Consider the following 57,671-nt stretch of genomic DNA (forward strand, 5'->3'; position numbering starts at 1 on the left):
CAATTCATACATTACTGTATGTACATATTACTATGAACACTCAATCATGCTTCCCATTAAGGAGAATGACTTGAAAACATTGATTTAAATTTTTGACTGCCAACCCGAAGGCTAAGCAGCTTCGATTAACTCAACACCTGTGAGTGTCCACACAGATTTCTTGTTTTATCTTGTTAAAGAGCAACTCAACCTCATAAGAGAAGGTGAGTACCACACTGAGCGTCGAACGTTTCCAGTTGGCTAGGGCTGCGCATTCTACGCATTTCCCGTTTCGCGTCAAGGAGTTTTTACAAACTTTCTCAACACTCATCAATCAGTAAACTCATCAATGAACTGTCACACCAGGCTGCTTAACGCTGTCTGCCGTGTCAGTGGATGCGCATTATAGGCAGTGAAACTTTTTGTGCAAGGGCTTTTTTAACAATCTGCGCCAAGCGAATAAATAACCACCAAACTGCAGAAATATACTGCAATACTGAGCAATATCGCTGTTTGGGTTGATAAGTTTGGCAGAAGGAATAGCCTATTGCTGGAGTTTTAATAGATTGAATGGGCATAAACAGAAGTTGATAGCTATTTTTCGTAATATCTATCAGCAAACCTCTAAAAGCGTTATGCCCAGTGTGATGTCTTACTCTTGTTTGCACCTAGCTAATGATAAGCACTGATCAAAAGCACGAGCCCTAAGATTTATGCTCTTCTTGTTTCTCTTTTTCGATACTTGTAGCGCTTTGTGTTTGTGCTGCAGCTTGGGTTGAGTGATTGATCTCGACATTCGTCACCGTATCATCACCGACAATATGCGCGACTTTGAGTTTCCTTACCGTTCTGATAGTAATGATCGGGCCTGAAATCGCATATAAGTAGAAGCCGACACATAAGATCAATGCAGGTTGAACTGACACCACCACAAATACACCGACGACCAGTAAGATCACGATAAAGTTAACCTTGCCACGCCAGTCAATTTCTTTAAAAGAGTGATAGCGAAAATTACTGACCATCAATAAACCAGTTGCCGCAGTCACAAGGGCTGCAATCCAACTGATATTTTTTCCATCGAGACTGTATTGATTACCAAGCCAAATGCTGCCAGCAATAACAGCTGCAGCGGCCGGACTAGCGAGACCTTGAAAATAACGCTTATCGGCAACGCCAACTTGCGTATTAAATCGAGCGAGCCTGAGTGCCGCACCTGCACAATAAATAAATGCCGCCAACCAACCAATTTTACCTAAGTCGGCTAATGCCCAATTGTAGGCGAGTAGTGCTGGCGCCATTCCGAAGGACACCATATCCGCCATACTGTCGTATTCGGCACCAAAATCACTTTGGGTATTAGTCAGTCTTGCCACTCGACCATCGAGACCATCACAGATCATGGCTATAAAAATGGCTATTGCAGCAGCTTCAAAGTTAGCATTCATGGAAGCAATCACAGCATAAAAGCCAGAAAACAATCCTGCTGTCGTAAAAAGATTAGGCAGTAAATAGATACCTTTATTCTTTACTGTTTGATTTGAAGAATTTTGCATACACTTATTACGCTAGTTCAGTGAAGAGAAGTTAGCTTTCAAGATAACATATTTTATTATCATGTCGATGAGAGACCAGTTAGGGATAATTTCGATGTTAAAAGTGAACATGTTCAGAATAATACTGTATCGATGGCTCTGGCTCGGCCTTTTCATTAGCCCCGTTTCTGCGGGCGTTATCTATACTTGGGTCGACGAAAATGGGGTGACGCATTACAGCCAACAAGCCCCGCAACAAGAAAACATCAAAGCAGAAAAGCTCTACAGTGAAGATTTAGAGCAGGCGAAAGTGGGTTTTATCGCACCGGTAAAGAAAGTTGAGCCAACTTCTAAAGCCAATGAATTAGAAAAGTCAGCGGCGCTGATTAAAGAAAAAGACGCCAAACAGGCTAACTCCATTTGTGAGAGTGCAAAACACAATTTAGAAATACTCACAACGCACACTAAGCTTATCCGCCAAACTTCCGATTCGGGTGAATCTGTCGCTATGACTGAAGAAGATCGCCAAGCCTCGATTGCCCAGCAGCAGGAAAGAATCAAACTCTTCTGTGATAAGAAGTAGCCAAATTTACTATGCCACTACATTAATGAACAACGATTAACGCTGATGCAATAAAAAAGGAGCCGAGTTAAAAACTCGGCTCCTTTCGTTTTAGTGCTTGAAGCGGGAGCGATACTGACTAAAACAGCGCTATCTCTTATTGCAAGATAGTTTATTTCAAGCTCGTTCATTCAAGAACGCTTATTTCAGTTCGCCTATTTCAACATATCCAACTTCAAGCTTGCGATTAACGTATCGCATTCAAACAACACACTAAATGACTAGCTACTGGTCACAGGTTATTGCTCGAACACTAACTCGCCACCCGCACAACTGACCTTGATCGGTTTACCCGGTAACAAGTCACCACGCAGTAATTTCTGCGCCAGCGGGTTTTCGACTTCTTGCTGCAATGCCCGTTTCAACGGTCTTGCACCATACACAGGATCGAAACCAATTTCCGCAATCAGTGATAATGCGTCGTCGGTGATCTCCAATGTATAGTCCTTTTCAGCCAAACGTTGGCGTAAGGAAGCAATCTGTATCGAAGCAATACGCTTGATATTGGCAGCATCCAATGGATGGAACACCACAGATTCATCGATACGGTTTAAAAACTCGGGTCTGAAACTGTGAGTGACCACATTCATTACCGCCGCTTTCATCTCTGCATAGGTCACTTGACCAAATCCTTCTTGGATAATGTCGGAGCCTAAGTTCGAGGTCATGATAATCACTGTATTTCTAAAATCTACAGTACGACCTTGACCATCGGTTAAGCGTCCATCATCAAGCACTTGCAGTAAGATGTTAAACACATCGGGATGCGCTTTCTCGACTTCGTCGAGCAATATCACTGAATAAGGTTTGCGACGAACGGCTTCCGTTAAGTAACCGCCCTCTTCATAACCTACGTATCCAGGAGGCGCCCCCACTAAACGCGATACTGAGTGTTTCTCCATAAACTCAGACATATCAATGCGCACTAAAGCCGATTCGGTATCAAATAAGAACCTCGCCAGTGATTTACACAGCTCAGTTTTACCTACACCCGTTGGGCCTAAGAACAGGAACGAGCCAATCGGGCGATTTGGATCCGCCAGACCCGCGCGGCTACGACGAATCGCATTCGCAACCGCATCGACGGCTTCGTTTTGGCCGATCACTCGTTCATGCAGCGCCACTTCCATTTGCAGTAATTTTTCGCGCTCGCCTTCAAGCATTTTCGATACGGGTATTCCCGTCGCTTTCGACAATACTTCGGCGATTTCGAACTCAGTAACCTTGTTACGCAATAACGTCATGTCCTGCATTTCGGCTTGCGATGCCAAATCGAGCTGTTTTTCAAGCTCAGGAATACGACCGTATTGCAGCTCAGACATCCGAGTTAAATCACCCGCACGACGCGCCACTTCTAAGTCCATTCGAGCCTGCTCGAGATCGGCTTTTATGTGCTGAGTGCCCGCTAACGCGGCTTTTTCAGTACGCCAGATTTCGTTCAACTCTGAAGCTTTCGCTTCAACGTCACGTAATTCCTCTTGCAGATGGTCAAGCCTGCGACGACTCGCCTCATCATTTTCTTTGGCTAACGCTTGCTCCTCCAGTTTGAGCTGGATAGCACGACGTTCGAGTCGGTCGAGTGACTCAGGTTTTGAGTCCATCTGCATGCGGATGCTCGATGCCGCTTCATCGATCAAATCGATCGCTTTATCGGGTAACTTACGGTCCGACACATAACGGTGCGACATGGTCGCCGCCGCCACAATCGCCGGATCGGTAATTTCCACATGGTGATGCAGCTCGTAACGTTCTTTCAGTCCACGCAAAATGGCGATGGTGTCTTCAACGCTTGGCTCATCCACCAGCACTTTTTGGAAACGACGTTCAAGCGCCGCATCTTTTTCAATATACTGACGATACTCATCAAGCGTGGTCGCGCCCACACAGTGCAAGTCACCACGCGCTAACGCAGGTTTGAGCATGTTACCCGCATCCATTGCGCCTTCACCTTTACCGGCGCCGACCATAGTATGCAGCTCGTCGATGAAGAGGATCACTTGACCTTCTTCCTGTGACAACTCATTAAGTACCGCTTTTAAACGCTCTTCGAACTCACCACGATATTTAGCGCCCGCAATCAATGAGCCCATATCGAGGGATAAGACACGCTTATTTTTAATCCCCTCGGGGACTTCACCATTAACGATACGCTGAGCAAGTCCTTCAACAATCGCCGTTTTACCCACACCCGGTTCACCGATAAGGACGGGGTTATTTTTACTGCGACGTTGTAACACTTGGATCGTACGGCGAATTTCATCGTCACGGCCGATCACAGGATCTAACTTGCCTTGTTCAGCTCGCTCGGTCAGATCGATAGTAAATTTCTTCAACGCTTGGCGTTGATCTTCAGCGTTCGGATCATCCACTTTTTGGCCGCCACGCATTTGTTCAATGGTTTGCTCCATCAACTCTTTGGTCGCGCCCGCTTTTTTCAACGCTTGCGCAAGAGCATCGGCACCTTCTAACGCAGCTAATACAAATAATTCGCTAGAGATATATTTGTCTTTACGCTTTTGCGCCAATTTATCACACAGGTTTAATAAACGGATTAAACCTTGGGATAATTGTACATCGCCGCCAGTCCCTTCAACTTGAGGTAAGCGTTCCAGCTCTTGACTCAAGAGCGAACGCAGCGCACTCACTCGAATGCCAGCTTGGGTCAATAAGGGATGGATTGAACCTGAATCTTGGTTCAACAATGCCATCATCAAATGCAGCGGTTCAATAAACTGATGATCACGCCCAAGTGCGAGTGACTGGGCATCAGAGATGGCAAGCTGAAATTTATTGGTCATACGATCGAGTCGCATACAGCCTCCTAACACTCATATAGTAGAGATATGCCAATCCACAAGACATCTTGCCAATTTAGTGGCTTTAAAATCAGTACCGCTAATGGAGAGATCTAAATAGGATTGGTATTACATTTCGTTAGTTAAAAGATGGGGGCTATTTAGCCAAATTCAAGCGAATAACGCGCAAATAAATACAAACTGTAGGGGAATTAGCTTAAGACTTAAGCCAGATCAATGAAGCCATGCGTCCCGTCACCTTATCGCGACGATAAGAGAAGTAATCCGTGTCGCTGACTGTGCAGATATCTGCGCTATAAATATGGTTTATCCCGAGTAAACTCAAGCGTAATGTAGCCAAGCCAATAATATCGGCAAGATACTTGTTACCACTTGGAATAAAACACACTGCCGCTTGCGGATGTAAAGTACAAAAGGCTTGCTGTACTTCAACACCGACTTCAAATTTTTGTGGACCAATAGCCGGGCCGAGGTAGGCAATCAACTCATCCATAGGTGAACTAAACTGCGCCGCGGTGGCCTCAATCACGCCATCACATAAACCACGCCAACCGGCATGGGCTGCAGCCACTTCGGTTCCCGCTTGATTACACAACAACACAGGTAAACAATCGGCAGTCATTATAGCGCAAACTTGGCTCGCGGTTCGGCTGTAACTGGCATCGGCAATCGGTGTATCCACAGCAGGAGCTAAGCTCAGCGCATCTAAATTAAGCACATGAGTACCATGCACTTGCTCGAGCCAGACAGGCTCGGCGGTTAACGCTAATTGTTTGCAGAGTAATTCACGATTAGCCATCACCAGCTCAGGCGCATCACCGACGTGCAGTCCAAGATTCAAACTGTCATAGGGATGCACGCTCACACCGCCATGACGATTTGTCATAGCGATGCCAACATTAGCGGGAACAGGCCAATCGTGATTAAACACTTACAAATACTCGATCGGATGCTCGACCGTGTCTTGACGCAGTGCTTTCGTCAAAATCACCATGTCTTCAGGAATTGGCGCGTGCCAGCTCATGATTTCACAACTCACAGGATGCGCTAATTCAAGACGCACTGCGTGCAGAGCTTGGCGCTTGAAGTTTTTCAGAATATCAAAAAACTCTGGGCTGGCCCATTTCGGCGGTTTTGGACGACCACCATACACAGGATCGCCCACTAATACGTGGCCAATGTATTCCATGTGCACACGAATTTGGTGAGTACGGCCAGATTCAAGGCGCAATCTTAGACGAGTGTGATTACGGAATTTTTCCGCCACACGATAATGCGTCACAGCTGGTTTACCTGAGTGATGCACCGCCATATGAGTACGTTTCGTTGGATGACGACCAATCGGCTCATCAACAGTACCGCCACCTGTCATAGTCCCCATCACAATCGCTTCGTATTCACGAGTGATTTCACGGGCCTGCAAGGCGGCAACTAAATGGGTTTGCGCTTCAACGGTTTTGGCTACAACCATTAAACCTGTAGTATCCTTGTCCAGACGGTGCACAATACCAGCACGTGGTACATGCTCAATATCGGGACAATGGTGCAATAGTGCATTCATCAAAGTGCCATCGGCATTGCCTGCACCAGGGTGAACCACGAGTCCCGCTTGCTTGTTGATCACAATAATGTCGTCATCTTCATAGACGATATCCAGATCAATGGCCTGTGCCGCTGCGTGAACTTCTTCTTCAAGAGTGGCATCTATGAGTATCTGTTGCAGCTCATAAACTTTCTCTCGGGGCTTATTAACGACAACGCCGTCAACATGAACTGCATCAGATAGGATCCATTCCTTGATGCGCGTGCGCGAGTAATCTGGGAACAACTCTGCTAGGGCCTGATCTAATCTCAGTCCAGTTTGTGTTGCCGAAATCTCGCTTTTTAGATTAATCTCTTGTGTCATAGGAACCGTATCCCCATTTAGGGGTCAAAAAATGTGTGCTATCTGTTACAATCGGATGTTTTCTATTTTATAGTGAAATGGAAAAATTCTTAACTACAACTTAAAAAGAATTGAATTCAAGTATGTATAAATTTTCCAAAGGCGTTACCTTAGTCCTATTTTCACTAGCGTTATCAGCCTGTAGCAGCAGCCCTGATGATAACGATATTGCCGCCAAAACGTCACCTGATGTACTTTATACTCAGGCAAGAACCTCTATGGAGCTTGGCAATTACTCTAAAGCTGTCCGTTCTTTGGAAGCGTTAGACTCACGCTTCCCATTCGGACCTCACAAAACTCAAGTCCAGTTAGACCTGATATATGCTTACTATAAAATGGACGATGTCGCTTCTGGTATTGCGAACATAGACAGATTTATCCGTCTTAATCCAACTCATCCAGATGTAGACTATGTGTTCTATATGCGCGGTTTAGTGAACATGCAAGCCGACAATTACATGTTCCACGACATGCTTAATATCGACCGAACCGATCGTGACCCTAAAAATGCTCAAGATGCTTTCAAAGATTTTGATCGTCTTATCAAAACCTACCCTAACAGCAAATATGCCGCCGATGCGCAAAAACGCATGTTAGCGTTGAAGAATCGCTTAGCAAAATATTCAATTCAAGTTGCCGAGTATTATCTCAAGATGAATGCATGGAGCGCCGCAGCAATCCGAGCACAATCTGTAATGGAAACATACCCTGGCACCCCTTCAAATGAACGGGCATTAGAGATAATGATAGAAGCTTATGGCGAATTAGGTCAGAGCAAGCTGAAGCAAAACGTGCTCATGGTAATGCAAGCTAACTTCCCAAACAATGAAATCTTATCAAACTAACCGAGAATGCCCCTTTAATAGGGGCATTTTTTTGCTTGGTGACCCTAGATAAGCCATAAATAGATAACGCTAAGTTCTCAGTGTGGATAGTGGTTTGGCTATTTTTATATCCTCAATACCAACACAAATGACACTTTCGTGTAAATCTTATCCAACTGAGTCACTTTTTCCGTTATTTAGTAAAAATCTATTGACTCAAAACCCGAAAAGCCTTTAAATTGCGCCCGTCGCCCGAATAGCTCAGTCGGTAGAGCAGAGGATTGAAAATCCTCGTGTCCCTGGTTCGATTCCGGGTTCGGGCACCATCTTTAAATGGGTTGCGATAGCGACTTATGTTAGAGAACTGCGATAGGTACAGTGCAGGTGTGGTGGAATTGGTAGACACGCCAGCTTCAGGTGCTGGTGCTCGCAAGGGCGTGGAGGTTCAAGTCCTCTCACCTGTACCAAATTGCAGTTCAAAAGTTAAGATTCACAGTGTTAAGATTGTCAATTCGATGAAATATCGAATAGCCATGCAGATGTGGTGGAATTGGTAGACACGCCAGCTTCAGGTGCTGGTGCTCGCAAGGGCGTGGAGGTTCAAGTCCTCTCATCTGTACCAACATTTAAACCTCGCCAAGCGAGGTTTTTTTGTATCTAAAGCAAAATAAATTTTCTGTAACTCTCCCCTCTTTCCTCAGATTTGCTATACCTATTGTTACAGACTCATCATAGGGATAGATAGAGTTCTGCCTAAAGGACTCTTTAGTTCACTGAGGCTATCCATATGAACGGTCTACAAATAAAACAAAAAATGTTTATCGGCATTCTGGTTCCGCTTGTAATGCTAATGACGATTGGTTTTCTCGCCATTAATATGATGGGTAAAATTGAATCGGGTGTTGAACGTATCTATGGCGATAGAGTTGTGCCACTAGACGATTTAAAAGTGATTGCTGATAAGTACGCGGTCGATGTTATCGATGCGGTCAATAAGGCGAACGCGGGTGGTTTCACCGCCTCTCAAGCAGCTGAAGCGCTAGACAGTGCCAAATCTACCATTACCCAGCATTGGCAAAAATACTTAGCCACTGAACTTACCTCAGAAGAATCCCGACTCGTAAAACAAGCCGAAGTGCTGTTCTTACCCGCGAATCAACAGATTGACACTCTGGTCTCACGCTTAAGAGGATTAAATGGTGATGTATCAAGCCAATTATCGGCCAATATCCTGCCGCTTTACCAAGTAATAGACCCCATCAGTAACCAAATATCTGAACTGATTGCACTGCAAATTCGCGTGGCAGGCGAAGAAAAAGATAGTGTGAATGCCATTTACCAATCTTCAATCACTATTTTTGTAGCATTAGCCTGTGCCGCCATGATTATCAGTATTGTGATTGGGCTCTGGGTCAATCGTAGCGTGATGAATCCTATTAATGACATTCTCAGTAAACTGAAGCTAATCCATCAAGACTCAGATCTTACCGTCAAATTCACTACTTTTAATCACGATGAGCTAGGACAAATATCCACTAGCCTCACCCAAGTTATTGAACACTTGCGGGGCATTCTTCATTCGATTGCCGAAGCGGCAAATACCGTTAATAGTTCAGCAAATGAGTTAAGTAGCTTCACGCAGGCAACCAATAAACGTATGCAACAGCAGCAAGCCGAAACGGAGCAAACTGCAACGGCCATGAATGAGATGACGGCAACGGTCGCAGAAGTCGCCCAAAGCGCATCTGCGGCGGCAGATTCAGCCAAAGATGCCGATACCTATGCCGCCAATGGCAATAATATTGTAATGCAATCGATTAGCAGTATGTCGCAATTATCTGATCAAATTCAAAAAACGGCACAAGTCATTGGATTTCTGTCTAATGAGAGCCAAAATATCGGCCGCGTACTCGATGTGATAAAAAGCATTGCCGAGCAAACCAATCTATTGGCATTAAATGCCGCCATTGAAGCGGCCCGCGCGGGGGAACAAGGCCGTGGCTTTGCAGTCGTTGCGGATGAAGTGCGGACCCTTGCGCAGCGCACCCAAAAGTCTACCCAAGAAATTGAGGCCATGATTGCCACACTACAACAAGGCGTTAAAGAAGCAGTTAACGCTATGGAAATAGGTATAAATCAAGTAGATGATGCTAATGATAAAGCTAATCAAGCAGGCCAAGCACTGAAAGAAATCGTCTCCTCAGTAGATAGCATCACAGAACTTAATACTCATATTGCGACCGCTGCCGAAGAACAAAGTAGCGTTGCCGAAAGCATTAATCGCAGTATTATTGCCATCAGCGATATTGCCGAACATTCCACCGCATCGGCGGCTGAATTAAGTGAATCTGTGGTTAATTTAACTAAACTCGCCAACAGTATGCGTAATCAAGTGAGTGCATTTAAACTCTAAGTCAAAAAACCACACCATGACTGCAATAAGCTTTGCCGTTGCAGTCAACCCCCTCAAATAACCCGTAACATATTGAAATAATACGTTTATTCACCCCCCCTATCTCGTACCCGCTTTGATAAAGCACTTCAAATGACCTTAATCACGCTTATCGGTAGCACGAATTGCGATCATCACTATTGATCCAAATCAAATAGATCTTTAAACTTATTTAACATTCATAATATTTGCACGTTAAGGATTTTCTATGTTGGACAGCCGTACAATCCAAGTTATCAAGAGCACTATCCCCTTACTCGAATCCGCAGGCCCTGCGCTGACGACCCATTTTTATGAACGTATGTTCAAACATAATCCTGAATTAAAAGATGTATTTAACTTGGCACACCAGCATTCTGGTGGCCAGCCTGTTGCCCTGTTCAACGCCGTCGCGGCTTATGCTAAAAATATTGAAAACTTAGCGGTGCTAAGTTCGACTGTCGAGCGCATTGCCCAAAAACATACAGGCTTTCTGATCAAGCCTGAGCAATATGCGATCGTCGGCAGCCACTTATTGGCCACCCTTAAAGAGTTAGGCGGCGATGCAGTAACAGAAGAAGTATTAGAAGCTTGGGCGCAGGCCTATGGATTTTTAGCAGATATATTTATTCAACGAGAAGCTCAAATTTATCAGTCAAATGCAGAACAAGATGGCGGTTGGGTGGGTGAGCGTCAGTTTATCATTAGCGCGAAAAAGACTGAGTCCACAGTCATTACCTCCTTCATATTGACGCCCGAAGATGGTAAACCAGTTAAAGATTTCATTCCCGGTCAGTACTTAAGTTTGAAGCTAAAACATCCCAATTTAGCATATGAAGAAATCCGCCAATATTCCCTATCCGATGCACCGAATGGCAACAGCTACCGCATCAGTGTGAAACGTGAATTAGGTGGCCAAGTGTCTAATCTGCTACACGATACCATGCATATCGGTGACAAAATTGCAGTTATGCCGCCGGCGGGAGATTTTATCTTAGAAGTCGGGGCGGACATCCCCGTAGTGCTCATTTCAGCTGGAGTGGGTCAAACACCGATGAAAAGCATGTTGAATCAATTGATCAAGTTGCAACATCCAAGTGCTATTACTTGGCTACATGCCTGTGAGCAAGGTGATGTACATGGCTTCAAACAGGCTATTCACACCAAGCGGCAGCAACATCATAATCTGAAGAGCCATGTTTGGTATCGCAAGCCGAGTTCAACCGATGTGGTTGGTACAGATTATGATTTCGAAGGACAAATGGAATTAAGCAAAGTCGCAGATCAACTGCTTCCCCATGCACGTTACTATTTCTGCGGGCCTATTGGATTCATGTCAGCCATCAAGCAACAATTACTCGTTCTGGGTGTCTCAGCTGAAAACATGCACTATGAAGTATTCGGCCCCCACGCCGATCTCTAATCCCATGTCACGGGCTTGGGACACTTGACTCTCAAGTCCATTTTTAGATTTAGAATACGCAGAATAATGGCTGATAAATTGAATTGCCCTATGTCTCTAAGCTACCGGTTTGCAGCGGATACAAGCCACTTCTGCGGCAGTCAGCATACGACTTTCGCCTGATGCCAGAGCTTCATCCAACACAATATCACCTATTGATAATCTATGTAGACCAACAACTGGGTTTCGAAAGCGACCAAACATCCGCTTAATTTGATGGTACTTACCTTCCTTTAAAGTCACTTCAGCAACATGATCAGCAAGGATCACCAATTTAGCAGGCTGAGTCATTATATCTTCAAAGCTGAAATACATACCTTCGGCAAATGCGGCGATATATTCTTCAGTTAATGGATTAGCTAAGGTGACGCGATACACTTTATCGACCTTATGCGTCGGTGACATTAGTGCATCAGACCAGCGGCTGTCATTGGTCAGTAATAACAAACCCGAAGAATTTAAATCTAGTCTACCCGCGATATGTAACTCATCACGGGCTTCGTAATCGAGCAAATCAATCACGGTTTTATGCTGAGTATCTTTAGTCGCGCTCACCACGCCAATCGGCTTATGCAACATCAAATAAACTGGCGTGTTGGCCTGTAATATTTGCCCATCGAGTTGGATGTGAGAAAACTCATCCACTTGCCTATCCATGTCCTTCACTATCAATCCATCGACACGAACTCGGCCCAAGAGTAACAATTCACGCACCTCTTTACGGTGAGTGTGTAACTGGGTACAAAGATAACGATCGAGTCGGCCGCGCTTAGACTGCATAACACCACAAATGACGAAATATGAATGGGATAGCCATTCTAGCAGGATGCGAGTTCAGGTCATAGCGAGCTAATACTGTAAGCATCACAGAGCTTATTTAGAGCAAAATTAGATCAAACTAGGCAAAATTTGTTAAGCTAGGCGTTCAATTCATCTTATTGTGAGTGGTTACCGCATCAAAAACTTATCTGCAAGTCCCGTTATGATACGTTCGAACCTGCTATTTTTAGCCTTGTTTTTAGTGATACTCGCGAGCTCATTCTTCACTCAAGCGAGCGATGCAGAAAATCCCCCTGAAGCGCCTCAACCTTTCGCCATCCATGATAAACCGCTGATAGAGCGCTACGTCTTCGATGAACTCAAATCCCTCAGATACGATCAACAGGATCTTGAGCGGCGCCTCACCATAGATATCACAGATCGCGAACTGGCCGTTGCCGACAAGTCGATGAATTACGCCAATGTCACTGTCACTTACTTCTTTTATATGATCGCCGGCGTCGCCTCTTTAGTCGCCTTTATCGGCTGGCAATCCCTGCGGGAAATCAAGACACATACCGCCAAACTGGCCGCGAATCAGCTGCAGAGTATTGCCGAACAATACGAAGAAAAGTTCAAATTACTCGAGCAAGAACTCAAGCATAAGAGCCGTACTATCACAGATAATAATCGTGAAATAGAAGTGATTAATGAAATTCATAATCTGTGGCTACGCGCCCAAAGTGCCCAGACACCCGAACAAAAAATTGAAGTCTACGATGAAATCCTCACGATTCGACCTGGAGACTTGGAAGCGCTGACCTACAAGGCCGATGCCGCAATGGAAATGCGCGAATTTAATTGGGCACAAAGCCTATGTAATCGTGTTTTGGAAGTTGACCCGACTAACGCCCATGCTTTTTATCAAAGAGCCTGCGCCTTTGCGTGTTTAGGTGTTGAAGATAGGGCAATTTCTGATTTGGAACGCGCTATCCATAACAGCGCATCCTTCAAAGAGCTAGCGTTGGATGAAGCTGATTTCTCACAACTTAAAGGGCATCCTCGTTTCGAAACCTTATTGGCCTATCACGAACCTGATAAGCCCTAAGCTCCGAGGTTTAAGCCCAGAACGAATGCTTAATATATAGCGTTAGCTTTCAGTGACGTTTTATCCCACAGATAAAACGCCTCAAGCAAACAACTTAAGTGCACTACTAGGCTATCGCCGCAACTTTAATTGCCGCAATTTTATATGCACAGCGGCGAGCACCTTCGATGATATGTTCTTCGCGGCTCACCACGGCAATATCAGCGAATAACTGCTGGAAAAGTTGCAACTCAGAGCGGCAAAAGTTCAAACATTTAGTCGCTGCGGCGCAGATTGGACAATGATTTTCGAGTAAAAAATACACGCCATCGATGTGTTCCATGGTCGCCATATAACCTTCGTTCGAGCGTAATTTCGCAAGTATGGCCAAACGTGTCGGAATATCAGTAGCCCCTTCCATTGCCGCACGATATTGGACTAACGCACTTTGCTCCCTGTGATCGATAAGCTTATCCAAGCCTTGGTCGCCAAAGATCATTTTTACCGAGTCAATCAACTGTACCGTCAATTCCTCATGGCGATCGGCAAAGTGAGTACGGCTTTGTTCAGTCAATCCCCAGTAACGTGTTGGACGACCGCGGCCTTCAACTCGATCCTCAATATCCACATCACCCATATCTTCCAAAGCTTGCAGATGTTGACGCACCCCCATAGTCGTTAACGCCAATTCCTCCGCTAAGGTTTTAGCGGTAAGCGGGCCATGCAACTTGAGTAATTGAATAATCTTATCAGTAGTTTTCATTGAGTCTCCCCGATTTCAGCCGAAGCATTATCTCCCAATCTCCGCAGCTTTAACAGATTAAATAAACTTTTTTATTTACTTTATCCTTTACAAGATTAAATAAAGCAATTACCTTACAAATAATTTATAAACAAATAGGTTTACTTAATGAAATTACTCATCATCAGCACCAGCCAAAGACCCGATTCACAAAGTGCTAAAGTCGGTCGTTATATCGCGGAAAGCAGTTTCTCATCTCCCCACACCATGGGTTACGACACGATACATCACTTAGAACTATGCCTGTTTAATCTGCCCTTTTGGGACGGAGAAGAAGACAACAAAGGTGAACACTGGCCCGAAATAGAACACAGAGTCGATGAAGCCGATGCGCTAGTGCTGATCACCCCGGAATGGGGCGGCATGGCATCACCATTACTGAAGAACTTTTTGTTGATGTGTACTCGCGAAGAGACCGCCCATAAACCCGCCTTATTAGTCTCAATATCGGATGGTATTAGCGGCACCTATCCTATTGTTGAAGTGAAGATGAATGCACTCAAAAACAATAAATTAGTGCCCATCCCCGATCACTTAATCATCCGGAATGTCAGCCATGTACTCAATGCAATCCCTGAGAGTGCCCGCGATATAGCGCTTAGGGAAAGAATGCAATACAGCTTATATATGCTGCATCAATACGCCCAAGCATTAGCCCCCATTCGTGAACAACATGCCAATCAAGCGTACCCAAAACAGCAGGAATACTGTTACGGTATGTAAGCGGCTTGAGATTTTAACCACCAGCAACAGACTAAAATCATTACAAGGAACGCATTATGATTCATTTAGAGCATATCAATTTAGTGGTAGACGACATCTCCGCAGCACTGCGCTTTTATCAAGCGGCTTTCCCCCATTGGCGTGTTCGCGGTGGCGATAAAGGCACTTGGTACGGCAAACCCCGTAATTGGATTCATTTTGGCGATGATTATCAATACATTGCTTTTAGTGACAATGGTGAAGGTGAAAACCGCGATTTGGCTGGTCATCAAATTGGACTGGCGCATTTTGCCTTTGTGACCGACAACTTAGATGCTGTGATAGCAAGACTGACCCAGGCAGGTTTCCCTATTGCCAAAGATGGCATGGAAGATCCCTATCGACGCAATATTTACTTCTTCGATGCCCATGGCTTTGAAGTGGAATTTGTGGAGTATTTAACTGATATTCCAAAGGAACGAAATCGCTATTAGCGTAAATCGTTATTAAAAAGAAGTAGCCAATGCAGCCAAGAACCGCATGTAGTAAATAGGGTGCAGGAGCCAGGTACTATTCGCTTCGCTCGGATTGTTGCTGCGCCACTATGGCCGAATCCTTATGGGCATAAAAGTGGAGTCTAAACTGAGTATCTTCGGTCAGTAGCTCCACTTTATGCCAATATTCAGGATGTGAAATGGCGGTTTCACCTGCGCGAATAATAACTTCTTTATCTAATTCGCCCCTGATACCCGTATAGCCATAAAACTTTAAGCTGCCCGTTAACACTTGGATCTGCCCATACACGCCAGCCTTAGTATTGTGCATATGAAGCAACATTTTAGGGACGTTGTCATGGTTGAAAACCGGCGTTGATTTGTAATTTACAAAATCTTTGGGGACTAAGGCCATGATGTTTGCACTCCTTGTGTCAAATCACGAAAATCGAACAATGCTTACGGCAAGACTAATATAGCCGTTGCCGTATTTCTGTCCAACTCATATCTTGACCTGTATTAACGAGCGGGTTTGAACGTCGAATTTGAAAACACCAAAGTGCTCATTCATGCTTGCAATAGCAAGGTTAGTTACTTTCATCACTGTAATCGCTACACTAACCCGCATTAAGTGCCACCTCAATTAGATGACATGATGCCAACGCCCTATTCATATTCCACAACGTATATTTTAGATAAAGCCCATTTCGATGAATGCTATACGCAATCAGTGGTACCAGATCCCACGCTCAAACCTTACTACAAAGCCATTGGATTAACACTGATAGGTATCGCGCTTATTTTCACCGATATTAGCCTTTATTTAGCTTACTTTTTTGTTGGGTTAGGTGTTATCGAAGCGCTCAATGTGAAGTATCACAAAGCATGGTGGTTGATGCGTCAGATGATGAGTAAAGCGGCCAGCAATGAGGTCACACTCACTATTGATGGGCAAGGGATTCATACTCAATCCATGTCTGTGACCAGCCAAATTTTATGGACCGACATTTACCGGATTAAAGAAACTGAAAAAGGCTTCTTGATCACCCACAAAGCAGGCACGAGTTATGTTTCTCTCCGTAGCTTAGATGAAGCAGCTGTGGCCTATATTAAAACTAAAATCTAGTACAGCTAACACCCATAAAAAAGGCTGATCTTCATCAGCCTTTTTTACAACTCTGCATTGCTGAATCGTTACTTTTTCAATTCACCCACCGGTAAAATCGTACGGCCATACTCATTATTAAGCACCTGCGCCATCGCAAAATAAATCGCACTCGCACCGCAAAGTATCCCTTCAAAGCCCGCAATAGTGCCAATCAAGGCGCTACCCGTAAAATCACGCGCCGCCAGCAGGAAAAATAAGATAGTTAAAGAAGCAAACACAAACTGTTTGGCTCTTGGATAACGCAAAGAACCCACAAACATAAATGCCGTGAATATGCCCCAAAGCGTTAAATACCAGCCCATAAAATACGTTGGACTCGCCGCAATGCCAGCATTAGGCATTAAAATGAGGCCCACTAGCGTTAACCAAAACAAACCGTATGAGGTAAATGCCGTCGTACCGAAAGTATCGCCGCGCATGAAACACATAATCCCCACAATCACTTGACCAATGCCGCCGTAAAAAATCCCCATGGCTAAGATCATAGAATCAATAGGGAAATATCCCGCATTATGAATGTTTAACAAAATTGTTGTCATACCAAAGCCCATTAAACCTAATGGCGCTGGATTAGCCAGTTTTGTAGACACAGAGTTCCCCTAGAGAAAAATCAACAATTCAATAAAAATCAATAGCATTTGCCATTAATCTTATGCACGCGCACCTGCGAGAGCGGCGCATTCTAGAGGATAGCTATAATCTTAGCAATGTAATCATCAAAAACAAACGAACACATAAAAATAAATAATAAAAACATAAAGTTAAAATAATAAACTGTAAAATAAAATTTAAACTAAAAAACACATAAAAATTAATTCTTTTTAATTCAATATTCTAGAAAAAAATGGTCTACAACATGCTTCATATCTCATTTTATATGACTTCTTATAACTACCGCATAATTCAGTTAACAGCGGCGATTAAACCTTCATTAAAAATCGACCATAAACAGTGATAATAATGCACTTTATCGCAAATAAGTCCTTAAAGTGATGTAAGCAGCACTTTTGAAAGAAATCCAAGTCCTACTGTACGCACAATTAAGCACACAATTAAGCGCATAAGTTAAACACATAAGTTTATGTGCAGAGTTTCATCAATAAATTTCAAACACAAGTTCAGAAGAGCCAACTTAGCACGCATGAGTTCAGAGGATGCTGTGAGCCTAACTCAAGCAGCAAAAGATGCTGAGAATGAATCAAACTAGAGCAAATAAAGTACACTTAGTCAGCCCATTTACTTGAAGCGAATCAAGGGAAAACAAGGTAAAAAATCTTAATCAAGAAAGGTAAAAATTATTTATATCTAAAACAGAATAGCAGTGATAAATTGCTGATGTTGGCACAGTGGTATTAAGAGAATGCTTCTTAATCTGTGGTTAACAATACATAACTAAAGGAAATAAAATGAATAAGTTATCAGCTGTTTTTACTCTATTGGCATTAGTAAGTTTCACTTCCTTTGCTGACGACTCCTCTTTACCGCCTGCACCAGCTGCCGATCTCGCTCAGTTGAAAGAAGTGTGCCAACAGATGGCCTCTGAAGATCAAGTCGAAAATGCTGAGCTAAAACAATATGTGCTTGATTGTGTAAACGATCAATTGACAGAAATGGGCTACAAGTCAGTTACTGAGGTCAATTAATCTTCATTCTAATCTCTGTGTTATTACCGCAAAGTAGGTTATTCGGCTTCAGTCTGTGCCATTCACACTTGCGAATGGCATTATTGTTTCCAAGCAACACAGCTATTACCTCATAATTAACATCATTTCAGTTACACTCGAAACTTATAAAACACAAAATTTAACATCCACAATTAACCGTACGAAAGCTGCCAAGATAAGCTTTTAGCATGACTATCAACATATTGTGCAATTCATAAATTTATTATTTAATTGATAGCTGTATCATTTTGCATCTCCGTGAATGAAACCACTGTTGAATTGAGCATAAAATGCTAATCTGTTTTCCTGTATTGTTAACCTCAGCCCTTAATCGTTAAATCATGTATCGTATTCTTTTTGTCCTCATTACAAGTTTAAGTATTTTGCCTGCAATCGGAATGGCGAAAGAAGCCTGTGCACCAGAAAATCAATGTATTGAGATGAACAACTGGGATCTAGGCATCGCCATAGGCTGGGGACAAAAAAGCAATCCGCTCAGGGATTTTGACGATATTCCATTGTTCTTTATTCCAACAGTGGCCTATTACGGCGAACACTGGTTCTTCGACAATGGTAATTTAGGTTATACCTTAGCCGAGCAAGAAAGCTTTACAATTAACTTAGTAACAAGTTATAGCTTAGATAGAGCCTACTTCTATCAATGGGACCCATCGAATATCTTTTTGAATCGTGGCACTCAAGTTGAAGCCAAAGCCATAAATAGTATGTATTTATCGACTGAGCCCGAGCCTGAGTTTAATTCCTTAGAGACTCGGAACTTCACCTTACTTGGCGGTGCCGAAGCATTCATCTATACGCGGCTCGGTATTATTAGATTGGCGTACACCCATGATATGTTTAATGTGCATCAAGGTTCGGAAGCACAAATAAAATGGACCTATGGCTGGGATTACGACCGTTTCATTTTTGAGTTTGCATTGGTATTTGATTGGAAAAGCCAAGATGTAGTGGATTATTATTACAGCGTTAGACCCAGTGAAAACGCCTATTGGAGCGAAAGATATCAAGCAAAATCAGGTTGGGATAAAGGTGCGGAAATGACGGCCCGTTACATATTAACTGACAATTGGGATCTACTGTTGGCAGTTCGTTACACTCTAATTGCCGATGAGATTGCCGCCAGTCCCTTGTTAGACCAAGACTATAGCAGCACCTACTTTATCGGCGCAGCCTATAGGTTCTAACGTTAGTGACACTGCCTCAGTTAAGCTTGCTTTGCTTTATAGGTCTAAGCCTCGGCTTGATGGGCCAAAGTTCAGCACAAGCCAAAACTCGCGACTCGGCACTCAAACTCACACCCGAAATTTGCATCACTAGTTCAGAAACTGAGGCCTGTGACGTCTATATAGAACTACAGTGGGAACTCGCTAAAGATGAGCTTATCTGTATCTTGTCCGACAACGCCGCCTATCCCAAATGGTGCAGTGATTCAGTTTCAACCCATACGTTAAGCATGAAAATCCACACTATGACGGATATTCAATTTGTCATGGTGAGTAAAGACAGTAACCAAACTTTGGCTGGTGCCAAACTTAAAATCACTTCTGCATCACAACCTCAGGTTCGCAGACGTTACCGCAACCCTTGGAGTTTATTTTAATGACAAGCCCACAATCGAACCACAGAGTATTATTGGTTGAAGACGACGTTCGCCTAGCAAACTTGATTGTAGATTACCTAAAATCCCATGGTATGCATGTTGAAGTTGAACGCCGTGGCGATACAGTGCTAACACGATTAATCAATTACAAGCCAGATATCATACTGTTAGACATTATGCTACCGGGCATGGATGGCCTCACTCTGTGTGAGAAACTGCCCGATTATTTCGCAGGTCCAATCCTATTGATGAGCGCACTTGGCTCAAGCGAAGATCAAATCAAAGGACTAGAACTCGGTGCCGATGACTACGTGGTCAAGCCCGTCGATCCTGCTCTGTTAGTTGCGCGGATCAACAACTTACTTCGCCGTCAGAATCAGCCACCACAGGCAGAATCACATTGTCTAACCTTCGGTAAATTGAGTATCGACCCGCATACCCATGCGATTCGTCTTAATGAAACTGAAATCGATCTCACCAGCCATGAATTCGAATTGCTGTGGTTACTGGCCTCGCAAGCGGGCCAAGTGCTCAGCCGTCAGTATATTTATCAGTTGTTACTCAATATTGATTTCGATGGTAAAGATCGAAAAATTGACGTGCGGATCTCTAGATTACGTAAAAAACTCAACGATAATATTGAGACACCTTTCAGAATTAAAACCGTTTGGGGACAAGGTTATCTCTTTGCTCCTGAAGCTTGGAATAACTAAGCACAAATACAGTGAAACGTCTCTTTATCAGTTTATATCTGCTACTCAGTCTCAGCGTGCTTGGGATTGGCTGGACACTCGACAGCCTGTGGCAGAAGAATGTTGATGACAATAATGCCCTCGATGCGCCGTTAGTGGCATTAGCGCAATTATTAGCGGAATTACCTCCCGATGCCCGCCAACGGTATCTGGAGGCGATCCCAGCGAACCCTGTGATGCCACTGCAATTACTCAATGCAGATCAAGTCGCGCTAGCAGATAATCAAGCGTTAAGCACAAGCAAGGTGTTCACCACCACGGCCAATGATGATAGCCTGCTGCAATTTATTCGAGTAGACGATCAAGTCTTAATGGCGGGGCCGCTGGACATCGATCCCAGAGCCAACCTTCGCAGCCTGTTCACCCTGTTCTTTTATTTATCACTCGCCCTTGTTGCGCTAATTTGGGTCGGCCCGCTTTCACGGGATTTGAGCATACTGCGTAAGGCCACCAAAGAATTTGGCGAAGCCAAATGGGACACGCGGATTACCCTGTCAAATCGCTCCCAAGTTAAGCCCTTAGCCAATACGTTTAACGAAATGGCGCGACATATCAGCGCCTTGATTGAGAACCAGAAACACCTTTCTAATGCGGTATCCCATGAGATCCGCACGCCACTGGCGAGGCTCAAATTCGCTCTTGCACTTATGCCTATGTATTGTCAGCCAGATTCGGACGAACAGAAGCGACAAGACTTTCTCGATGAAATGCAGCTCGACATCAAAGAAATGGAAGACTTACTTCAAGAACTGCTGACCTACGCCAGCTTAGAGTCACAGCGAGAAGGTATCCAGTTGGATGAGTACGATTTAATTAATCTCATCAATCAAAGTATTAAGCGCCTAGAAACCTTAAGTCCAACGCCTATAACGCTCAAAGCCGAAGTCGAAAAACTGCCCTTATTCGGAGAACCCGCATTAATCGAACGGGCACTACAGAATTTACTGACCAATGCACAACGCTTTGCCCGCACTGAAATCATCATTGAGGTTAAGCAGACCCAGCACAGGGTCAATTTAAGTGTGAGTAACGACGGCGAACCTATCCCTGCGGTGGATTTACCGAAAGTGTTCGAGCCATTTTATCGCAGCCAATCGGTACAGAATGGCAATAAAGGACATGGTTTAGGCCTTGCGATCATCAAACGGATTATGCAACGACATCAAGGGAATGTGAGTGTTACCAGTGATGCACAACATACTCGATTTAGTTTAATCTGGCCGAAGAAGCGTAAGCTGTAATAGGGATTGGGATTAAACGACTGCGGGTCTGTTATTCATCTAACGCGCTAATTCTACAAGTCAATTAAATAAGTCAGTTAAATAAGACTATTTAACAAAGTATTCAAGATATTAGTCTAGCTCGAAGCCACCAAAATCCAGATCGGCTTCGGGCTCAGGCTCAAAATTCAACTGTGGGTTTAACGCTGCTCTTTCTTGCTCTATTTGCGCTTGCCGTGCTTTCATCATCGCCAACTGGCGACGACGTTTACGTTGAGTACACAGGCGAATGACATCATACTTTTGCGCATCTGAAAACGTTAACCAATTGAATCTTTCGTCACGGCTTCGCAGGCAACCATTACAGTAACCGCGCGCATCGGTAACACACACACCGATACAAGGACTCGGGATATCAAAAAAGGCTAACTGTTCCATAACCCGCCGCTATTCCTATCTAAAAATGAACCATACTCAAAACGACCCGCGCTAAAAAAGATACCGTTGGATTGCATTCAAAACGATTCAAATACAACACGCTTATCTAAAGTACTTGCAGAAACAACCTTAATCAAGGCACATTGAACAGAGTTTGTACAACTTGGAGCACTATCATGGGATACCGTCACTTTGCCAGTCTGCTCGTCGCTGTTGCCTTATTAAGCGCTTGCAGCAGTAAACCGAAAAACGATTATGATCTCAATTACGACTTCACCGCACTACGCAGTTTTACCCAGTTAACACCACAGCCGACGGATGACCCGTTAAGCGCCCAGCGTATTCAAGTAGAAATTAACAACCAATTGACTCAAAAAGGGTTTGTAGAAAATACAGCGTCGCCGGACTTTAACGTCGCCTACGCCTTACTCACCCAAGATAAGCCCAAAGATTCAGGGCTATCCATTGGATTAGGCACAGGCACATTCGGAAATTCGGGCGGGATTGGAATAGGCACCAGTGTTGGCGTGCCGCTGGGGAGTGATACCGCTAAAATTCAAACCATTCAGATAGATATTGTCGATCCTAAGACCAAAGCTCTTATTTGGCGTGGCAGCGACAGCTATGATTTCGATGCAGGCGGTAACGAGAAAGCCCAAGATACCGCCAAAGCCGTCAACCGAATTTTGGCGCAATTCCCACCGAAAAAATGATCACGTTTTAAAGGGTAAAAATGGGCGTATCTCGCCCATTTTCACCCATCAAACATTCATATCGCTCAATATGCTTAAAGTAAAAATCTAGGACTCAGGAAAAAAGCCCTGACGAAAGGTAACGATCACCCCTATCACAGACAATCGCCACGACCACAGAACCCGGATATTGTTTAGCAATCTCCAGCGCAGCAAACACGGCACCGCCCGAACTGACTCCAGCACAAATCCCTTCCTCTCGCGCTAAGGTTCTCGCCATGGCTTTTGCATCTTGCTCTTCAATATCCATAACTAAATCAACCCAAGAAGCATCAAAAATCCCAGGCAAATATGCCTGCGGCCAACGCCGAATCCCAGGAATAGCACTGCCATCTGCGGGCTGAAGGCCGACAATAGTGATGTCGGGATTACAACTTTTAAGGTATTTTGACACACCCATTATGGTACCTGTCGTCCCCATACTTGACACAAAGTGGGTAATTTTGCCTAGACTCTGTTGCCAGATCTCAGGGCCTGTCGTGAGGAAATGGGCATTAGCGTTATCTTGGTTATTAAATTGATCCAGCACCTTACCTTTGCCTTCGCTTTGTAACTGCAGCGCCAAATCCCGCGCAGTCTCCATGTTATCCACTAGCATGAGCTCTGCGCCATAGGCTTGCATCGCATCCTTACGCTCCTGAGTCGAATTACTCGGCATAATCAGGATCATCTTGTATCCTTTGATTGCCGCCGCCATCGCCAGCGCAATCCCAGTATTGCCACTCGTTGCCTCAATAAGCGTATCACCAGGGCTTATTTCTTGGCGAAGTTCGGCCTGAATAATCATATTGAGTGCAGGACGATCTTTTACTGAACCCGCGGGGTTATTGCCTTCCAATTTTAATAGTACAGTGGAAGTACCACAGTTAAGCCGCTGCAAGCGAACCAGCGGAGTTTGCCCGATGCAGGCTTCAATTGTCGGAAAGTCAGACACTAGGATTATCCTTTACTTGATAAAAACAACTAAGCGATAGCCTATTCTAAGTCGGTTACCACTGACAAACACGGTGAATACTGCTTATAACATAAAATAAATCGCTCATAGTTATTCAAAAAAGTTCTATTCAACTGGCTTTTTATAAACAATTAATTCTATTACTCTAGGTGCCATAACGCTGACAAAATTGCCAGATTAAGGAGTTAAAAATGTCCGTAAAATTGATAAAGGCCCTGCTAGGAACCCTCATTCTGGGAACCTCACTCAATGTGACTGCCGCAGATCAAACCCTGCTTAATTCCTCTTATGATATCGCACGGGAATTATTCAATGCCTACAACCCCGTTTTTGCCAAACATTGGGAAGAGAAAACAGGTAAAACCGTCGAAATTAAACAATCCCATGCAGGATCATCTGCACAGGCACGCTCGATTCTGCAGGGATTACCCGCAGATGTGGTAACGTTTAATCAAGTGACTGACGTACAAGTTCTGCACGATCGCGGTAAATTGATCCCAGAAAATTGGCAACAATTACTGCCTAACGCCAGTTCACCTTACTATTCCACCATTGCATTTTTGGTGCGCAAGGGTAACCCAAAGCAAATCAGCGACTGGGGCGATTTAGCTAAAGATGACGTTAAACTGGTCTTTCCTAACCCAAAAACCTCTGGTAATGCTCGCTACACTTATTTAGCCGCATTAGGTTATGCTCAGAAAAACTATGGTAAGGATAATCAGGCTAAACTGGATCAATTCCTGAAAAAATTCCTCGGTAATGTCGCAGTATTTGATACTGGCGGCCGCGGTGCGACCACCTCCTTTGTTGAACGTGGGATCGGTGATGTATTAATTACCTTTGAATCGGAAGTGAACAATATCCGCCAGCAGTATGGTACGGACGATTACCAAGTAGTTGTACCAAAAACCTCGATTCTGGCAGAGTTCCCCGTCGCTGTAGTTGAGAAAAATGCTAAGCGTAACGGTACACAGGAACTCGCAACTGAGTATTTGAATTATCTCTACAGCGAAGAAGCACAACGTCTACTGGCAGGATTCAGCTATCGTGTACACAACGAAAAGGTAAAAGCTGAGTTTGCTAAGCAGTTCCCTACCGTTGACCTGCTGACTGTTGAGCAAATCATCGGTGGTTGGGATAATGCCATGAAAACGCAGTTTGCTAACGGTGCAAAACTCGATGAGCTATTAAAGCGCTGATATCGTCCTTAATGTAGTAAGATATCAACATTGAACCCGAGCAAAGTCTCGGGTTTATCGCTAATTGGCATTTATCAATCAGTGTTAGCCGTAAAGATTGCATCCAACAAATGGCTTGAGCCAACAACGAGCGAACCGTATAAATAGTATTGGTTTAACGCAATTAACCTGATCGGGTGATTATTCTGTGATTTTTAATAACGGGCGTTTACGCCATAAGCGGGTTCTTCCCGGTTTTACCATCAGCTTAGGTGTGTCCCTACTCTTTGTCAGCCTAATCCTATTATTGCCGACCACAGGCTTAATTATGCAGACCAGTTCAATGAGCTGGTCCGAATACTGGGGCGTGATTGCCGATCCCAGAGTGGTTGCCAGTTACCGAGTTACCATACTATCGGCGCTCGCGGCATCATTATTTAACTGCCTTTTCGGATTATTACTCGCATGGGTACTCGTGCGTTATGAATTTCCCGGCAAACGCATTTTAGATGCCTTGGTAGATTTACCCTTTGCCTTGCCGACCGCCGTTGCCGGTATCACCTTAGCCACCCTTTATGCGGAAAACGGCCAAATCGGTAGTCTATTAGCTGAATGGGGCATAAAAGTTGCCTACACCCCGCTAGGCATAGTAGTCGCGATGATTTTCACCAGTATTCCCTTTGTGGTTCGTACAGTACAACCCGTTCTCGAAGAGTTATCCCACGAGGAAGAAGAAGCGGGAATGACGCTTGGCGCCTCGGATCGTTCGGTATTCTGGCGGGTTATTTTGCCCTCCCTTTGGCCAGCATTAATGATTGGAACGGCACTATCTTTTACCCGCAGTCTGGGTGAGTTTGGTGCAGTGATCTTTATCGCTGGCAATATGCCTTATATCAGTGAAATCACTTCGTTAATGATCTTTGTGCGCCTGCAGGAGTTTGATTTTGCAGGTGCCAGCGCCATTGCCTCAGTGGTTCTGATGACCTCGTTACTGCTATTACTGCTGATAAACCTGTGGCAGGCGCGTTATCTGCGCCGCATTCATGGACGATAAGGAGCGAATATGAACTCATTTAAACCCTTAAGAGTCGGTGAAGCGCCCCTGATCAAATGGAGCCTTATTACCCTCGCCGTGCTCTTAGGCTTGCTATTGTTACTATTGCCGCTGGTGAGTATTTTTCAGCAAGCGTTTGTCGGAGGTTGGGAGCGTTATATTGGACACTTAACTCAACCAGATTCGCTGCATGCGATTGGTTTAACGCTGATGGTGGCAGCGCTCACAGTACCAATCAATTTAGTGTTCGGAATCATGCTGGCCTGGAGCGTGACTCGTTTTGAATTCCCCGGTCGCAAGTTACTGATCACGCTAATTGATATTCCATTTGCGGTCTCCCCTGTCGTCGCAGGTTTGCTCTATTTGCTGCTCTATGGCAACAGTGGCTGGCTGGGCGAATGGCTATATGAGCACGATCTGCAGATCATGTTTGCTTGGCCAGGAATACTATTAGTGACCATTTTTGTCACTTGCCCCTTTGTAGCCAGAGAACTGATCCCATTGATGCAACAACAGGGCGCATCGGAAGAAGAAGCTGCAGTGATCCTTGGAGCGTCATGGTGGCAACTCTTTCGCCGCGTGACCCTGCCCAACATCAAATGGGCACTGATTTACGGTGTGATCCTCACCAATGCCAGAGCCGTGGGCGAATTTGGTGCCGTTGCTGTCGTGTCTGGCAACATTCGCGGCGAAACCAATACCTTACCTTTACATGTGCAATTATTGTATGAAGATTATCAGGCCGAAGCCGCCTTCGCGAGCGCGTCATTACTGGCCCTGATCGCCCTATTTACCCTAATGTTAAAAGCCGTAGTGGAATGGCGGCAACAACGCAGTTTAACCGCCAATGACAATAAAGAGCAGAGCCAACTATGAGTATTCGTCTTACTAATATTTCCAAGAAATTTGGCCAATTTCAGGCGCTTTCCCCACTTAATCTCGATATTCAAGAAGGGGAAATGATTGGTCTGCTAGGGCCATCAGGTTCTGGCAAAACCACACTGCTGCGGATTATTGCCGGTCTTGAAGGAGCCGATAGCGGCCAAATTCAATTCGGCAACCGAGATGTCACCCAAGTGCATGTGCGTGAAAGACGCGTAGGTTTTGTGTTTCAAAACTACGCGCTGTTTCGCCATATGACGGTCGCCGATAACGTCGCTTTTGGACTCGAAGTCATGCCGAAAAAACAAAGGCCTTCGGCGGCAGAAATTCATAAGCGAGTGACACAGCTGCTAGAAACAGTACAACTAGGCCACCTCGCACAGCGCTATCCTGAACAACTCTCGGGAGGACAAAAACAGCGCATTGCATTGGCCCGCGCACTGGCAACCCAACCAGAAGTCTTGCTACTGGATGAACCCTTTGGCGCCTTAGATGCTAAAGTGCGTAAAGAACTACGCCGCTGGCTACGCAGCCTGCATGATGAATTGAAATTCACCAGCGTGTTTGTGACCCACGATCAGGATGAGGCGCTTGAGCTTTCAGATAGAGTGGTAGTGATGAGTAATGGTCATATAGAGCAGATTAATACACCTGCTGAGCTATACTCGCACCCCAATAGTCGCTTTGTGTTTGATTTTCTTGGTAACGTCAATGTCTTTGAAGCCAGTTGGCAACAAAAACGTTGGGAAAATGGTCAAGCATTTTTAACACCTCCAGAACAGCAAACACTGCAGCAAGATGGTGTTCTCTACGTACGCAGTCACGAATTAGCGCTGTCAAATAAGCCTAATAGTCAGGCCAATTTGCCGTTCAATATTGTCGCCATGACCCCCATTGGCGCCGAAGTAAGACTGGAATTAGCCCCACACGGCTGGCATAGCGAAGAACTGTGGGAAGCCAAATTCACCCACCATAATCTGCAGGAACTCGGGTTGCAAAAAGGCAGTGTAGTTTACGCTACCCCAAGAACAGCTTACTTCTTTGGTGCGCAGGGTGAGAGTTCACCGACGCGTCTTAACTGGCCATTCCTGACTCCGGGCAGTCTCGCCTTTGATATCTAATGTCATCATAATAGGAATAAGCAGCATTAGCGGTACCACAGGGAGTGGATACCGCTAAGATTCAAACCATTTAGAGAGATATTGTCACGCCAAACAGTGAAGCACTCATTAGGCATTGCCGCGACAACTTTTGGTGATAGCGACAGCTTTGATTTTTGATGCAAGCGGTAACGAGAAAGCCCAAGATACCGCCAAAACGTCAGCTAGATCTTGGCGCTGTCCCCTCCGAAGTTAATTATGGATGGCATATACAGCCCATCCATGTTGAATCAATAGAGCTGATAAGCAGATTTACATCTAACAATCAATATATTAGATGTTTGTAACAAATAATTATTGCAGAAGTACTCATAAAATCAGCGGGTAAACGAATTAACTAACCGAGGTTAATAATTCCAATTTCAGCCTATACATTTCATCAACTGACACCACTTTCACGCTGCTTATTTCAATAGAACCTTCTTTCGCCCATAAAAATGGATAAAAGCTCAGGCATTTATCTGTAGCTATCTGTGAATAGGTTTTTTGAAAGCGCTCTTTACCTAAACTCGCATAAAACTCATTGATTCTCTTTGTAGCTGACCATTGAAAAAAATCTGTGAACCCGATTTCTAACCCTTCCCAATGAATTGAGTCTGGCGACCAATAGTATATATTCCCAACATCTGCGCCTAAACCGCCGCCGTTGATAGCAAAAAATCCACCAACTACGTCATTAGCCACTAAAAGATAATGTGCACTTCTATTCCAATCAGTAAGGTTTCTAGACAATCTTTCATGTCCAGAGCCGAAAAATCGAATCCATCCATTGTCGATCAAAATCCCACCGGTTTCGTAGGCAATAGCCCCTAATACCGAACGAGTCGATACCTGAAGGGATTCAAGTACTTCAACCCGATCCTTTGAAGGCGGCAGTATCTCTACACAATGCTCAGCACCAGCAACCACTTCATTGACTACTTTTATGCCAGAGTCTTCGATATCAATCAGTTCATATATACTTTTCAATCTCTTATCCTTGTATCACTAATATCCAGTAAAACGACTCACCATTCATAACGGTACCTTGGGAATCTCGAAAATAACTAAGCCAATATAGCGTTTAAAAATGCTAGTTAGCACTCATGGTACCAAGCAAAAATCTTACTCATGGGCATTCACGGTTCGGCCTGCTGCCCATTGTCGTAGCGCATTGATTTTATCGCTCATGACCACAGATAAAGGCCGTGTCTTACTAAGTTCTTCAAGTAATAGCACTTGGTCGACACTGCACTCGACACTTCTTGCGGTATACATGGCAGCAATAACGGCTTGTTCGATTTCGGCGCCGGAAAATCCTTGGCTACGCGCCGATAACTGGGCGAGATCTAAGCTCGCCACATCGATTCCACGGCGCTTACAGTGGATTAAGAAGATGGCTTTGCGTATAGCTTCGTCGGGTAAATCGACAAAAAAGATTTCATCCATCCTGCCCTTTCGCATCAACTCTGGCGGCAGAACTTGAATATCATTAGCGGTAGCCACCACAAACACTTCAGATTTACGCTCCGCCATCCAAGTGAGTAAGGTGCCGAGGATCCGCGTCGAGGTGCCCTCATCGCTGCTACTCCCGCTTAAGCCTTTTTCAATTTCATCTATCCAAAGCACACAGGGCGACATCATGTCAGCCAGATCCAGTGCATTACGCAGGTTCTTCTCGGTTTCGCCTATGTATTTGTTATATAAGGCTGCCATATCGAGCCTAAGCAAAGGTCGTTGCCAAACGCCCGCAACCGCCTTAGCCGCGAGGCTCTTACCACTGCCCTGAACGCCCAGCAGTAAAATCCCCTTGGGCGCATCGAGCGCTTTGACGTGCTGAACTGGAGTCGGCTGGCCGCCTTGGTCAATGGCGCTGACAGCCACTATGGGCGAGCGCTGCTTGAGCCATTTTTTTAGATTATGCAGTCCTGCAACCTGTGAAAAATCACTGGTGTCGTATTCAAATTGCAGCACACCATTAAGATCGAGTAGCTGAAACTTGGCTTTATTGATGGCGTCGATATCTGACAAGGTAATAGCACCGTCATTGACTATGGCTTTGCGTACGAGACGACGGGCATCGTCTAAAGTCACACCCCGCAGATTATCGGCTAATTTGACCACAGCCGCATCATCGACCTGTAGCGGCGTACCTTGGTGACGAATTTTATCAACTTCAAGATAAATCAGATTTTGCAATTGCACTGTACTTGGCAAAGTTAAGTGAAAATAAGCGCAATAACGTTTGATTTCAGGCGGAATTTCAAAGGCATGGCTCACCAGCACTAATGTGTGTTGCAGCGTCTCGTACTCAAGGGCGATTTCTTTAAGCAAACGGACATTCTTAGGTGCATCAATCACAAAGGGATGGAAGTCGCACAGCACATAAATTCCCTGCTGCGAGGTTGATTTAATTTGCCCGAGCAAATCTGTAGGTTCGCTATTAAACTTTTGCGCCGCCAAGGGCTTATCGACCCGTGCCAGACCTTGGGTGATACTCCATGTAAACACAGGTTGATAAAGCACACTGGCGACCCGCTTAAGCAGCTCAACCACGCGATATTCTTCATAGGTTTCAATCACTACAATTGGCGTATTGGAGCGCAGCACTGAGGTTAAATCGTGAATATCTTGCATGCTTTCAAATTCCTTTTTATTCACCCAAAAATGTGTCACAAAAAAGTCCAGCGAACTGGACTTAATACAACAGACAAAAGTTAACCGATTAAGGGTTAATGTCCATCAAAAAACAAGTAATTCAGCCAACCTTGCATCCTCAGCAATACTTTACGCATCACAGCGACATGATGGAAATGTTCAGTATAAATTGCAACCTGCCCAGAAACACCCGCAGGAAATTGCTTACGGATAGCATCATCTTCGATATCAATCAGCACAATCACGCGACCATTTTGAAATAAACGAGCCGATGACTGCAGCGCGCCGCCCATTTGAACTTCACCTTCAGCCATAGCGGGTAATATTTTCGCCACTTTTCCCTTAAAGATTTGTCCTGGAGCGGCATCCAATATCACTTCAGCTTCATCACCTTCCTGCAAACGCATTAACGAGTTTTGCCAGAATGCCCCCGCAAAGTAGCGTTGCTCGTCGGGAATAAAGCTCATTACTGGACGTAATGGTAAAGGCACTGCCATCGCTCCCGCACGAAGTGCCATTTGCGTTACCACACCATCTGCAGGTGCCCGCACGACTGTCTGTTCTAAATCGTAGAGTGCACTGGCTAAATCAGCTTGCAAGCCAGCCACTTTGGTATTAACACCATCAATATTAGATTCATAGGCCAGCCTGACACGCAGTTCTTCAGCATTCGCGACGGTCAGTTGTGCCTCTGAGGCTAAGTACAATTGACGCCTATTATCGAGTTCTAGTTCAGTAAAAGGCGAATTCGCGCCCCCTTTCTTGCGGCCTAACTCATAACGCTCGAAGGCAGATTTATTACGGTCTTTATCGGCCCTAGCGCGCTCTACATTAGCCTTAGCCGACTCCCACGCCGCGGCGAGTTGTGGCACTTGGAGCTCTGCTTCCATCAAAGCAGCGCGTTTACGTTTAACAACGGCCTCGAAGGGAATAGGATCGAGACGAAATAACACATCCCCTTGTTTAACAGGCACATTAGGCTGCACTTCCACCGAAGTCACTAAGCCTTTTACTGCGGGTGTGATAGGGATAGTGACAAAATATTCACGGGCAAAACGAGAATAAGGATGGTTGTAATTCATCACGAGCAATAAGGTACCAATAATGAACACTCCACCCAGCACTGCAGTAGGAACAGTCCATTTATTCATCGGAATTTTAAAGACTTTAAAGATAGCAATACACACGGCCGCATAGGTGAGTATGAGTAATAAATCCATGTTATACCTCAACTTTGTCTGTTTTTATCGCATCCACAGCAGGCGCTATATTCATGGGAGTTATTTGCTCTAACTGTTCAAGCCGAGTCTGAAGCCCTCTGACCGTCTCGCGCAATGAATTCACATCCTCCTCTAAAACTAATTCTCGCTTCATTACAGTATTGAACCCCCAACCGCGATCTTCACGGTATAAAGTCGCCCAGATCCATAAAAATGGCCAAATTGCATGTAGGGTGAATAGACTCACCCACCCGGCGATATGCAATGCATCTTGCTGGGGATGATTACGCTTTTTGGCTATTTCATAGGGGATATCATGAATGGCAATGACACCATAAAACATGATAATGATGACGAAAAATAAAATACCTAACGCAAAGTAATCTAAGAACATCCGCATCTCCTTGTATTAATAATATGTATTCCATCCCAAAGATTAGTGGATGGTCCCCAAACATGCTACCAACATGACATTAACATTTGAGTTTACTCTCAACCTCAGCCCCAATATTAACCAAAGATATGCTGTTTCGTTTTTGCCCCCAGTGATCCGGGACACACTTGTCGATTTACTCCATGACCCTAAAGCCTGTTCAGGCTAAACTAGCCACATCATTGCGACATAGAACGCAAGCATAAAACTCATCATCCCTACAATCTCAAAGGTACCCACACATGATAGGCACTCCCTACACTGAGGGCGCACGACGCGCCATGTTGCTCGGCTGCGGTGAACTTGGCAAAGAAGTGGCCATTGAACTGCAACGCTTAGGCGTTGAAGTGATTGGCGTTGACCGTTACGCCAACGCCCCCGCCATGCAAGTCGCGCATCGCTCCCATGTGATCAATATGCTCGATGCCAACGCCCTGCGTGCGGTTATCGAGTTAGAAAAACCGCACTTAGTCATCCCAGAAATTGAAGCCATCGCCACCCAAACCTTAGTGGACATGGAAGCCGAAGGGGTGAATATTATCCCAACAGCTCGGGCAACAAAGCTCACTATGGACAGGGAAGGTATTCGTCGTCTCGCCGCTGAAACCTTAGGTTTACCGACTTCTCCGTATTTTTTCTGTGATACCGAAACCGAATTTAATCAAGCGATTAGTGAAATTGGCGTTCCCTGTGTGGTGAAGCCAGTCATGAGTTCCTCGGGCAAAGGCCAAAGCGTTATTCGCGATATCGCCCTCAGCCATAAAGCGTGGCAATACGCCCAAGAAGGCGGACGCGCCGGCGGCGGTCGCGTGATAGTCGAAGGCTTTATTCCCTTCGATTATGAAATCACCCTGTTAACCATCAGCGCAGTCAACGGCATTCATTTTTGTGCGCCCATTGGCCACAGGCAAGAAGATGGCGATTATCGCGAGTCATGGCAGCCACAAGCCATGTCCGATGAAGTGTTAGCAAAATCCCAAGCAATTGCGAGCAAAGTCGTCGAAGCCCTTGGCGGTTATGGATTATTTGGCGTAGAACTGTTTGTTAAAGGCAATGAAGTGTATTTCTCTGAAGTCTCGCCAAGACCCCACGACACAGGCTTAGTCACACTCATCAGCCAAGATTTATCAGAATTTGCCCTACATGTGAGAGCGATTCTCGGCCTGCCTATTCCCAATATCCATCAGCATGGTCCAAGTGCCTCGGCGGTTATTTTGGCCGAAGGCACCTCAAACAATATCCGCTATCAAGGGATTGGTGCGGCATTAGAAGCGGTCAACACTCAGCTTAGATTATTCGCCAAACCCGATATTGATAGTCGCCGCCGTTTAGGTGTCGCGCTTGCCCGTGATATCGATATCGACAGCGCAATCAGCAAAGCACTCGATAGCGCCAGTAAAGTAAAAGTCATCTTTTAAGCGGGTTTAACCGTTTAAAATTGGCTTTAAGTACAAGCGACACATCAAAGGGAAATGCGCTTTAATGCCATTTCCCTTTTTCAACACAGAGCCGTATCTAAAATCCGTACCAATAAAAAGTGACTGCCCAAAATCGACAGTCCCAAATCGACAGAGTAAACTAGCGCCCTTTCTTGCTAGCCATCATCCTAAGTTGTGGCTTAACTCAGATAATTAACTCCGATAATTAACCCAGATAAGTAAAACCAACAGTAGACCCCAATATGCATCTTCAGCCTTCTTGCTTTACCTCTTTCACACAAGCCATTGATGCCTATGCCCTGCCGCAACGTTTTACCTTTCCTTTCTATTACGAACCGCATCCATTATGCGTGATCGCAGCCAACGAATTACAACGCCACCTTGAGACTCAAAACGATTGGCAACATAACTTTGGCCTCACGGGGGAGTTAACCGGTGCCATTGGTAAAATGTTTGGTGTACTTTTAGTGCAAGATCCGCAGGGAGATGTGGGCTATTTGTCGGCATTTTCGGGCAAGTTAGCTGAGCAGAACCATTGGCCACGCTTCGTTCCACCTGTGTTTGATATGCTGGCTAAGGACAATTTTTTCCACGCCGAAAATCTGCAAATCAACCAAATTAACGAGCAGCTACTTGCAGTAGAAAATCATCCCGATATTCCTCGGCTATCGAGCGAACTCAACGCTGAGCAAGCTCAAGCACAAGCCAAGCTTGCCGCCCACAGGCAAGTGATGATCGACGGCCGTCAATCCCGCAAGACGCAGCGCAATCAACTCGCAGTGCAATGGGCTGCCAATCCGACTGATGAGACTTTACGTGAAAATACGGCAATCGAAGCTAAACTCAGCCAAGAAAGCATTAATGAAAAGAATCAGTTAAGAGATATTAAACGCTATTGGGATGAACGTATCCATGCCATCAGCCAAGCATTAACTCTGCTCACTGATAAGCGTGACGCATTAAGACTACAGCGTAAACAGCTCTCGGCGGCGCTGCAGCAAAAGCTGTTTGAGCAGTATCGTTTTTTGAATATTCGCGGCTCAGAAAAAAGCCTTAACGGCATATTTAACGGGACGGTTGAGTTAACGCCGCCAGCAGGCTCGGGAGAATGTGCCGCCCCTAAGTTGCTACATTACGCCTTTAAACACGGTCTTAAACCATTGGCGATTGCCGAATTTTGGTGGGGGGCGCCGCCAAAATCAGAAATTCGCCAACATAAGCAGTTTTATCCTGCCTGTCTGCGTAAATGCCAGCCTATCTTGGGGCATATGCTCGAAGGGCTTGTTGTCGATGATAATCCCCTGCTGACGAACCCTGCCGAAGGCAAAACCTTAAACATCCTCTACCAAGACGAGGCGATGGCGATTGTGAACAAACCCGCCGAATTTTTATCAGTGCCCGGCAAAGAGATTGAAGACTCAGTGTATTCGCGCATGCGGCAAACGTTTCCCAATGCCACTGGACCACTTATCGTCCACAGGCTCGATATGTCGACCTCGGGATTAATGGTGATCGCATTGACAAAAGACGCCCATAAACAGCTGCAAAAACAGTTTATCCAGCGCACAGTGACTAAGCGTTATGTGGCACTTTTAGCAGGGATCCCTACAGCAATGGCAGATAAGCAGGCAGCAGGACAAATCTCTTTACCCCTACGTGGCGATTTAGACGATAGACCGAGGCAACTCGTTTGCCACGAGTTTGGCAAAGCGGCCCAAACCTATTGGGAATTAAGCCATATCGATGAAATGGCACGTACAGCCCGCGTATATCTATCCCCAAAAACGGGCCGAACCCATCAACTCAGAGTTCACTGCGCCCACTCAGAAGGGCTAAATACGCCCATTTTGGGTGACGATCTGTACGGCACTCGTGCCAATCGCCTGCATCTGCATGCAGATTTATTGATACTTCAACATCCCGTCACCCGTGAACAGATGCGCTTTCAAGTCGCTCCTGATTTTTGAGATCTGAGTTCTGATATTGATTAGCAAGGCACCAAAAGGAAAACCAAGCTTAGTGGGCATTATCAGAAGTTTGACCGCGATGTATAAGTGGCATTTTTCAGGCATAGTAATGTCTCACTCAAAACGGAATCGACAGCAGTAGTATGGGCATAGGCAATCTGGTTAAAAACATAAGCCAAAATCAATGGTTCTTATTTGCTTTGTTGAGCGCCGCCGTATTTATGAGCGCCTGTCAGCCAGCATCGAACGCTAATGAAACCACGGCTAGCCCAAATACCAGTGTCGCAGTAAAAGCCGCTACAGAAGCAACAACGCTTCGAGCGCCACTCGCGCAGGAAGTCTATATCTGGCAGCGCCAATGGCGCCCCGCCAATCAAACGGCATTAGTGCAAAGCCAAAGTGCATTCCAAGGATTACGTATTTTAGCGCTGCAAGCACATCCCAAAACCAATGGCGCAGACATTTGGTTTGAAGTTGCGGTCAATCATGCTTGGTTGCAGGCAGATCCTAGGCCAAAAATTGCCGTGATTCGCTTAGATGGTCAGTTCGCGCATTTAAATGATGAACAAGTGATCAATAAAATCAGCCAAGTACTAGCAAATTGGCAGGCAAAAGGCACGCACATCGCGGGGGTTGAAATCGACCACGACAGTGCCAACAGTAAACTGCCAGCCTATCGGGATTTTCTTAAAAAGCTTAAAGCGCAGTTACCCGCAGAACTCAAACTCAGCATTACTGCACTGCCCGCTTGGCTCAGTAGCGCCGATTTTCCCGTGTTACTCACCAGTATTGATGAACTGGTGCTACAAATTCACAGCGTAAGCGATCCACGCCTCGGACTATTCGATGCGACTCAAGGTTGGCAGTGGGTGCAGCAACTCTCAAATATCAGCACTGTTCCTTACCTTATTGCGCTCCCCGCCTATGGTTCGGCGGTCATCAGTACAGCTTCAGGTTATAAAGTTGAAAGTGAAACACCGCTGCGCGATCAACTCAAATCAGCCAATGTAGTACAGGAACTGATGGCCGATCCTCTAGTATTACAAGCCTTTGTGCAAAAACTACACACTCAAAAAGATGCCAAACTCAGAGGCATTATCTGGTTTAGGCTGCCGCTGGAAGGGGATAAAAGGGTTTGGCCACTCAACACCTTAATCGCCGTTGCACAGCAAGGTGAACTTGCCGCCAAGATTGAATTAGTGATCTCAAGCGATAACGAGGCCACAACCCAAACGACATTAGCCGCTGAAAATAAGCCAAAAAATCTGGAAATCCACAGGCCACAGCTATTTCAACTGAGCTTAATGAATCACGGTAATATTGCAGGTGAAATTCCTCCTCTTTTGTCGCTAGCGGGACAAGCTTGCAGCGGGTATGATGCGCAAAATGGCTATAGCGTAATACAAAAAGATGGGCTGTTAACGTGGCAATGGCGAGCTGAGAATACAGCAGCGTTGACACCAACCAAAACAGTTTCACGCACTGCAATCATGCCTATGCCGCAATCAAACAGAGACATTCAAACACACATGCTCAACCCTGGCGGCCAAAAAGTGATAGGCTGGGCACGTTGTGAGTCATTATATTTACAGGGAATTTATGCGCCATAAGCCAAAACTATCATTTACCATGGCAATACCCAATCGGGCTTTTATGCTTAAAAAGACCACGCTCATTTGTTTAAGCTTATTTTCCCCTATGCTATTGGCCTGCGGCCCCGATTTTCCTTTGCAACTCACTCAGGATAGGCAGAGCAATCTCAGTTATTTACCGCAAACCTCTTTCAGCCAGCAGCTCACCGCCCTCGCAAAACCTTTGCCTTGGCAGTATCAAGATGCACCCGCTGCACAGGAATATCTCTGGGATGAAGTGCATAGCCGTTATCTTTCACAAACTCGCGCCTTTGAAAACAGCGAGTTAAGTGACGCCCATTTAGCCTTAGTGAACACTTTGCGGGATGCAACGGGCCCCATTGAAGCCGAGCAAATGGCCGCTAAGTTAGACAAAGATCTACCACAAGCGCTAACTTGGTACACCTTAGGTGCCGTAGCGTTTGAAGCAAAAGATTATGAGAGGGCGAGTAACTATTTCAGCAAAATCATCAAATTACCACAAAGTGAACGCGCATCTCGTAGCCTGTGGGCACTCTATTCGCTGTCGCGTATTGAGCTTATCTTAAGCAAAACTTCGGCTGATCCTGAACATTTTAATCGTGCCAATGCTTACCTGACACAATTACAAACCGAAGTCGCACAAGGCGCAGCCGATCCCCTGCGTTTGAGTTTAGCGAGCTTAGGTGAACAAGCCTATATCCTGCTACACCAAGGCCAGCCGCTCCCGCAATTGACCAATCAAGCTACAGGTGAAACTGAGTCAGAGCTGCAAATGGCTCTCACCCCTGATGCACTGAATAAAGCTATTGAGCTCTATGCCACCCAATCGGTACAGGGCGATAGCGGCGGTTATGATTCCTTATTGATGTTAAGCCGCACTTTGATGAGTAAAGAGATTGCTGAACTTAAGCCGCTACTGCAACAGGCGAGCGTGCAGCAGTTATTGATTGCCTATTGGCAAAGCAGCACTAATGAATTTGCCTATAATGGCCAGCTTTCGGAAATGGGATTAAAGGTTGCTGAGCTCCTTAAAGTATTTCCAACGGATGGCTTACAGCTCAACCATGGCGATAAATTAGCGGCGATTTATTACCAGTTAGGGGATTATGCCAGTGCTGAGCGCCTATTAACGCTAGCGAAACCGAGCGGCCTCACTTGGTGGCTCAACGCAAAATTAATGCTACAAAAGGGCGATCAAGCAGAAGCGGCCAAGGCCTATGCTCAGGCTGCGCGTCACTTCCCTGAGCAGCTCAATAAGATCTCGGCCACTGTTGACGCTAAAGAAACTCAGCAACAAGCCATTAATGCCGATGAAGATACAGCCACTTACTGCCGTATTCGTGCCGAGCAAGGGGTGTTGTCACTAGAGCGTGGCGAATATGTCGATGCGCTCAATCACTTACTCGCCAGCGGTGATGAGTACTGGCAAGACATCGCCTATGTGGCGGAGCGCGTACTCACCACGGCTGAACTTAAGCTATTTATCGACGAACATGTGCCATTTATCGCCTTTGAATACCCTAAAGACAGCGACTGGTACGATAATATTGAGCCAATTAACAACCGCTTGCGCTACTTGTTAGGTCGCAGGCTATTACGCGAAGGCGCGATAGCTGAAGCGCCGGTTTACTTCCCTAATCCTAAACTGAATGCCAGCGCCCTTGCCTACGGCACAGAGCTGAATGCAGCAAAAAAAACAAAAGGCATTGATAGCGCGAAAGCCTATTGGGCTGTTGCCGAACTTGCTCGCCACCAAGGCATGGAACTCTTAGGATTTGAATTAGCCCCGGATTACACTATTTACCAAGGTGTGTTCGATCTAAGTGATTGGAATGAGCCGAGCAAACTGGCTGAGAAAGAACAACTGCGGATCAGCGCCAGCCAAGCAATTCCCGATAAACGCTTCCATTATCGCTACACGGCAGCAGAACTAGCCAACAAGGCATCGGATCATGTACCCCACAACAGCCAAGCCTATGCAGCGCTACTCTGCCAAGCCACAGGTTGGGTCTTGTATCGAGATCAAGAACTTGCCCTACGTTACTACAAAAAATACGTCGCCAACGGCCCCTTTGTGCCTTGGGCCGAGAACTTTGGTTTGCAGTGTGAAGCGCCCGATTTTGACGGTGCAGTAAAACGAGCGCAGGCGAATGAAATGGCAGAATGGAACGCCCTGTACCACAAGCTGAAAAAGCCCGTCGTATTTGGCGTATTAGCCCTCACAGGCTTATTGGGTGTGTGGTGGATGCGTAGAAGAAAAACTCAATAATAAATAACCATTTACGTCTTTCTCTCTCAACGTCGATATGATGAAAGAGAGAAAGACGCATACCGCTTTACTTATTCACGCAGTTAATCACTTCCCCCTTCAAATAACCGTTCAAATTCGCCACTGCGATATTGAGTAGACTTTGCCTTGCTTCCTTCGTCGCCCACGCATTATGCGGGCTGATGCTGATATTAGGCGCATGCAGTAAGGGATTATCTGCAGTGGGCGGCTCGGTCGATAACACATCCACGCCGGCAAATAACTTGCCTTGAGCCAGCGCAGCAGCAAGCGCGGCTTCATCAATTAATCCACCGCGCGCTGTATTAATCAGCAGCGCATTAGGCTTCATCAAGGCGAGGGTTTGTTGATTGATAAATTGCTCAGTTTCTGGAGTAAGCGGACAATGGAGCGAAATAATATCTGATTCGCTAAGCACAGTATCACGTTGCGCCCACATCACGCCTTGGGGTAAATCCTTGATGATTGAACGAGTATTGACAAGAACTTTCATCCCGAATGCGAGGGCGAGCGTTCCCACCTGCTGACCGATATCGCCATAACCTATTAAGCCTAAAGTCTTGCCTTTTAAAGATTGCAACGGCATTAAAGTAAAACAAAAATCTTGGCAGTTCACCCACTGGCCATCGACCACAGCTTGATGATGGGCGGCCACGGCTTGGGTGTGATGCAGAATATGGGCAAACACCATTTGCGCAACGGCATCAGGCGCATAAGCGGGCACATTAGTGACCACTATACCTTGCGCTTTAGCTGCCGCGATATCGACAACGTTCGTGCCCGTGGCCAATACGCCTATGTATTTGAGACTAGGAAGTTGCGCTAGCGTCTTTGCATTCAAGGGCGTTTTATTGGTGAGAATGACTTCAGCACCTTGGGCTCGCGCGACAATATCAGCGCCACTTGTGCGGGGAAAACACGCAAACTCGCCTAATTCATTTAAGGATTGCCAGCTGAGATCGCCAGGATTTAAGGTTTCACCATCAAGTACGACTATTTTCATGCCACTAAATCTCCTTTTAAGACGATGCGTTAAATCTAAAAACTGACTTTGAGCCCAAGGTTAGCCTGAGCCTGCCACATCACATCCGACGTAATGTGCCATAGGCATTCATCTTCATTGCAAAACAGCGAAGTGTCACTGTTGATAAAAGTCGCATAACCCCGAATATCCGCAAACAGGCCAAAGTGTGGCGTCACTTGATACTCTACCCCGCCACCAATCCCCATGGAGAAACGCGTTTCGCTCGACCAACCGCTAGGTAGCATGCGGGTGATCCCCGCGCTGGCGGTGACATAGGGCTGGATATCGCCACGGGGGAAATATAAAGTGCCACCCAAGTGGATGTAATCTAAATCTAACGAGGTAAAAAAGTCTGGCGTAAACAAGCCGCCACTTTTCAGTTCAGAGGCTTGATGACTATATAAAAGATAAATATTACCGGGATCATTGGTGCCAATACCCACCATCAAACCGTAATGACTCGACTCCTCGACTTTCACATCGGCCTTATCACCCGTTTGATCTGTGTTGACCTCATATTGATTCACATCAAATTGACCGCCCCCCAGACTATAACCGCCAAAAGGTGCGACAAATACCTCGGCCCGCGTAGACATAACCACAGGTAACAAACTCGCCAACAGCAACAAACGGTAAGTGTTTTTCATAATGAATTCCTTATCTTTTACAAAAACCAATTTTATCAAGGCTAACGCATACCGCGCTCAGACTTGACTCTGTCATAGGCTGCTTGAATATCCTGAGCCTTACGATTAGCGAGCTCCATCATTTCCGGTGGCAACCCTTTCGCCACTAACTTATCGGGATGATGTTCATTCATCAATTTACGGTAAGCCCGTTTAACTTCTTGGTCGCTAGCTTCGTTCGTAATGCCAAGTAAACTGTAGGCATCAGTAATCGATGTTTTATTGCCACTCGATGTTTGATGGAAACGAAACTCCGCCTGCCAGCGTTTAAGTAATTCATCTAACTGCGCTCGACCATAACCTAACTCTTGAGCAATCGTCATCAAGATAGCGTGCTCAGCGGGATCCAATTCACCATCAGACAGTGCCGTTTGGATCTGGATTTCGATGAACATCTGCACTAACTCTTTGCGTCCCATCGTAATAACACGGAAAGCTTGTAAGCTGCTGCGCAGATCAAAATCCGCCGATTTACCCTCACGAAATGCCTGTTGCGCCTCTTTACGGGCTTCTCCCGTTAAACGCATTTGCTCCATTAATAAGGTCGCAATGCGAATATCGGTTTCGGTAACATGTCCTGATGCTTTCGCCACATGCCCCATTACTGCAAATGTGGTATTAAAGAAAATGGCTTGGCGATTCTTAGCCTGCCCTAGGATCTGTCGAAAACCCACGCCCGATGCAGCACGCTTATCGTAAAGATGACCGAGCCACAAACCTAGCAGTGCCCCAAAAATACGGCCGAACATAAAGCCAATGACAAATCCAAAAAACTTACCCCAAAGCCGCATCTTATTTCCTGATTTCTATTATGAATTTGATGCACTAGCTTAATCCTATGGATATGCCAGCACCGAAATTTACTTGTTACTTTGTAACCTTAGTTCAAGCGCTTGCAATCGTGCAATGGTACCGACATCACACCAAAATCCATTAAACAAGGCACCACTAACTCTGTCTTGAGCCATTTGCGCTCTCAACAACGGACCCAGTGCAAAGGCGCCCTGCGGCGTGTCATGAAATAGTGCAGGGTGATAAATGCCTATGCCCGAAAACGTGTACTTAACATCGCCACGCTCCTGCACTTGATGACCATTCAAAGCAAAATCGCCATTTGGATGCTGCTCAGGATTAGGCACTAACCATAAGTGAGCGAGCCTATCCGCTGCCAGTTGCGTGATTGGCGGTAAAGCATCAATAAACACATCACCATTAATCACTAAAAAAGGTTCGTCGCTTCCGTCCTCACACAATAAAGGCAAAGCGCGTTTAATGCCGCCGCCGGTTTCTAACGAGCTCTCTTCAGCGCTATACCGAATGCGTACCCCAAAAGCGCTACCATCGCCCAGTGCTTCAACTAACTTATGCCCTAGCCAAGCATGGTTTATGACGATATCGACTATGCCTATCGCGGCAAGTTTTTCAATATGATAAACAATCAGCGGCTTACCTAACACTGGCACCATAGGTTTAGGCAAACTGTCCGTTAACGGCCGTAACCTTTCCCCTCGTCCAGCGGCCAAGATCATGGCTTTCATTACTTAACCTCAGATGAAGACTGACTCACACTAAACGCAGGTAACACACGACGAGTTAACCAGTGTGCAAATGGCACGAGTTCGGGATACTGCAGCGAGATGTCGACAATATACGTTAATGTCAGTGGAATATCCGCCATATACGCAGGTTTACTATCGCGATAGTTTAACCGTGCAAAAATCCCTACCGCCTTAATGTGACGCTGTAAGCCCATGAGATCAAACCAAGTTTGATATTGCTCAAAATGAGTCTGTGCGGGAATAAAACCAAGCGCTAATGCTTGCTGATAATGATACCGCATCAAGTCTGCGACTAACGGCTGTGGCCAACGAATATAACAATCGCGTAGTAGTGATACTGCATCGTAAGTCACAGGACCAACGACAGCATCCTGAAAATCAATCACGCACAGCTTGTCCGCTTGCAGCATAAGATTACGGCTATGGAAATCCCTATGCATTCCCACACTAGGTTGAGATAGCGCATTGCCGACGAGGCGATCAAAAGTATCATTCAGCAATTGCAACTCAGCAGCGTCCAAAGACAAATTAAGATGTGTTCCTAACAGCCACTCAGTAAAGATGTGTAATTCACGGCGCACAAAGGCTTCATCGTAGTTAGGTAATGCCTGAACTAAACCGCTATCAAGATTCTTGCACTCAATTACCGCGGCCACTTGCGGTAATAAATCGAGCGCCTGACGGTAAAACCGTTCCACATTTTGTACCGTCAATACAGATAAGAGTTGGGTATCGCCCAGATCACTCATCAACATAAAACCCAAATCGGCATCGGCGTGGATTACTTTTGGAACTGTCAGTCCCACGGCTGAATAAGCATTCGACAGTGCAATAAAGGGGGCGATAGGCACTAACTGAGGCGGTGAATCGGCGGCGATAAAGGTGGCATCGGGCATCGAAATCCGAAAGTAACGCCTAAAACTTGCGTCTCCGGAAATCAACACAGGCATCACCTCACAGGAAAAATAAGCATTCAGCCACTGATTAAGGGAAAGAAATCTCGGATCGGATAAAGTCATTTCATGGCTCTTAAAGAAAAATTGCTTTATTATAGCTGGCATAGAATTTGGAAACAGCTAAGAAATTGAGAGATTTATTAAGCGATGTTGCGTTTGTCAATTGCAACTTTCCCCATCCATACTTGTCCAGAATAAGAAATCATAATTACTGACCTAAAGATGCAGATCCGATACCTTCTGGCCCTGAGCCTGTTACCGCAATTAGTCCTGGCAGACGACTCTCTAACCGCTTCGGCATCCCAATGCTTAATCGAACCGCCAGTACCCCGTATCGTATCTCAAACCCAAGGGATGAGTGCGGCTGAACTCAACAAAATTCGTATTGCGTCTGATAACACCAATGCCGAAATGGGGAAGCAGGCGATTTTCCGTGGCGATGTGGTTTTTAGCCAAGGCGATAGGCACATAGCAGCCGATGAGGCGATTTTAGATCAAGCTACTGAACAGTTTGATGCCAATGGTAATTTAGTCTTTCAAGACAGTAACTTCACCGTTACAGCCGAATCCTTACAAGCTCAAATGCGGACAAACCGTGCCACCCTTAAAGGCGCACAATATTGGATCCATGGCCAACAAGTTCACGGTGATGCCGAAAAACTGCAAATTACTATCAATAACAATTTAATTTTAACGAATACCAACTTCACTACTTGCCCTCCTGACAATGTGTCTTGGCTACTCGAGGCCGAAAAGATCAAGATCAACAGTGAAGAAGAATGGGGCGAAATTTGGAATGCCAAACTAAGAATTGGCGGTGTACCTGTATTCTATATTCCCTACATGACAGTCCCCGTTTCAGACAAACGTAAATCTGGCTTTCTCTACCCTAGTTTTAGCACTAGCACTACTGATGGTGTCGAAATTTCCGCACCCTATTATTGGAATATTGCCCCAGAGTACGATTTAACATTTACACCTAGCTATATGTCAAACCGTGGTTTATTCACTAAAACAGAGTTTGGTTATCTGGCGGGTGAGGCCCAAAATGGCCGAGTCAATTTAGAATATCTAGGCAATGACCAATTGATCGATGGTAGCCCGAATCGCTACTTATATAACTGGCAGCATCAAGGGGCGATCGACAAAAATTGGCGTGTATTAGCGAATTTTACCGATGTATCAGATAACAACTATTTCAATGACTTAAAGTCAGATGTTAACCGTGCAACCGATAACCAGTTATCACGCATAGGTGAAATCAGCTACTTCGAAAGTAACTGGGATCTAAGCACCCGAGTACAAGATATTAAAGTACTGGGTGAGGATGAAAAACCATATCAAGTCATGCCTCAGGTTAACTTTAACTATCGCGCTGCTGATTTTTGGAACAATTTAGATTTTGGTTTCAATTCGGAGCTAACGAATTTTGCCCATCAGGACAACAATGTTAATACGGCGACTCGTTTGTACATGTCACCAAGCGTAACTCTGCCAATACATGGGCCTTCAGGCTCGCTCACCAGTCAAGTTAAGTTGATGCAGACCAATTATTGGCAGCATAACGAAGATCCAGACATAGTTGTTGACGACACAGTGAATCGCACCATCCCGCAGGTACGGATTAATGGTCAAATCAACTTCGAACGTTTTACTGAGCTTTTCGATCAAAACTACCGCCAAACGCTCGAGCCACAATTTCAATATCTTTATGTCGGCTACGAAGATCAACGCAACATAGGCATTTATGATACGGCTCAATTACAGGACGACTACTTTGGTCTATTCCGTGATCGTCGCTTCTCGGGTCTGGATAGGATTTCCGATGCAAATCAAGTCACTCTAGGTGTTACTACACGCCTGTTTGATAGTCACAACCAAGAAGCCACTAAATTCAGTCTAGGACAAATTTTTTATCTGCAAGACAGTAAAGTCGGTTACGAAGACAGTATTTTTGAGTCTAATCAATCAACTTCAGTACTTGCTGCAGAGTTAGATACCCGCTTGTCCCATGATTGGTATATGGGGGCTGCGATTCAGTACGATACCAACACCAGTGATAATAAAAAATCTGAAGTCACCTTAGATTTCAGACCTGAAGCGAATAAATTGCTGCAATTTAGCTATCGCTATGTCCCTGATTTATTGAACTCAAATACCAATGATACAGTGAACATCTCCCAAGCGGGCGTTCGTGGCGCTTGGCCAATCAGTGATGACCTCTACTTTGTTGGTAATTGGTATTATGACCTTAACGAAAGTCGCAGTATTGAAACCTACACAGGTATCCAGTACGAATCATGCTGTTACGCAGTAAGACTTAGTTATCATTATCGCATTAAAACCAACTATGACGACAACATAGGTTCTGCCACAATTGATCCTCGTGAGCAGTTTGATAGTGGTATCTACCTGAACTTAATCATTAAGGGACTCGGTGGTTCTGGCCCATTAGGCGTATCCGATATGCTCAATGACGGCCTGTTTAACTACAGAAAACCGCTTTATCTGAGGAATTAGCAAAGAATTGTGATAGATTGCTGAACCTCAACAAGGACTCAGAGTCCAAACAGATTAATGAGTGCTTTACCGTTCACCTTTTGCTAAAGCGAATAAAAGCGGATCTTAAGGTCTAACCTTGCACTCAAATGCGTCGCCAAAAAATTACATTAGGGCAACTCACTGTAATTTCGATATAAATGGTAAAGTTATTTCAATTAAGCCGTCGAACCTGACCTTAGAACGTGCCAAGGATTTTGTGGATGAAACCCAGTAAACATCTGATTTTTGCTTTATTTGCACTCGCGATCAGCCAACCTACATTGGCCGCACCCCAGCCGCTAGACCGCGTTGCAGTCCAAATTAACGACGGCATAGTGCTCGAAAGTGAAATCACTAACATGATTGACACTGTTAAAGCGAATGCCAAAGCAGCAAACCAATCGTTACCTTCTGACAGTGCCCTGCGCACTCAGGTGATTGAGCGTTTAATCTTAACTCGCCTACAATTGCAAATGGCTAGTCGTATAGGGCTGAATATTGGTGACTTACAACTAGACCAAGCGATTGAAAACATCGCGCGCGAACAAAAAATGTCTGTCGCGCAGATGCAACAAAAAATTGAAAGCGAAGGTTTAAGTTTCAGCCAATACCGAGAACAATTGCGCGAAGAAATCACTCTAGGTGAAATTCAACGTATTCAAGTACAACGCCGCATTCAAGTATCACCACAGGAAATTACTAGCCTAGTCAAACTCATCCAAGAACAAGGGATGAAAGATGTGGAATACCAAATTGGCCATATCCTGATTGACGTGCCTAATAACCCCACCAGTGAACAACTCGAAGCATCAAGCAAACGCGCCAATATCGTATTAGAACGTTTGAAGAGTGGTGAGGATTTCCGTCGTACCGCTATCGCTTCTTCTTCAGGTCCTAAGGCACTCGAAGGCGGTATTTGGGATTATATGAACATCAACGAAATGCCAACTCTGTTCGCCGAAGTGATTAACGGTGCGAAAATGGGTGACATTATCGGCCCGATTAAGAGTGGTGCAGGTTTCCATATTATTAAGATCATGGATGCTCGCGGCCTACAAACCAAAGAAATCGAAGAAGTTAGAGCGCGCCACATTTTGCTCAAGCCATCGCCGATCCTGTCAGAAGACCGCGCTAAAGCCATGCTTGAGCAATTCCTGAAGCAAATCCGCTCAGGTGAAGCTAAGTTTGAAGACCTAGCGCGTCAGTACTCAGAAGATCCTGGTTCGGCCACAAAAGGTGGTGAATTAGGTTGGGCAGAACCAAGCATTTACGTACCTGAGTTTGCTCAAACGCTCAATAGTTTGAAAAACGACCAAATTAGTGAGCCATTCCGTACGACTCACGGTTGGCATATCACTCAATTAGAAGAACGCAGAAAAACCGACGCCACGGATCAGTTCAATAGCAACCGTGCGCACCAGTTGATCTTCCGTCGCAAATTTAACGAAGAACTGCAAAACTGGCTAGACGAAATGCGTTCAGACGCATACATTGAAATCTTCCAGCCAGAGACCAATCGAGGTTAATTCTAATTGAGCACTAAACGTATTGCCGTTACCCCTGGCGAACCCGCAGGTATTGGCCCCGATTTAGTCGTACAACTCGCTCAGCAGGCTTGGCCTGCTGAGTTAGTCGTTTGTGCGGATCCAGAATTACTTGCGAGCCGTGCGAAACGACTCGGTTTGCAAGTGACTTTCCGCCCTTACCAGCCAAATCAAGCTCCTAAACCGCAAGAAGCGGGCACATTAACCATAGCGCCCTTTAAGTTAGTGAGCGAATCGATTTGCGGTCAGCTCGATGAGCAAAACAGCACTTATGTAGTTGAAACCTTGCGTTATGCGGGCGAAAAAAACATGAGCGGCGAGTTTGATGCTGTCGTGACAGGCCCAGTGCATAAAGGCATTATCAATCAAGCAGGTATTTCCTTTAGTGGCCATACTGAGTTTTTTGCCCATCAAGCAAATTGCCCCGATGTGGTGATGATGCTGGCAACACCAGGTTTGCAAGTGGCACTCGTGACCACCCATATTCCTCTGGCCTATGTTGCAAAAGCCATAACGCGCCAACGCTTACAGCATATTATCAAGATTCTACATGCCGATCTCATCAGCAAATTTGGCATAGTTTCACCGAAAATTTATGTCTGTGGCCTCAATCCACACGCAGGTGAAGACGGCCATTTAGGGCGTGAAGAAATCGACGTGATTATTCCTGCACTCAACGAGTTGCGAGAAGAGTTCCAGATGAATATTGTCGGCCCATTACCGGCCGATACTCTGTTCCAACCTAAATATTTACAGGACGCCGATGTCGTCTTGGCCATGTACCATGACCAAGGACTTCCCGTTCTCAAGTCACAAGGATTTGGCAAATCGGTAAACATCACCTTAGGTTTACCTTATATTCGTACCTCGGTTGACCACGGTACGGCGCTCGATCTCGCGGGTACAGGCAAGGCCGATATTGGCAGTTTTGTCTGTGCTCTGAATAAAGCCATTGAGTTATCCTCAAAGAACTAAACGATTACATTATTAATGAGCAACAAAGTACATTTAGGCCACACGGCCAGAAAGCGTTTCGGACAAAACTTCCTTACCGACGGCAATGTGATTGACCGCATTGTGGGTGCGATCGCACCCGATAATCACCATGTGATGGTCGAAATCGGCCCAGGCCTTGGTGCCTTAACTGAACCTGTAGCCGATGCAGTGGATAATCTGACTGTTGTCGAACTCGACCGCGATCTGGTTGAACGCTTACATCAACACCCAGTCCTTAAAAATAAACTGACTATTCACCAAGGTGATGCACTGCAGTTTGATTTTGGCCAACTGAGTGTGCCTGGCAAAAAAATGAAAGTATTCGGTAACTTACCTTACAACATTTCAACGCCGCTGATGTTCCACCTGTTCGAATTTGCAGAACAGATTGAAACGATGCACTTTATGCTACAAAAAGAAGTAGTCCTGCGTCTATCGGCAAGCCCAGGCTGTAAAGCCTATGGCCGTTTAACGGTCATGGCACAATACTTCTGCCAAGTGGTTCCGGTTCTCGAAGTGCCGCCCCACAGCTTTACCCCTGCGCCTAAAGTGGACTCAGCAGTCGTACGCTTATTGCCATACGCCGTAAAGCCGTTCCCTTGTAAAGATGTGACCGTACTACGCCACCTTTGTACTACCGCATTCAACATGCGTCGTAAGACTCTGCGTAATAACTTAAAGCACATGTTATCTGACGATGAGTTCGAGCAGTTAGGGATTGACTCAAGTCAACGCCCAGAACAGATTAGCGTGCAGCAGTATGTTGCTATGGCTAACATGGTTTGCGATAAGAAAGCATAAATATGTCTGGGCACTGAGGTGCCCTTATACCAGAGCCTAGGAACAAGAATGAGCGCATTGGACACCTCCATTCGGGTCGAAGTCAAAACTGAGTATATAGAGCAGCAGTCCTCGCCCGAGGATGAAAAGTACCTCTTCAGTTACACCATCACTATCATCAATTTAGGTGAGCAAGCGGCTAAACTTGAAACTCGTCACTGGATAATCACTGATGCCAATGGCAACACCAGTGAAGTCCAAGGTGCCGGTGTTGTCGGTGAAACGCCAACCATAGCGCCGAATACTGCCTATCAATACACCAGTGGTACTGTGCTCGATACGCCACTTGGCATAATGCACGGCACTTATGGTATGGTCAGCGAATCGGGTGAACGTTTCCAGGCGACAATCCGTCCCTTCCGTTTAGCGACCCCAGGCTTACTACATTAATATCGTTAGGAAAGGGGTACTGTGGCGCATTATTTTGTTGGTGATATTCAAGGCTGTTTCGCTGAGTTACAAAAATTACTCGCTAAGGTCGATTTTAATCCTTCCCGCGATGAACTCTGGGCTGTAGGTGATCTTGTTGCACGTGGACCTGACTCCTTAGCTACGCTACGTTTTTTTCGCTCCTTAGGTGATTCCGCTAAAACGGTTTTAGGTAACCACGATCTCCATCTAATGGCATTACACGGTAAGCTCAAGCGCGCTAAACCCAGCGATAATCTCACTGAAATTCTAGAATCCCCCGATATCTCAGCCTCAATTGACTGGCTGAGACAACAACCTCTTATGCGTGAATTACCTGAACACCAACTCATTATGAGTCATGCGGGTGTACCACCTCAGTGGTCGCTGGAGGTATTAAGAGAAGAATCCGCACTCGTCAGTCGCGCCCTCAAGCACGATGATTATCTTGAGACATTAATAAGCCAAATGTATTCAGATACCACAGAGCAATGGGATCCAAGTGCAACTGGCATAGAACGCTTACGTTATTGCATCAATGCATTAACACGCATGCGCTATCTTTATGTCGATGGCCGACTTGATTTTGATTGCAAACAACCTCCTGAAAACTGTACTAATCCACAACTCAAACCTTGGTTTGAGTTTGCTTCGCCGCTGCGCCAGAGTCATACCTTAGTATTTGGCCATTGGGCTGCGTTGATGGGCAAGGTCGACGATACTAAATTAAAGGCTTTAGATACAGGCTGTTGCTGGGGTGAACACTTAACCTTATGGCATCTTGAAAAAGACCAAAAAATTACGCAAAAAAAGTTAAAAAAGAGTTAAACTAAAACAGCTTAAAGTCGATAACAGACTGAGCCGCCTAACCCTGAATATCACCCTGTTTTCATTTGGAAAAATATAATAAAAATCGGAGTATCCTATGAAATTTAATGTAGCCACCAGAGTGATTGGCGGATTTGGTATTGTCACACTTTTACTCGTGTTGCTAGGATTTACATCTTATTTAACCAACAATAGCCTAAAAGCCAGCTCTGCTATGATGCAAGAATTAAGCTTGCCCGCGCTAAAATCGACAAACCACCTTAGTGAAGCATTGAGTGAGCAACAAAGACAAATCCTCATTGCCTATAACACTCCTAGATCGGCAAATATCCCGAATATTCGTAAAGTGTTTGAAGACCACGGGACTCAGTTCAAAAACGAAATTGCCACCCTCACTCAGTTAGTCAAGAGCCAGCAGAATCTATCTTCTTTAATTGCCCAATTAAGCGGCAGCTTTGCTACCTTTGAGCGAGATAGTATTGCCATGATCGCCGAACGTGAGGCCTCATTGAGCAAGCAAGAACAGCTAGTTGAACTAAAGAAAAAGCTCGAAAATGCCGCCGATGATGCCTCATCAGAACTGCTCGATATTGTTGATTTAGAAAGCAGTCAGAATCCCGATGAGCAGAGTCTTGCTGCATCAGCCAGCGCTATTGATACTAGTCTCGGAAATATCATCACCACTATTGCAGATTTAGTAACAAATGACGAAGACAGTAAGCACGAACTGATCTCAAAGGAACTTGACTACATTATCAGCGAAACCAAGAACAAACTTGAATATGTGAATCGTCACGGTCAAGGTATCGTCGAAGCGGATACCTTAAGCTCGGTCACTAAAGATATCGAAAAAGTATTAGCGCTCGTCACCGGTCCGCAATCTATGTTGCAGCTAAAATCGAGTCAGCTCTCCCACTCCAAAGAAGCTGTGATAAAACTAGGCATTATCGAAAAAGATGTGAAAGTCATCAATTCCAACATGAATGATGTCAGCGATAACATCGAACTTGTTGCCGCGAACATGAGCAATGACACCATAGCCAAGATTGACTCTGCCAGCATACAAACCATGATTGTCGTGTTAATAGCAATCGTTGTCGCAGTGATTGTGAGTTTTGCTGTGGTGAATCCGTTAAAACGCTCACTCAGCCAAGTGAACAATGCCCTTAACGTCTTAGCCTCAGGCAACCTTACCCATAAACTAGATGATTCTGGACACGATGAATTTGCCGAACTAGCAAAAAACTGTAATCGTCTCGTCGATAGCTTACGCAGTTTAATCATAGGTATTCTAGATAGGTCAAATCAACTTGCCGCGGCAGCCGAACAAACATCGGCAATCACAGCACAAACCACCTCAGGCATACAAGAACAAAAAAGCCAAGTTGACCAAGTGGCTACTGCGACAACTGAACTTAGCTCTAGTGCTCAGCAGGTGTCTTTAAGTGCCAATCAAGCCCTTGAGCAAATCAAACAGGCTGATCAAGAAACTCAGCATATGCGTGCCATTGCACAAGAGAACAAACTGACTATTTTGGCTTTAGCCGATGAAGTGGCCAAAGCGGGTATTGTGATCAATAAAGTGCAGTCGGACAGCGCCTCTATTGGCTCAATTTTGGATGTGATCCGTGGTATTGCTGAGCAGACTAACCTACTCGCCCTTAACGCCGCTATTGAAGCCGCCCGAGCGGGTGAACAAGGTCGTGGTTTTGCGGTAGTTGCCGATGAAGTGCGTAGTTTAGCCTCACGCACTCAAGTGTCGACACGAGAGATCCAACAGATGATCGAAGTGTTGCAGCAAGGTGCAGAGCAAGCCGTTGCCGCCATGGATATGGGGCGTGCTCAAGCCAACGCCTGCGTTGAAAAAACGGAGCAAGCCAACATTGCCCTCGAGACCATCAGCCAATCTGTGCATAAGGCCTATGATTCTGGCACCCATATCGCCCATGCTGCGCAGGAACAGAATTTAGTAAGCCAGCAAGTTTCTGAAAAACTAGAGCATATTGCAGCAATTTCAGAAGAAACCGCTATCGGTGCAGATCAAACGGCTCAGTCTAGCCATCAAGTCGCCAAATTAGCCGAAGAACTCCAAGCTTCGGTCGGTGAATTTAGAGTCTAATGTTTATCACCACTAAAACCTAGGGTCGCTTAGCGGCCCTTTCTTTTGAGACGAATTCACTTGCCTATCTTACTGACGACTCGAACTGTCCGGCCTTTGCACAAATTAAGGCCATAAAAAATGCCAAACTTAAGTTTGGCATTTTTATCTAGCTTAATGCTAGATACTTGATATTAGACGCTTAATATAACGTAGCAGCAAATAGAGCTAAAGTGCCGCTAAGTTCAAATCCGCATTACTCTTCTTCACCGCCCGCAGCAGCGCCAAGACGCTCTTTCACTGCAGCGGTAATTGGGCTAGCACCATGACCGTTTGCTTCAGCCCAAGCTTGGATAGTCATCCCATCAGCTTCAGCAACACTCAATTCAGTCGCCGACAAACGCTTAGCCACAAACTCACCGGTATCGTTCGCACTCGCACCGTAAGCGGTGCGCAATAGACTTGCACCATCGCAACTGATACCACTGTAAATCTGACGTAACTTAACGCGGCTTTCTTTTAACTTTTTACGTAAGCGGTTTTTGTCATTAGCTTTTACATAATCACAAAGACTCGCTACGAGTGGATCTTCCCCCGCAACGGCAGAGGTTGGTACAGCAATAGAACTAAATCCAATCAACGCAGCCAAGGCCATAGGCATAAGACGCATCCGATACTCCTTAATACTTTCTTATAGTTTTATTATCAATTCTGTATGGGCTGCATCTATTGTCTAAATGATATTGACCTCTTGGCTTTAGCTCTCGTTCGAAATCTAGGATAACGAAATAGGCTATCTCTTTCCGTGAAAACTAAATGTCCGATATGATGCAATACGTTAGATAAACTGACGCCCCATACACACAGGGTACACAACAGAAGCTGCAATTTAACATTTTTTTACCAAATTGATAAAGCGATATTCCAAACCAGCAGCATTTATACTCGCCAAAGATTCAGTTTCCTTCCAAGTCCCATCGTCCCAGTGGGGGAAAAATGTATCGCCTTCCACCTCAAGATTGATTTGCGTCAAATATAAGATATCGGCGCAGGGCAATAACTCGGCATAAAGCTGGCCACCACCTATAACCACTAACTCTTCACATTCACCAGCAGCTTGTTTGGCTGCATCAAACGAGGTCACACAGGTCACACCCTCAATCACAAGATCCGTTTGGCGTGAAATCACTATGTTATGTCGACCAGGAAGGGGCCTACCGATTGACTCAAAGGTCTTACGTCCCATCACAACAGGCTTGCCTAGGGTCATCGCTTTAAAGTGACGTAGATCTTCTGGAAGATGCCATGGCATTTTATTATCTTTTCCGATGACTCGATTGTTTGCCATCGCGGCTATCATAGCAATGCGCATGCTCACTCCTGTTTTATAGAAATAGAATTATTGAATGACGGGGCGGGTCCTGAAATACAGCAAACTCGGCATGGCCAAACCCACGGCTAACGCCCCTAGAATAAAGACGGTTTTGAGGCCATTACTAATCACTTGCCCCGTCAGTTCAGGACTGACTTGAGATTGAGCGGTCAATTGCACTAAGGCAATCACAGTATTAAATGCATAAGTGCCAGGGATCATAGGAATAATCGCGGCGACAGCATACATTAAAGGTGGTGCTAAGTGGCGCTTACCAAACCCTATGGTAATAATCCCTACTAATGCCGCTGCGGCGAAGGTTGCCCACTCGATTGGCAGACCAAACTGTAACATTAAAGTACGGGAACTGTGGCCAATGGCTCCCGCTAAAGCGCAGTAAGGAAGAAATCGTTTAGGAACATTAAATACCATAGCAAATCCTACGGCGGGGATGGCAGAGAAAAAAGCATCGTGCAAAAGAGCTATCAATAATTCCATCATAGGAAAATTCCGCCGATCTGCATCGCAATTGTAATCCCTATCACTGAAGAAACGGTCAGCAAAGTAGCATGACCCCAGCGGGATATACCGACATTCATGTGCCCTTTTACCATGTCAGAAATCGCATTAATCATCGGAAAACCCGGCACTAACATCAGCACACTCGCTGCCATAGCGGCCTTAGGAGTTTCGCTTAACTCAAACAAATAACCCGTTTGAGCCAGCATACTGGTGACGAAAGCAGTGATGGCAAAATTGACTAATAAATTAAAATGCCGCTTAGCAATTGCTAAACGAACCGACATACCCACTGCCGCGGCAAAAAAAGTAATCACGCATGCAGTGAGATCGCCATTAAATAAATGACAAAAGCTAGCGCACGACAGGCCAATCATGAATACCACTATGCTAGGAGGATAGGTTTTAGGTTCAATCCGCGCCAAGCGTTTACGCACTTCATTTGGGCCATACAACCCCTTTTCAGCGAGTAAACAGATACGTTGTAATTCACAGACGACTGTCATGTTAATGCCATGCTCACGAATACGACGAGTAGTTGTGATACAGCGACCATGAACCAAACTGGTTAACACGAGGGAATTAGAGGAAATAGAGAGTTCTACGCTGGCAAGACCTAAAGCCTGACCTAGACGCTGGCTGATTTCTTCAACTAAATCAGATTCCGCGCCGTAGGCCAGTAGCAATTGTGCAGCACGCACAACTTGCCGAGTAATATCATTTTGAGTATCAGCGTACACAGAACTCTCAAAACTCAAAGATTACTATTATCTTTGGTAAATAACTTCTACGTCGTAGTCGTCATCATCAAAGTCGTCGTCATCATCTTCATCAACATAATCTTCATTCAATGAATCAAGGTTTGCTTGATGATAATTATCCCACTTGAACTCAACTTCACTATCTGGGTCGACTTCATTGTCTTCTGGTGGAAGACTCGCAATATAATCGAGGAGTTTTAATGCCAACTCACTGGTACCGTCGCGGTTATAGGCGGAGATAGTATAAACATCGCCTTCCCAACCCATTTCTTTAACGATACGATCAACCTTCTCTTGCAGCTCTTCTTCAAGCAGCAGATCGGTTTTGTTAAAGACTAACCAACGCGGCTTACTCGCCAACTTTGGAGAATATTTCTCAAGCTCACCTACGATAGCGCGCGCAGACTCAACCGGATCGGTTCCGTCAATCGGCTCAATATCTATGATGTGCAGCAGAATACGACAACGCTCAAGATGCTTTAAGAAGCGAATACCTAAACCCGCACCATCGGCAGCGCCTTCGATGAGACCAGGAATATCCGCAATCACAAAGCTTTGTCCAGGACGTGGATTAACCACACCTAAGTTAGGCACCAGTGTTGTAAACGGATAATCAGCCACTTTCGGCGTTGCACGGGAAACCGCACGAATGAATGTCGACTTACCCGCGTTAGGCATGCCAAGCAAACCAACGTCAGCCAGCAGTAACAACTCTAATTTAAGGCTACGAACTTCACCGGGTGTGCCTAACGTCTTTTGACGTGGGGCACGGTTAGTACTGCTCTTAAAACGAGTGTTACCTAAACCATGGAAACCACCTTTGGCAACCAATAGCTTTTGACCGTGGGTTGTTAAATCCCCAAGGACTTCTTCAGTATCATGATCGACCGCGCGAGTACCAACAGGAACTTTTAAGATCAAATCTTTACCGCTATGACCAGTACAATCACGGCCACGACCATTTTCGCCACGTTCAGCCATGTGAAAACGTTCAAAACGGAACTCGATCAAAGTGTTGAAGTTTTCGTCAGCCTGCAGAAAAACACTGCCACCGTCGCCACCATCACCACCATCAGGACCACCATCAGGTACATACTTTTCGCGCCTAAAGCTAACACAACCGCTACCGCCGTCGCCTGCTTCGACCCTAATTACTGCCTCATCGACAAACTTCATACTTACTCCTGGCACCACTGAATGAAGCAATTATACCGTCTAACTTCATTGGTCGCCAAAAAACTCGAGATACTTTGCTCCCAATCTTACCTGTCAATGCTCATTCTTGGTAATCATTTACCAACTCAAGCATCTACACGGCGTAAATAGAAGCACAAAAAACAGAAAGCCCCACCAATGGCGGGGCTTTAACAGTATAAGCTAGGTTCGAAAGTTAAGCTTCGATGCTAATAAACTTACGGTTATTAGCGCCTTTAACTTCGAATTTAACTTTACCGTCAGTCAGAGCAAACAGAGTATGGTCACGACCAATACCTACGTTTACACCAGCGTGGAATTTAGTACCACGTTGACGAACAATAATGTTACCAGCTAGAACTGATTCACCGCCAAAGCGCTTAACACCTAGACGTTTACTTTCTGAATCGCGGCCGTTACGAGTAGAACCGCCAGCTTTTTTATGTG

Annotated in this window: 54 protein-coding genes and 3 tRNA genes (1 of these 57 running past the window's edge); 32 read left to right on the top strand and 25 right to left on the bottom strand. The window is 45.3% G+C overall.

The genetic code is table 11. The annotated features are described in order from the left end of the window. Positions 1 to 683: 683 nt before the first annotated feature. Positions 684 to 1,535, bottom strand: coding sequence for a CDP-diacylglycerol--serine O-phosphatidyltransferase (gene pssA / locus KO533_RS16595; RefSeq protein ID WP_219255230.1), 852 nt, complete (start codon positions 1,533 to 1,535; stop codon positions 684 to 686). A gap of 94 nt (positions 1,536 to 1,629) precedes the next feature. On the opposite strand from pssA, the gene KO533_RS16600 reads away from it, so the two are divergent. Further along, complete coding sequence (locus tag KO533_RS16600) at positions 1,630 to 2,097, top strand: DUF4124 domain-containing protein (RefSeq protein ID WP_173496967.1); 468 nt, start codon at positions 1,630 to 1,632, stop codon at positions 2,095 to 2,097. Between the two features lie 278 nt (positions 2,098 to 2,375). On the opposite strand, the gene clpB is transcribed toward KO533_RS16600, so the two are convergent. From clpB to rluD, 3 genes are all read right to left on the bottom strand, one after another. Continuing rightward, positions 2,376 to 4,949, bottom strand: a complete 2,574-nt coding sequence (gene clpB / locus KO533_RS16605) for an ATP-dependent chaperone ClpB (RefSeq protein ID WP_105249964.1) — start codon at positions 4,947 to 4,949, stop codon at positions 2,376 to 2,378. A 199-nt stretch (positions 4,950 to 5,148) separates the two neighbouring features. After that, positions 5,149 to 5,883, bottom strand: a complete 735-nt coding sequence (pgeF, locus tag KO533_RS16610; RefSeq protein WP_219255232.1) for a peptidoglycan editing factor PgeF — start codon at positions 5,881 to 5,883, stop codon at positions 5,149 to 5,151. Then, positions 5,884 to 6,858: a 23S rRNA pseudouridine(1911/1915/1917) synthase RluD gene (gene rluD / locus KO533_RS16615; RefSeq protein ID WP_212601714.1), complete on the bottom strand. Its 975-nt coding sequence runs from the start codon at positions 6,856 to 6,858 to the stop codon at positions 5,884 to 5,886. Positions 6,859 to 6,980: 122 nt separating this feature from the next. Between rluD and KO533_RS16620 the strand changes: the two genes are divergently transcribed. The 6 genes from KO533_RS16620 (at position 6,981) to hmpA (ending at position 11,575) form a co-directional block, all read left to right on the top strand. Further along, complete coding sequence (locus tag KO533_RS16620) at positions 6,981 to 7,742, top strand: outer membrane protein assembly factor BamD (protein ID WP_105249967.1); 762 nt, start codon at positions 6,981 to 6,983, stop codon at positions 7,740 to 7,742. Between the two features lie 229 nt (positions 7,743 to 7,971). Beyond that, positions 7,972 to 8,047 (top strand) — tRNA-Phe (locus KO533_RS16625). Positions 8,048 to 8,101: 54 nt separating this feature from the next. Further along, positions 8,102 to 8,188, top strand: a tRNA-Leu gene (locus KO533_RS16630). 68 nt (positions 8,189 to 8,256) lie between these two features. Continuing rightward, positions 8,257 to 8,343 (top strand) — tRNA-Leu (locus KO533_RS16635). A 165-nt stretch (positions 8,344 to 8,508) separates the two neighbouring features. Then, positions 8,509 to 10,134, top strand: coding sequence for a methyl-accepting chemotaxis protein (locus KO533_RS16640; protein WP_219255234.1), 1,626 nt, complete (start codon positions 8,509 to 8,511; stop codon positions 10,132 to 10,134). 247 nt (positions 10,135 to 10,381) lie between these two features. Continuing rightward, the gene (gene hmpA, locus KO533_RS16645; RefSeq protein ID WP_219255236.1) at positions 10,382 to 11,575 is read left to right on the top strand and encodes an NO-inducible flavohemoprotein; all 1,194 of its coding nucleotides are present in this window, start codon (positions 10,382 to 10,384) and stop codon (positions 11,573 to 11,575) included. Between the two features lie 96 nt (positions 11,576 to 11,671). Here the strand turns inward: hmpA and KO533_RS16650 are convergent, their stop codons facing one another. Then, a complete protein-coding gene (locus KO533_RS16650) occupies positions 11,672 to 12,394 on the bottom strand; it encodes a 16S rRNA pseudouridine(516) synthase (RefSeq protein ID WP_219255238.1) in 723 nt (240 codons plus the stop codon). A 160-nt stretch (positions 12,395 to 12,554) separates the two neighbouring features. Here KO533_RS16650 and KO533_RS16655 point away from each other — a divergent pair, with 160 nt between their 5' ends. Then, positions 12,555 to 13,481, top strand: coding sequence for a hypothetical protein (locus tag KO533_RS16655; protein WP_028759267.1), 927 nt, complete (start codon positions 12,555 to 12,557; stop codon positions 13,479 to 13,481). Positions 13,482 to 13,587: 106 nt separating this feature from the next. Here the strand turns inward: KO533_RS16655 and KO533_RS16660 are convergent, their stop codons facing one another. Continuing rightward, the gene (locus tag KO533_RS16660; protein ID WP_219255240.1) at positions 13,588 to 14,223 is read right to left on the bottom strand and encodes a metalloregulator ArsR/SmtB family transcription factor; all 636 of its coding nucleotides are present in this window, start codon (positions 14,221 to 14,223) and stop codon (positions 13,588 to 13,590) included. Between the two features lie 147 nt (positions 14,224 to 14,370). Here KO533_RS16660 and KO533_RS16665 point away from each other — a divergent pair, with 147 nt between their 5' ends. After that, positions 14,371 to 14,985 carry an NAD(P)H-dependent oxidoreductase gene (locus tag KO533_RS16665; protein WP_219255242.1) on the top strand — a complete coding sequence of 205 codons (615 nt, stop codon included), beginning with the start codon at positions 14,371 to 14,373 and terminating at the stop codon, positions 14,983 to 14,985. A 56-nt stretch (positions 14,986 to 15,041) separates the two neighbouring features. Further along, positions 15,042 to 15,458 (top strand): VOC family protein, encoded by a 417-nt coding sequence (locus KO533_RS16670; RefSeq protein ID WP_219255244.1) that lies wholly within the window; start codon positions 15,042 to 15,044, stop codon positions 15,456 to 15,458. A 76-nt stretch (positions 15,459 to 15,534) separates the two neighbouring features. Here KO533_RS16670 and KO533_RS16675 read toward each other — a convergent pair whose 3' ends face one another. Next, positions 15,535 to 15,873, bottom strand: coding sequence for a DUF1971 domain-containing protein (locus KO533_RS16675; protein WP_219255246.1), 339 nt, complete (start codon positions 15,871 to 15,873; stop codon positions 15,535 to 15,537). A gap of 240 nt (positions 15,874 to 16,113) precedes the next feature. Between KO533_RS16675 and KO533_RS16680 the strand changes: the two genes are divergently transcribed. Beyond that, positions 16,114 to 16,584: a YcxB family protein gene (locus KO533_RS16680; RefSeq protein WP_219255296.1), complete on the top strand. Its 471-nt coding sequence runs from the start codon at positions 16,114 to 16,116 to the stop codon at positions 16,582 to 16,584. 68 nt (positions 16,585 to 16,652) lie between these two features. Here KO533_RS16680 and KO533_RS16685 read toward each other — a convergent pair whose 3' ends face one another. Continuing rightward, positions 16,653 to 17,216, bottom strand: a complete 564-nt coding sequence (locus KO533_RS16685) for a GPR1/FUN34/YaaH family transporter (protein ID WP_113939919.1) — start codon at positions 17,214 to 17,216, stop codon at positions 16,653 to 16,655. Between the two features lie 816 nt (positions 17,217 to 18,032). Between KO533_RS16685 and KO533_RS16690 the strand changes: the two genes are divergently transcribed. The 5 genes from KO533_RS16690 to KO533_RS16710 all read left to right on the top strand — a co-directional run bounded on the left by KO533_RS16690 (position 18,033) and on the right by KO533_RS16710 (position 21,904). Continuing rightward, a complete protein-coding gene (locus KO533_RS16690; RefSeq protein WP_028759260.1) occupies positions 18,033 to 18,269 on the top strand; it encodes a hypothetical protein in 237 nt (78 codons plus the stop codon). Positions 18,270 to 18,631: 362 nt separating this feature from the next. Next, positions 18,632 to 19,495 (top strand): MipA/OmpV family protein, encoded by an 864-nt coding sequence (locus KO533_RS16695; protein WP_113939918.1) that lies wholly within the window; start codon positions 18,632 to 18,634, stop codon positions 19,493 to 19,495. Between the two features lie 5 nt (positions 19,496 to 19,500). Beyond that, on the top strand, positions 19,501 to 19,911 hold the full coding sequence (locus KO533_RS16700; protein WP_028759258.1) for a DUF3019 domain-containing protein: 411 nt from the start codon (positions 19,501 to 19,503) through the stop codon (positions 19,909 to 19,911). After that, positions 19,911 to 20,624 carry a response regulator gene (locus KO533_RS16705; RefSeq protein ID WP_006080570.1) on the top strand — a complete coding sequence of 238 codons (714 nt, stop codon included), beginning with the start codon at positions 19,911 to 19,913 and terminating at the stop codon, positions 20,622 to 20,624. The genes KO533_RS16700 and KO533_RS16705 overlap by 1 nt, the downstream gene beginning before the upstream one ends. 11 nt (positions 20,625 to 20,635) lie before the next feature. Continuing rightward, positions 20,636 to 21,904 (top strand): ATP-binding protein, encoded by a 1,269-nt coding sequence (locus KO533_RS16710; RefSeq protein ID WP_168825043.1) that lies wholly within the window; start codon positions 20,636 to 20,638, stop codon positions 21,902 to 21,904. A 111-nt stretch (positions 21,905 to 22,015) separates the two neighbouring features. On the opposite strand, the gene KO533_RS16715 is transcribed toward KO533_RS16710, so the two are convergent. Further along, entirely contained in the window at positions 22,016 to 22,321 is a 306-nt protein-coding gene (locus KO533_RS16715; RefSeq protein WP_028759256.1) for a DUF1289 domain-containing protein, read from the bottom strand. 176 nt (positions 22,322 to 22,497) lie between these two features. Between KO533_RS16715 and KO533_RS16720 the strand changes: the two genes are divergently transcribed. Then, positions 22,498 to 23,034 (top strand): DUF4136 domain-containing protein, encoded by a 537-nt coding sequence (locus KO533_RS16720; RefSeq protein WP_219250280.1) that lies wholly within the window; start codon positions 22,498 to 22,500, stop codon positions 23,032 to 23,034. Between the two features lie 94 nt (positions 23,035 to 23,128). Here KO533_RS16720 and cysM read toward each other — a convergent pair whose 3' ends face one another. After that, a complete protein-coding gene (gene cysM / locus KO533_RS16725) occupies positions 23,129 to 24,007 on the bottom strand; it encodes a cysteine synthase CysM (protein WP_219255248.1) in 879 nt (292 codons plus the stop codon). A gap of 212 nt (positions 24,008 to 24,219) precedes the next feature. Here cysM and cysP point away from each other — a divergent pair, with 212 nt between their 5' ends. The 4 genes from cysP (at position 24,220) to KO533_RS16745 (ending at position 28,263) form a co-directional block, all read left to right on the top strand. Beyond that, positions 24,220 to 25,227 (top strand): thiosulfate ABC transporter substrate-binding protein CysP, encoded by a 1,008-nt coding sequence (gene cysP, locus KO533_RS16730; protein WP_168825039.1) that lies wholly within the window; start codon positions 24,220 to 24,222, stop codon positions 25,225 to 25,227. A 187-nt stretch (positions 25,228 to 25,414) separates the two neighbouring features. Then, positions 25,415 to 26,260, top strand: a complete 846-nt coding sequence (cysT, locus tag KO533_RS16735) for a sulfate/thiosulfate ABC transporter permease CysT (RefSeq protein WP_105249982.1) — start codon at positions 25,415 to 25,417, stop codon at positions 26,258 to 26,260. 9 nt (positions 26,261 to 26,269) lie between these two features. Then, on the top strand, positions 26,270 to 27,136 hold the full coding sequence (gene cysW / locus KO533_RS16740) for a sulfate ABC transporter permease subunit CysW (RefSeq protein WP_028759251.1): 867 nt from the start codon (positions 26,270 to 26,272) through the stop codon (positions 27,134 to 27,136). After that, a complete protein-coding gene (locus KO533_RS16745; protein ID WP_173246348.1) occupies positions 27,133 to 28,263 on the top strand; it encodes a TOBE-like domain-containing protein in 1,131 nt (376 codons plus the stop codon). The genes cysW and KO533_RS16745 overlap by 4 nt, the downstream gene beginning before the upstream one ends. 372 nt (positions 28,264 to 28,635) lie before the next feature. Here the strand turns inward: KO533_RS16745 and KO533_RS16750 are convergent, their stop codons facing one another. The 4 genes from KO533_RS16750 to KO533_RS16765 all read right to left on the bottom strand — a co-directional run bounded on the left by KO533_RS16750 (position 28,636) and on the right by KO533_RS16765 (position 32,553). Then, the gene (locus KO533_RS16750; protein WP_173246350.1) at positions 28,636 to 29,271 is read right to left on the bottom strand and encodes a DUF2625 family protein; all 636 of its coding nucleotides are present in this window, start codon (positions 29,269 to 29,271) and stop codon (positions 28,636 to 28,638) included. A 135-nt stretch (positions 29,272 to 29,406) separates the two neighbouring features. Further along, positions 29,407 to 30,918, bottom strand: coding sequence for an AAA family ATPase (locus KO533_RS16755; RefSeq protein ID WP_168825038.1), 1,512 nt, complete (start codon positions 30,916 to 30,918; stop codon positions 29,407 to 29,409). A 95-nt stretch (positions 30,919 to 31,013) separates the two neighbouring features. Continuing rightward, positions 31,014 to 32,159, bottom strand: coding sequence for an HlyD family secretion protein (locus tag KO533_RS16760; protein WP_105249984.1), 1,146 nt, complete (start codon positions 32,157 to 32,159; stop codon positions 31,014 to 31,016). 1 nt (position 32,160) lies between these two features. Then, entirely contained in the window at positions 32,161 to 32,553 is a 393-nt protein-coding gene (locus KO533_RS16765; RefSeq protein WP_028759246.1) for a DUF3302 domain-containing protein, read from the bottom strand. Between the two features lie 281 nt (positions 32,554 to 32,834). Here KO533_RS16765 and purT point away from each other — a divergent pair, with 281 nt between their 5' ends. The 4 genes from purT (at position 32,835) to KO533_RS16785 (ending at position 39,880) form a co-directional block, all read left to right on the top strand. Beyond that, positions 32,835 to 34,010: a formate-dependent phosphoribosylglycinamide formyltransferase gene (purT, locus tag KO533_RS16770; RefSeq protein WP_173246356.1), complete on the top strand. Its 1,176-nt coding sequence runs from the start codon at positions 32,835 to 32,837 to the stop codon at positions 34,008 to 34,010. Positions 34,011 to 34,273: 263 nt separating this feature from the next. Further along, positions 34,274 to 35,998 carry an RluA family pseudouridine synthase gene (locus KO533_RS16775; protein WP_173246359.1) on the top strand — a complete coding sequence of 575 codons (1,725 nt, stop codon included), beginning with the start codon at positions 34,274 to 34,276 and terminating at the stop codon, positions 35,996 to 35,998. Between the two features lie 143 nt (positions 35,999 to 36,141). Further along, complete coding sequence (locus tag KO533_RS16780) at positions 36,142 to 37,608, top strand: DUF3142 domain-containing protein (protein ID WP_173246362.1); 1,467 nt, start codon at positions 36,142 to 36,144, stop codon at positions 37,606 to 37,608. Then, positions 37,598 to 39,880, top strand: coding sequence for a hypothetical protein (locus KO533_RS16785; RefSeq protein ID WP_173496954.1), 2,283 nt, complete (start codon positions 37,598 to 37,600; stop codon positions 39,878 to 39,880). Before KO533_RS16780 ends, KO533_RS16785 begins: the two co-directional genes overlap by 11 nt. Before the next feature lie 67 nt (positions 39,881 to 39,947). Here the strand turns inward: KO533_RS16785 and KO533_RS16790 are convergent, their stop codons facing one another. The 5 genes from KO533_RS16790 to KO533_RS16810 form a co-directional block, all read right to left on the bottom strand. Further along, entirely contained in the window at positions 39,948 to 40,901 is a 954-nt protein-coding gene (locus tag KO533_RS16790; RefSeq protein ID WP_219255250.1) for a D-2-hydroxyacid dehydrogenase, read from the bottom strand. A 35-nt stretch (positions 40,902 to 40,936) separates the two neighbouring features. Next, positions 40,937 to 41,569, bottom strand: a complete 633-nt coding sequence (locus KO533_RS16795) for an outer membrane beta-barrel protein (RefSeq protein WP_219255252.1) — start codon at positions 41,567 to 41,569, stop codon at positions 40,937 to 40,939. A gap of 41 nt (positions 41,570 to 41,610) precedes the next feature. After that, positions 41,611 to 42,399 carry a co-chaperone DjlA gene (gene djlA / locus KO533_RS16800; protein ID WP_219255254.1) on the bottom strand — a complete coding sequence of 263 codons (789 nt, stop codon included), beginning with the start codon at positions 42,397 to 42,399 and terminating at the stop codon, positions 41,611 to 41,613. Between the two features lie 69 nt (positions 42,400 to 42,468). Next, entirely contained in the window at positions 42,469 to 43,146 is a 678-nt protein-coding gene (gene murU, locus KO533_RS16805) for an N-acetylmuramate alpha-1-phosphate uridylyltransferase MurU (RefSeq protein ID WP_219255256.1), read from the bottom strand. Then, positions 43,146 to 44,186 (bottom strand): phosphotransferase, encoded by a 1,041-nt coding sequence (locus KO533_RS16810; RefSeq protein WP_251073477.1) that lies wholly within the window; start codon positions 44,184 to 44,186, stop codon positions 43,146 to 43,148. Before KO533_RS16810 ends, murU begins: the two co-directional genes overlap by 1 nt. A gap of 159 nt (positions 44,187 to 44,345) precedes the next feature. Here KO533_RS16810 and lptD point away from each other — a divergent pair, with 159 nt between their 5' ends. The 7 genes from lptD to KO533_RS16845 all read left to right on the top strand — a co-directional run bounded on the left by lptD (position 44,346) and on the right by KO533_RS16845 (position 53,399). After that, positions 44,346 to 46,643, top strand: a complete 2,298-nt coding sequence (lptD, locus tag KO533_RS16815; protein ID WP_219255258.1) for an LPS assembly protein LptD — start codon at positions 44,346 to 44,348, stop codon at positions 46,641 to 46,643. Positions 46,644 to 46,885: 242 nt separating this feature from the next. Next, the gene (gene surA / locus KO533_RS16820; RefSeq protein ID WP_105249993.1) at positions 46,886 to 48,190 is read left to right on the top strand and encodes a peptidylprolyl isomerase SurA; all 1,305 of its coding nucleotides are present in this window, start codon (positions 46,886 to 46,888) and stop codon (positions 48,188 to 48,190) included. A 6-nt stretch (positions 48,191 to 48,196) separates the two neighbouring features. Then, on the top strand, positions 48,197 to 49,183 hold the full coding sequence (pdxA, locus tag KO533_RS16825) for a 4-hydroxythreonine-4-phosphate dehydrogenase PdxA (RefSeq protein ID WP_105249994.1): 987 nt from the start codon (positions 48,197 to 48,199) through the stop codon (positions 49,181 to 49,183). Positions 49,184 to 49,198: 15 nt separating this feature from the next. Further along, positions 49,199 to 50,005, top strand: coding sequence for a 16S rRNA (adenine(1518)-N(6)/adenine(1519)-N(6))-dimethyltransferase RsmA (gene rsmA / locus KO533_RS16830; RefSeq protein WP_028761527.1), 807 nt, complete (start codon positions 49,199 to 49,201; stop codon positions 50,003 to 50,005). A gap of 48 nt (positions 50,006 to 50,053) precedes the next feature. Further along, positions 50,054 to 50,434 (top strand): Co2+/Mg2+ efflux protein ApaG, encoded by a 381-nt coding sequence (gene apaG / locus KO533_RS16835; protein WP_028761528.1) that lies wholly within the window; start codon positions 50,054 to 50,056, stop codon positions 50,432 to 50,434. 21 nt (positions 50,435 to 50,455) lie between these two features. Then, the gene (locus KO533_RS16840; protein ID WP_219255260.1) at positions 50,456 to 51,280 is read left to right on the top strand and encodes a symmetrical bis(5'-nucleosyl)-tetraphosphatase; all 825 of its coding nucleotides are present in this window, start codon (positions 50,456 to 50,458) and stop codon (positions 51,278 to 51,280) included. 97 nt (positions 51,281 to 51,377) lie between these two features. After that, the gene (locus tag KO533_RS16845) at positions 51,378 to 53,399 is read left to right on the top strand and encodes a methyl-accepting chemotaxis protein (protein ID WP_219255262.1); all 2,022 of its coding nucleotides are present in this window, start codon (positions 51,378 to 51,380) and stop codon (positions 53,397 to 53,399) included. Positions 53,400 to 53,634: 235 nt separating this feature from the next. Here KO533_RS16845 and KO533_RS16850 read toward each other — a convergent pair whose 3' ends face one another. From KO533_RS16850 to rpmA, 6 genes are all read right to left on the bottom strand, one after another. Continuing rightward, the gene (locus tag KO533_RS16850) at positions 53,635 to 54,048 is read right to left on the bottom strand and encodes a DUF3718 domain-containing protein (protein ID WP_028761531.1); all 414 of its coding nucleotides are present in this window, start codon (positions 54,046 to 54,048) and stop codon (positions 53,635 to 53,637) included. A gap of 219 nt (positions 54,049 to 54,267) precedes the next feature. Next, positions 54,268 to 54,750, bottom strand: a complete 483-nt coding sequence (folA, locus tag KO533_RS16855; protein WP_028761532.1) for a type 3 dihydrofolate reductase — start codon at positions 54,748 to 54,750, stop codon at positions 54,268 to 54,270. A gap of 27 nt (positions 54,751 to 54,777) precedes the next feature. Next, positions 54,778 to 55,251, bottom strand: a complete 474-nt coding sequence (locus KO533_RS16860; protein WP_028761533.1) for a threonine/serine exporter family protein — start codon at positions 55,249 to 55,251, stop codon at positions 54,778 to 54,780. Next, positions 55,248 to 56,009: a threonine/serine exporter family protein gene (locus KO533_RS16865; RefSeq protein WP_028761534.1), complete on the bottom strand. Its 762-nt coding sequence runs from the start codon at positions 56,007 to 56,009 to the stop codon at positions 55,248 to 55,250. The genes KO533_RS16860 and KO533_RS16865 overlap by 4 nt, the downstream gene beginning before the upstream one ends. Before the next feature lie 27 nt (positions 56,010 to 56,036). Further along, entirely contained in the window at positions 56,037 to 57,206 is a 1,170-nt protein-coding gene (gene cgtA, locus KO533_RS16870; protein ID WP_105250000.1) for an Obg family GTPase CgtA, read from the bottom strand. A gap of 214 nt (positions 57,207 to 57,420) precedes the next feature. Further along, a protein-coding gene (rpmA, locus tag KO533_RS16875) for a 50S ribosomal protein L27 (RefSeq protein ID WP_006080527.1) crosses the window boundary here: on the bottom strand, positions 57,421 to 57,671 show its 3' portion. The gene runs 4 nt beyond the window's last position; only the last 251 of its 255 coding nucleotides appear in the window; its start codon lies beyond the right edge, outside the window; it ends in the stop codon at positions 57,421 to 57,423.

Source organism: Shewanella sp. NKUCC05_KAH, assembly GCF_019345585.1.
GTDB classification, from domain to species: domain Bacteria; phylum Pseudomonadota; class Gammaproteobacteria; order Enterobacterales; family Shewanellaceae; genus Shewanella; species Shewanella oncorhynchi.

Coding starts and splice junctions, on each gene's coding strand:
- pssA (WP_219255230.1), bottom strand. CDS start 1,535: ATGCAAAATTCTTCAAATCAAACAGTAAAGAATAAAGGTATCTATTTA.
- KO533_RS16600 (WP_173496967.1), top strand. CDS start 1,630: ATGTTAAAAGTGAACATGTTCAGAATAATACTGTATCGATGGCTCTGG.
- clpB (WP_105249964.1), bottom strand. CDS start 4,949: ATGCGACTCGATCGTATGACCAATAAATTTCAGCTTGCCATCTCTGAT.
- rluD (WP_212601714.1), bottom strand. CDS start 6,858: ATGACACAAGAGATTAATCTAAAAAGCGAGATTTCGGCAACACAAACT.
- KO533_RS16620 (WP_105249967.1), top strand. CDS start 6,981: ATGTATAAATTTTCCAAAGGCGTTACCTTAGTCCTATTTTCACTAGCG.
- KO533_RS16640 (WP_219255234.1), top strand. CDS start 8,509: ATGAACGGTCTACAAATAAAACAAAAAATGTTTATCGGCATTCTGGTT.
- hmpA (WP_219255236.1), top strand. CDS start 10,382: ATGTTGGACAGCCGTACAATCCAAGTTATCAAGAGCACTATCCCCTTA.
- KO533_RS16650 (WP_219255238.1), bottom strand. CDS start 12,394: ATGCAGTCTAAGCGCGGCCGACTCGATCGTTATCTTTGTACCCAGTTA.
- KO533_RS16660 (WP_219255240.1), bottom strand. CDS start 14,223: ATGAAAACTACTGATAAGATTATTCAATTACTCAAGTTGCATGGCCCG.
- KO533_RS16665 (WP_219255242.1), top strand. CDS start 14,371: ATGAAATTACTCATCATCAGCACCAGCCAAAGACCCGATTCACAAAGT.
- KO533_RS16670 (WP_219255244.1), top strand. CDS start 15,042: ATGATTCATTTAGAGCATATCAATTTAGTGGTAGACGACATCTCCGCA.
- KO533_RS16675 (WP_219255246.1), bottom strand. CDS start 15,873: ATGGCCTTAGTCCCCAAAGATTTTGTAAATTACAAATCAACGCCGGTT.
- KO533_RS16680 (WP_219255296.1), top strand. CDS start 16,114: ATGCCAACGCCCTATTCATATTCCACAACGTATATTTTAGATAAAGCC.
- KO533_RS16690 (WP_028759260.1), top strand. CDS start 18,033: ATGAATAAGTTATCAGCTGTTTTTACTCTATTGGCATTAGTAAGTTTC.
- KO533_RS16695 (WP_113939918.1), top strand. CDS start 18,632: ATGTATCGTATTCTTTTTGTCCTCATTACAAGTTTAAGTATTTTGCCT.
- KO533_RS16705 (WP_006080570.1), top strand. CDS start 19,911: ATGACAAGCCCACAATCGAACCACAGAGTATTATTGGTTGAAGACGAC.
- KO533_RS16715 (WP_028759256.1), bottom strand. CDS start 22,321: ATGGAACAGTTAGCCTTTTTTGATATCCCGAGTCCTTGTATCGGTGTG.
- KO533_RS16720 (WP_219250280.1), top strand. CDS start 22,498: ATGGGATACCGTCACTTTGCCAGTCTGCTCGTCGCTGTTGCCTTATTA.
- cysP (WP_168825039.1), top strand. CDS start 24,220: ATGTCCGTAAAATTGATAAAGGCCCTGCTAGGAACCCTCATTCTGGGA.
- cysW (WP_028759251.1), top strand. CDS start 26,270: ATGAACTCATTTAAACCCTTAAGAGTCGGTGAAGCGCCCCTGATCAAA.
- KO533_RS16745 (WP_173246348.1), top strand. CDS start 27,133: ATGAGTATTCGTCTTACTAATATTTCCAAGAAATTTGGCCAATTTCAG.
- KO533_RS16755 (WP_168825038.1), bottom strand. CDS start 30,918: ATGCAAGATATTCACGATTTAACCTCAGTGCTGCGCTCCAATACGCCA.
- KO533_RS16760 (WP_105249984.1), bottom strand. CDS start 32,159: ATGGATTTATTACTCATACTCACCTATGCGGCCGTGTGTATTGCTATC.
- KO533_RS16765 (WP_028759246.1), bottom strand. CDS start 32,553: ATGTTCTTAGATTACTTTGCGTTAGGTATTTTATTTTTCGTCATCATT.
- purT (WP_173246356.1), top strand. CDS start 32,835: ATGATAGGCACTCCCTACACTGAGGGCGCACGACGCGCCATGTTGCTC.
- KO533_RS16775 (WP_173246359.1), top strand. CDS start 34,274: ATGCATCTTCAGCCTTCTTGCTTTACCTCTTTCACACAAGCCATTGAT.
- KO533_RS16780 (WP_173246362.1), top strand. CDS start 36,142: ATGGGCATAGGCAATCTGGTTAAAAACATAAGCCAAAATCAATGGTTC.
- KO533_RS16785 (WP_173496954.1), top strand. CDS start 37,598: ATGCGCCATAAGCCAAAACTATCATTTACCATGGCAATACCCAATCGG.
- KO533_RS16790 (WP_219255250.1), bottom strand. CDS start 40,901: ATGAAAATAGTCGTACTTGATGGTGAAACCTTAAATCCTGGCGATCTC.
- KO533_RS16795 (WP_219255252.1), bottom strand. CDS start 41,569: ATGAAAAACACTTACCGTTTGTTGCTGTTGGCGAGTTTGTTACCTGTG.
- djlA (WP_219255254.1), bottom strand. CDS start 42,399: ATGCGGCTTTGGGGTAAGTTTTTTGGATTTGTCATTGGCTTTATGTTC.
- murU (WP_219255256.1), bottom strand. CDS start 43,146: ATGAAAGCCATGATCTTGGCCGCTGGACGAGGGGAAAGGTTACGGCCG.
- KO533_RS16810 (WP_251073477.1), bottom strand. CDS start 44,186: ATGACTTTATCCGATCCGAGATTTCTTTCCCTTAATCAGTGGCTGAAT.
- lptD (WP_219255258.1), top strand. CDS start 44,346: ATGCAGATCCGATACCTTCTGGCCCTGAGCCTGTTACCGCAATTAGTC.
- surA (WP_105249993.1), top strand. CDS start 46,886: ATGAAACCCAGTAAACATCTGATTTTTGCTTTATTTGCACTCGCGATC.
- rsmA (WP_028761527.1), top strand. CDS start 49,199: ATGAGCAACAAAGTACATTTAGGCCACACGGCCAGAAAGCGTTTCGGA.
- apaG (WP_028761528.1), top strand. CDS start 50,054: ATGAGCGCATTGGACACCTCCATTCGGGTCGAAGTCAAAACTGAGTAT.
- KO533_RS16845 (WP_219255262.1), top strand. CDS start 51,378: ATGAAATTTAATGTAGCCACCAGAGTGATTGGCGGATTTGGTATTGTC.
- KO533_RS16850 (WP_028761531.1), bottom strand. CDS start 54,048: ATGCGTCTTATGCCTATGGCCTTGGCTGCGTTGATTGGATTTAGTTCT.
- folA (WP_028761532.1), bottom strand. CDS start 54,750: ATGCGCATTGCTATGATAGCCGCGATGGCAAACAATCGAGTCATCGGA.
- KO533_RS16860 (WP_028761533.1), bottom strand. CDS start 55,251: ATGATGGAATTATTGATAGCTCTTTTGCACGATGCTTTTTTCTCTGCC.
- cgtA (WP_105250000.1), bottom strand. CDS start 57,206: ATGAAGTTTGTCGATGAGGCAGTAATTAGGGTCGAAGCAGGCGACGGC.